Annotated in this window: 58 protein-coding genes (2 of these 58 only partly in view); 27 read left to right on the top strand and 31 right to left on the bottom strand. The window is 51.2% G+C overall.

The features are described 5' to 3' along the window. Positions 1-532: the final stretch of a TIGR03503 family protein gene (locus BZG13_RS04890; protein WP_077485520.1), read on the top strand. It extends 773 nt beyond the left edge of the window; the window shows 532 of its 1,305 coding nt (coding positions 774-1,305); the start codon falls outside the window, past its left edge; its stop codon occupies positions 530-532. Positions 533-627: 95 nt separating this feature from the next. On the opposite strand, the gene fadE is transcribed toward BZG13_RS04890, so the two are convergent. Then, positions 628-3,072: an acyl-CoA dehydrogenase FadE gene (gene fadE, locus BZG13_RS04885; protein WP_077485517.1), complete on the bottom strand. Its 2,445-nt coding sequence runs from the start codon at positions 3,070-3,072 to the stop codon at positions 628-630. 310 nt (positions 3,073-3,382) lie between these two features. Here fadE and lpcA point away from each other — a divergent pair, with 310 nt between their 5' ends. Together lpcA and BZG13_RS04875 are read left to right on the top strand one after the other, a co-directional pair. After that, positions 3,383-3,961, top strand: coding sequence for a D-sedoheptulose 7-phosphate isomerase (gene lpcA, locus BZG13_RS04880; RefSeq protein ID WP_077485514.1), 579 nt, complete (start codon positions 3,383-3,385; stop codon positions 3,959-3,961). 22 nt (positions 3,962-3,983) lie between these two features. Further along, positions 3,984-4,772 carry a class II glutamine amidotransferase gene (locus BZG13_RS04875; RefSeq protein WP_077485511.1) on the top strand — a complete coding sequence of 263 codons (789 nt, stop codon included), beginning with the start codon at positions 3,984-3,986 and terminating at the stop codon, positions 4,770-4,772. Positions 4,773-4,829: 57 nt separating this feature from the next. Here BZG13_RS04875 and purN read toward each other — a convergent pair whose 3' ends face one another. Then, positions 4,830-5,465, bottom strand: coding sequence for a phosphoribosylglycinamide formyltransferase (gene purN / locus BZG13_RS04870; RefSeq protein WP_077485508.1), 636 nt, complete (start codon positions 5,463-5,465; stop codon positions 4,830-4,832). Beyond that, a complete protein-coding gene (gene purM, locus BZG13_RS04865; RefSeq protein WP_077485506.1) occupies positions 5,462-6,505 on the bottom strand; it encodes a phosphoribosylformylglycinamidine cyclo-ligase in 1,044 nt (347 codons plus the stop codon). The genes purN and purM overlap by 4 nt, the downstream gene beginning before the upstream one ends. A 184-nt stretch (positions 6,506-6,689) precedes the next feature. Here purM and upp point away from each other — a divergent pair, with 184 nt between their 5' ends. Beyond that, complete coding sequence (upp, locus tag BZG13_RS04860; RefSeq protein WP_069361159.1) at positions 6,690-7,316, top strand: uracil phosphoribosyltransferase; 627 nt, start codon at positions 6,690-6,692, stop codon at positions 7,314-7,316. Positions 7,317-7,439: 123 nt separating this feature from the next. Here the strand turns inward: upp and dxs are convergent, their stop codons facing one another. The 3 genes from dxs to xseB are packed head-to-tail and all read right to left on the bottom strand — an operon-like array spanning position 7,440 to position 10,479. Beyond that, positions 7,440-9,314 (bottom strand): 1-deoxy-D-xylulose-5-phosphate synthase, encoded by a 1,875-nt coding sequence (dxs, locus tag BZG13_RS04855; RefSeq protein ID WP_077485503.1) that lies wholly within the window; start codon positions 9,312-9,314, stop codon positions 7,440-7,442. 27 nt (positions 9,315-9,341) lie between these two features. Continuing rightward, complete coding sequence (gene ispA / locus BZG13_RS04850; protein WP_077485501.1) at positions 9,342-10,241, bottom strand: (2E,6E)-farnesyl diphosphate synthase; 900 nt, start codon at positions 10,239-10,241, stop codon at positions 9,342-9,344. Next, complete coding sequence (gene xseB / locus BZG13_RS04845; protein ID WP_077485498.1) at positions 10,234-10,479, bottom strand: exodeoxyribonuclease VII small subunit; 246 nt, start codon at positions 10,477-10,479, stop codon at positions 10,234-10,236. The genes ispA and xseB overlap by 8 nt, the downstream gene beginning before the upstream one ends. Positions 10,480-10,702: 223 nt before the next feature. Between xseB and pomA the strand changes: the two genes are divergently transcribed. The 3 genes from pomA (at position 10,703) to thiI (ending at position 14,046) form a co-directional block, all read left to right on the top strand. Further along, positions 10,703-11,464 carry a flagellar motor protein PomA gene (pomA, locus tag BZG13_RS04840; protein WP_077485496.1) on the top strand — a complete coding sequence of 254 codons (762 nt, stop codon included), beginning with the start codon at positions 10,703-10,705 and terminating at the stop codon, positions 11,462-11,464. A 46-nt stretch (positions 11,465-11,510) separates the two neighbouring features. Beyond that, complete coding sequence (locus BZG13_RS04835; RefSeq protein ID WP_077485493.1) at positions 11,511-12,449, top strand: flagellar motor protein MotB; 939 nt, start codon at positions 11,511-11,513, stop codon at positions 12,447-12,449. Between the two features lie 148 nt (positions 12,450-12,597). Continuing rightward, positions 12,598-14,046 carry a tRNA uracil 4-sulfurtransferase ThiI gene (gene thiI, locus BZG13_RS04830; protein ID WP_077485490.1) on the top strand — a complete coding sequence of 483 codons (1,449 nt, stop codon included), beginning with the start codon at positions 12,598-12,600 and terminating at the stop codon, positions 14,044-14,046. Between the two features lie 62 nt (positions 14,047-14,108). Here thiI and BZG13_RS04825 read toward each other — a convergent pair whose 3' ends face one another. From BZG13_RS04825 to BZG13_RS04795, 7 genes are all read right to left on the bottom strand, one after another. Then, positions 14,109-14,714 carry a DJ-1 family glyoxalase III gene (locus BZG13_RS04825; RefSeq protein ID WP_077485487.1) on the bottom strand — a complete coding sequence of 202 codons (606 nt, stop codon included), beginning with the start codon at positions 14,712-14,714 and terminating at the stop codon, positions 14,109-14,111. A 9-nt stretch (positions 14,715-14,723) separates the two neighbouring features. Then, positions 14,724-15,599, bottom strand: coding sequence for a 2-dehydropantoate 2-reductase (locus BZG13_RS04820; protein WP_077485485.1), 876 nt, complete (start codon positions 15,597-15,599; stop codon positions 14,724-14,726). A 90-nt stretch (positions 15,600-15,689) separates the two neighbouring features. Next, complete coding sequence (locus tag BZG13_RS04815) at positions 15,690-16,526, bottom strand: nucleoside-specific channel-forming Tsx family protein (protein WP_077485538.1); 837 nt, start codon at positions 16,524-16,526, stop codon at positions 15,690-15,692. Between the two features lie 221 nt (positions 16,527-16,747). Then, on the bottom strand, positions 16,748-18,142 hold the full coding sequence (locus BZG13_RS04810) for an AmpG family muropeptide MFS transporter (protein ID WP_077485483.1): 1,395 nt from the start codon (positions 18,140-18,142) through the stop codon (positions 16,748-16,750). Positions 18,143-18,164: 22 nt separating this feature from the next. Further along, positions 18,165-18,725, bottom strand: a complete 561-nt coding sequence (locus BZG13_RS04805; RefSeq protein ID WP_077485536.1) for a peptidylprolyl isomerase — start codon at positions 18,723-18,725, stop codon at positions 18,165-18,167. 26 nt (positions 18,726-18,751) lie between these two features. Then, positions 18,752-19,321: a YajG family lipoprotein gene (locus BZG13_RS04800; protein ID WP_077485480.1), complete on the bottom strand. Its 570-nt coding sequence runs from the start codon at positions 19,319-19,321 to the stop codon at positions 18,752-18,754. Positions 19,322-19,340: 19 nt separating this feature from the next. Continuing rightward, a complete protein-coding gene (locus BZG13_RS04795) occupies positions 19,341-20,483 on the bottom strand; it encodes a methyltransferase (protein WP_077485478.1) in 1,143 nt (380 codons plus the stop codon). A gap of 175 nt (positions 20,484-20,658) precedes the next feature. On the opposite strand from BZG13_RS04795, the gene bolA reads away from it, so the two are divergent. From bolA to dinB, 10 genes are all read left to right on the top strand, one after another. Further along, positions 20,659-20,964 (top strand): transcriptional regulator BolA, encoded by a 306-nt coding sequence (gene bolA / locus BZG13_RS04790; RefSeq protein ID WP_077485476.1) that lies wholly within the window; start codon positions 20,659-20,661, stop codon positions 20,962-20,964. A 424-nt stretch (positions 20,965-21,388) separates the two neighbouring features. Beyond that, the gene (locus BZG13_RS04785; protein ID WP_069361144.1) at positions 21,389-22,729 is read left to right on the top strand and encodes a Na(+)-translocating NADH-quinone reductase subunit A; all 1,341 of its coding nucleotides are present in this window, start codon (positions 21,389-21,391) and stop codon (positions 22,727-22,729) included. 3 nt (positions 22,730-22,732) lie between these two features. Continuing rightward, positions 22,733-23,974 carry an NADH:ubiquinone reductase (Na(+)-transporting) subunit B gene (locus BZG13_RS04780; RefSeq protein ID WP_069361143.1) on the top strand — a complete coding sequence of 414 codons (1,242 nt, stop codon included), beginning with the start codon at positions 22,733-22,735 and terminating at the stop codon, positions 23,972-23,974. Next, positions 23,964-24,767 carry a Na(+)-translocating NADH-quinone reductase subunit C gene (locus BZG13_RS04775; protein WP_077456978.1) on the top strand — a complete coding sequence of 268 codons (804 nt, stop codon included), beginning with the start codon at positions 23,964-23,966 and terminating at the stop codon, positions 24,765-24,767. Before BZG13_RS04780 ends, BZG13_RS04775 begins: the two co-directional genes overlap by 11 nt. Further along, positions 24,760-25,392, top strand: a complete 633-nt coding sequence (locus tag BZG13_RS04770) for an NADH:ubiquinone reductase (Na(+)-transporting) subunit D (RefSeq protein ID WP_077456976.1) — start codon at positions 24,760-24,762, stop codon at positions 25,390-25,392. Before BZG13_RS04775 ends, BZG13_RS04770 begins: the two co-directional genes overlap by 8 nt. Positions 25,393-25,398: 6 nt before the next feature. Next, entirely contained in the window at positions 25,399-25,995 is a 597-nt protein-coding gene (nqrE, locus tag BZG13_RS04765; RefSeq protein WP_046073752.1) for an NADH:ubiquinone reductase (Na(+)-transporting) subunit E, read from the top strand. A gap of 31 nt (positions 25,996-26,026) precedes the next feature. Beyond that, positions 26,027-27,250, top strand: coding sequence for an NADH:ubiquinone reductase (Na(+)-transporting) subunit F (nqrF, locus tag BZG13_RS04760; protein ID WP_077456974.1), 1,224 nt, complete (start codon positions 26,027-26,029; stop codon positions 27,248-27,250). Positions 27,251-27,334: 84 nt separating this feature from the next. Continuing rightward, entirely contained in the window at positions 27,335-28,351 is a 1,017-nt protein-coding gene (locus BZG13_RS04755; protein WP_069361183.1) for an FAD:protein FMN transferase, read from the top strand. Positions 28,352-28,447: 96 nt separating this feature from the next. Beyond that, positions 28,448-28,669 (top strand): (Na+)-NQR maturation NqrM, encoded by a 222-nt coding sequence (nqrM, locus tag BZG13_RS04750; RefSeq protein WP_046073749.1) that lies wholly within the window; start codon positions 28,448-28,450, stop codon positions 28,667-28,669. Positions 28,670-28,724: 55 nt separating this feature from the next. Next, entirely contained in the window at positions 28,725-29,801 is a 1,077-nt protein-coding gene (gene dinB / locus BZG13_RS04745) for a DNA polymerase IV (RefSeq protein ID WP_077485474.1), read from the top strand. Here the strand turns inward: dinB and BZG13_RS04740 are convergent. Further along, positions 29,798-31,273: an aminoacyl-histidine dipeptidase gene (locus BZG13_RS04740; protein WP_108743859.1), complete on the bottom strand. Its 1,476-nt coding sequence runs from the start codon at positions 31,271-31,273 to the stop codon at positions 29,798-29,800. The genes dinB and BZG13_RS04740 overlap by 4 nt on opposite strands. Positions 31,274-31,983: 710 nt before the next feature. Between BZG13_RS04740 and BZG13_RS04735 the strand changes: the two genes are divergently transcribed. The 6 genes from BZG13_RS04735 to BZG13_RS04710 all read left to right on the top strand — a co-directional run bounded on the left by BZG13_RS04735 (position 31,984) and on the right by BZG13_RS04710 (position 38,253). Then, a complete protein-coding gene (locus BZG13_RS04735) occupies positions 31,984-33,276 on the top strand; it encodes an NCS2 family permease (protein WP_077485470.1) in 1,293 nt (430 codons plus the stop codon). Between the two features lie 57 nt (positions 33,277-33,333). Further along, the gene (gpt, locus tag BZG13_RS04730; protein WP_069361135.1) at positions 33,334-33,789 is read left to right on the top strand and encodes a xanthine phosphoribosyltransferase; all 456 of its coding nucleotides are present in this window, start codon (positions 33,334-33,336) and stop codon (positions 33,787-33,789) included. A 162-nt stretch (positions 33,790-33,951) separates the two neighbouring features. Next, complete coding sequence (frsA, locus tag BZG13_RS04725; RefSeq protein WP_077485468.1) at positions 33,952-35,205, top strand: esterase FrsA; 1,254 nt, start codon at positions 33,952-33,954, stop codon at positions 35,203-35,205. Positions 35,206-35,335: 130 nt separating this feature from the next. Next, positions 35,336-35,737 carry a sigma factor-binding protein Crl gene (gene crl, locus BZG13_RS04720; protein WP_077456962.1) on the top strand — a complete coding sequence of 134 codons (402 nt, stop codon included), beginning with the start codon at positions 35,336-35,338 and terminating at the stop codon, positions 35,735-35,737. Positions 35,738-35,822: 85 nt separating this feature from the next. Next, positions 35,823-36,977 (top strand): glutamate 5-kinase, encoded by a 1,155-nt coding sequence (proB, locus tag BZG13_RS04715; protein ID WP_069361132.1) that lies wholly within the window; start codon positions 35,823-35,825, stop codon positions 36,975-36,977. Between the two features lie 22 nt (positions 36,978-36,999). After that, entirely contained in the window at positions 37,000-38,253 is a 1,254-nt protein-coding gene (locus BZG13_RS04710) for a glutamate-5-semialdehyde dehydrogenase (RefSeq protein WP_077485466.1), read from the top strand. 72 nt (positions 38,254-38,325) lie between these two features. On the opposite strand, the gene lipA is transcribed toward BZG13_RS04710, so the two are convergent. The 12 genes from lipA to leuS all read right to left on the bottom strand — a co-directional run bounded on the left by lipA (position 38,326) and on the right by leuS (position 50,611). Beyond that, on the bottom strand, positions 38,326-39,291 hold the full coding sequence (lipA, locus tag BZG13_RS04705) for a lipoyl synthase (protein ID WP_069361130.1): 966 nt from the start codon (positions 39,289-39,291) through the stop codon (positions 38,326-38,328). Beyond that, on the bottom strand, positions 39,288-39,944 hold the full coding sequence (lipB, locus tag BZG13_RS04700; protein WP_069361129.1) for a lipoyl(octanoyl) transferase LipB: 657 nt from the start codon (positions 39,942-39,944) through the stop codon (positions 39,288-39,290). Before lipB ends, lipA begins: the two co-directional genes overlap by 4 nt. Positions 39,945-40,022: 78 nt before the next feature. Next, positions 40,023-40,292, bottom strand: coding sequence for a DUF493 family protein YbeD (gene ybeD / locus BZG13_RS04695; protein ID WP_069361128.1), 270 nt, complete (start codon positions 40,290-40,292; stop codon positions 40,023-40,025). Positions 40,293-40,421: 129 nt separating this feature from the next. Next, positions 40,422-41,573, bottom strand: a complete 1,152-nt coding sequence (locus BZG13_RS04690) for a serine hydrolase (protein WP_369795687.1) — start codon at positions 41,571-41,573, stop codon at positions 40,422-40,424. Positions 41,574-41,685: 112 nt separating this feature from the next. After that, positions 41,686-42,507, bottom strand: coding sequence for a septal ring lytic transglycosylase RlpA family protein (locus tag BZG13_RS04685; RefSeq protein ID WP_069361127.1), 822 nt, complete (start codon positions 42,505-42,507; stop codon positions 41,686-41,688). 2 nt (positions 42,508-42,509) lie between these two features. Further along, positions 42,510-43,628, bottom strand: coding sequence for a rod shape-determining protein RodA (gene rodA / locus BZG13_RS04680; protein WP_077485464.1), 1,119 nt, complete (start codon positions 43,626-43,628; stop codon positions 42,510-42,512). Then, positions 43,625-45,505, bottom strand: a complete 1,881-nt coding sequence (gene mrdA, locus BZG13_RS04675; protein ID WP_077485462.1) for a penicillin-binding protein 2 — start codon at positions 45,503-45,505, stop codon at positions 43,625-43,627. The genes rodA and mrdA overlap by 4 nt, the downstream gene beginning before the upstream one ends. A gap of 6 nt (positions 45,506-45,511) precedes the next feature. Continuing rightward, positions 45,512-45,982: a 23S rRNA (pseudouridine(1915)-N(3))-methyltransferase RlmH gene (rlmH, locus tag BZG13_RS04670; RefSeq protein ID WP_069361124.1), complete on the bottom strand. Its 471-nt coding sequence runs from the start codon at positions 45,980-45,982 to the stop codon at positions 45,512-45,514. Positions 45,983-45,988: 6 nt separating this feature from the next. Then, on the bottom strand, positions 45,989-46,306 hold the full coding sequence (gene rsfS, locus BZG13_RS04665) for a ribosome silencing factor (protein WP_046073734.1): 318 nt from the start codon (positions 46,304-46,306) through the stop codon (positions 45,989-45,991). 68 nt (positions 46,307-46,374) lie between these two features. Next, on the bottom strand, positions 46,375-47,397 hold the full coding sequence (gene holA / locus BZG13_RS04660) for a DNA polymerase III subunit delta (RefSeq protein ID WP_077457020.1): 1,023 nt from the start codon (positions 47,395-47,397) through the stop codon (positions 46,375-46,377). Beyond that, positions 47,397-48,020 carry an LPS-assembly lipoprotein LptE gene (locus tag BZG13_RS04655; protein ID WP_235614293.1) on the bottom strand — a complete coding sequence of 208 codons (624 nt, stop codon included), beginning with the start codon at positions 48,018-48,020 and terminating at the stop codon, positions 47,397-47,399. The genes holA and BZG13_RS04655 overlap by 1 nt, the downstream gene beginning before the upstream one ends. A gap of 14 nt (positions 48,021-48,034) precedes the next feature. Beyond that, positions 48,035-50,611: a leucine--tRNA ligase gene (leuS, locus tag BZG13_RS04650; RefSeq protein ID WP_077485457.1), complete on the bottom strand. Its 2,577-nt coding sequence runs from the start codon at positions 50,609-50,611 to the stop codon at positions 48,035-48,037. Positions 50,612-50,717: 106 nt separating this feature from the next. Between leuS and BZG13_RS04645 the strand changes: the two genes are divergently transcribed. Then, positions 50,718-51,203: a zinc ribbon-containing protein gene (locus tag BZG13_RS04645; protein ID WP_069361121.1), complete on the top strand. Its 486-nt coding sequence runs from the start codon at positions 50,718-50,720 to the stop codon at positions 51,201-51,203. A 66-nt stretch (positions 51,204-51,269) separates the two neighbouring features. On the opposite strand, the gene BZG13_RS04640 is transcribed toward BZG13_RS04645, so the two are convergent. From BZG13_RS04640 to BZG13_RS04625, 4 genes are read right to left on the bottom strand one after another with little or no spacing between them, the layout of a single operon-like run. Next, entirely contained in the window at positions 51,270-51,683 is a 414-nt protein-coding gene (locus BZG13_RS04640) for a DUF2069 domain-containing protein (RefSeq protein WP_069361120.1), read from the bottom strand. 36 nt (positions 51,684-51,719) lie between these two features. Then, positions 51,720-52,310, bottom strand: coding sequence for an NAD(P)H:quinone oxidoreductase (gene wrbA / locus BZG13_RS04635; protein WP_077456951.1), 591 nt, complete (start codon positions 52,308-52,310; stop codon positions 51,720-51,722). Next, positions 52,307-52,663 carry an arsenate reductase (glutaredoxin) gene (gene arsC, locus BZG13_RS04630; protein ID WP_069361118.1) on the bottom strand — a complete coding sequence of 119 codons (357 nt, stop codon included), beginning with the start codon at positions 52,661-52,663 and terminating at the stop codon, positions 52,307-52,309. Before arsC ends, wrbA begins: the two co-directional genes overlap by 4 nt. A gap of 23 nt (positions 52,664-52,686) precedes the next feature. Then, positions 52,687-54,186: a beta-barrel assembly-enhancing protease gene (locus BZG13_RS04625; protein ID WP_077485454.1), complete on the bottom strand. Its 1,500-nt coding sequence runs from the start codon at positions 54,184-54,186 to the stop codon at positions 52,687-52,689. Positions 54,187-54,353: 167 nt separating this feature from the next. Here BZG13_RS04625 and BZG13_RS04620 point away from each other — a divergent pair, with 167 nt between their 5' ends. From BZG13_RS04620 to BZG13_RS04610, 3 genes are all read left to right on the top strand, one after another. Then, positions 54,354-54,530 (top strand): sulfurtransferase TusA family protein, encoded by a 177-nt coding sequence (locus BZG13_RS04620; RefSeq protein ID WP_241824777.1) that lies wholly within the window; start codon positions 54,354-54,356, stop codon positions 54,528-54,530. 10 nt (positions 54,531-54,540) lie between these two features. Next, positions 54,541-55,620: an AI-2E family transporter gene (locus BZG13_RS04615; protein ID WP_069361116.1), complete on the top strand. Its 1,080-nt coding sequence runs from the start codon at positions 54,541-54,543 to the stop codon at positions 55,618-55,620. Between the two features lie 106 nt (positions 55,621-55,726). Continuing rightward, the gene (locus BZG13_RS04610; RefSeq protein WP_077485452.1) at positions 55,727-57,163 is read left to right on the top strand and encodes an FAD-dependent oxidoreductase; all 1,437 of its coding nucleotides are present in this window, start codon (positions 55,727-55,729) and stop codon (positions 57,161-57,163) included. 78 nt (positions 57,164-57,241) lie between these two features. Here the strand turns inward: BZG13_RS04610 and bcp are convergent, their stop codons facing one another. Continuing rightward, a protein-coding gene (gene bcp / locus BZG13_RS04605) for a thioredoxin-dependent thiol peroxidase (protein ID WP_046073724.1) crosses the window boundary here: on the bottom strand, positions 57,242-57,671 show its 3' portion. It continues 41 nt past the right edge of the window; 430 of the gene's 471 nt are visible here — the last part of the coding sequence; the start codon falls outside the window, past its right edge — the gene reads right to left on this strand; it ends in the stop codon at positions 57,242-57,244.

The raw sequence follows: 57,671 nt of genomic DNA, 5'->3' as shown, positions 1-57,671 counted from the left end.
TATTGAGCCTGGCAGCGTATCTGTTCACGCTAAATTCACCGATACGGAAGGAAAAACCACGGTCTACCAAACCACTGCTGAGGAAGAGCAGGAAACTATTACGCTCGATATTCCTTATGCCAGTACACCTGGACAATATAAGTGGCGAACAACCTTGTATGCGACGGATCAGTTGTCGGGACGTCCCTTAGTTTTCCCGCTTCCTGAACAAACCTTTGCGGTCACCGATTACGCAGCGCTGGAACAAGCCGAAGCAGAGCGCGAAGCACGTGAAAAAGCGATGATGGAAGCGGCAGAGGCGCGCCGCCAACAGCGGGCTCGCGAAGAGGCACGAACCACCTCCCTGTTGATCATTGGCTTAGGTAACTTATTGGTGATGTTGATGGGGGCTGCAACCTGGTTTGTCTTGCGAAAACGCAAGGCGCGTAAATTGGCTGAAGCGGCGCAAGAGCTGGAAGCGCCCCCGCTGGACAGCGACGGAGACGATCAAGGAAGTGAGCTTGGTATGGATAAACCGGATAAGAACGACTAGCACTGTGGTGCGAGTAAGCTCATCTATTCGGGGAAATAAAAAAGAGAGGGAAGCCCTCTCTTTTTGACGTCAAGCTATCGATGCGGAAAACACAGTTAAGCCGCGTTATGCATCTTGCTCTCCTTGATTGACGCTGCAGGTAGCTCTGACGGGTCAAAGTCATCGACATTGATCGTTTCAAGTCGGCCTTGCTCGGCTTCTCGCAATAGTTCGGCTTCTTGCTCGGTGATCACACCGGCGCTTAAGCCTTTATCCGCGACTTGGTCAAGGAACATAAACGGCAGCTTTTCACCGATCCCCTCGCACACTTTCTTGTGAATAGGTTCAGCGTTCAAAATATCGTGCAGCGCTTTTTCGATGTTACCAATCGCATTACCAGGCTCGAAGTACTGACCACGACCGAGGCGGTCACGTGTCGCACTGGGTGATTGTAAAATGACGGCCAGTTTGCCATCGAGACGATCGCCAGGTTGACGGCGTCCTTTACCCAGCGGGAATACCAGTGCGCGGACTAAGCCGGCAATCGCCTTGTTGGGGAAGTTAGCGATAAAGCCATCCAGTGCTTGCTCAGCTTGGTACATGGCGTCTTGCATGCCCCAATGAACCAAAGGCAGATCCTCTTTTTGGTAACCTTCATCGGCATAGCGTTTCATGGTGGCCGACGCTAGGTAAAGCTGGCTCAGCACATCGCCAAGGCGCGCAGACAGGCGCTCTTTGCGCTTGAGGTTACCGCCTAATACTGCCATCGAGACATCGGCAAGCAGCGCGAGCGCGGCACTGTAGCGGTTCATCTGCTGGTAATAGCGGCGTGTTGCGTCTTTGCGTGGCGCTTTTGACAAACGACCATCAGTGAGGCCGAGCCAGAAAGCACGTGCAACATTGCTAAACACGAAGCCAACGTGGCCAAACAAGGCTTTATCAAATGCGGCAAGGGCCGCTTGCTGATCGCTATTCTCGCTGGCACGAATTTCATCTAAGACAAATGGGTGACAACGAATCGCCCCCTGGCCAAAGATAATCATTGAGCGGGTCAGAATATTCGCACCTTCCACGGTGATAGCAATCGGTGAACCCTGGTAATTCCGGCCCAAATAGTTTTTCGGCCCTAAGCAGATGCCTTTACCACCAATAACATCCATCGCATCAATGACGCTCTGCTGGCTACGGTGGGTACAGTGATATTTGACGATTGCCGAGATAACAGAAGGTTTTTCGCCTGCATCAATCCCTGTCACGGTCAGCGCGCTGGCAGCATCCATCACGTAGGCGTTGCCTGCAATGCGCGCGAGAGGCTCTTCAATCCCTTCCATTTTACCAATTGGCAATTTGAACTGACGACGGATGCGTGCGTAGGCTCCGGTAGCCAGTGCCGCGGATTTTAGCCCACCCGTGGTGTTAGATGGCAGGGTAATACCGCGACCAATTGACAAGCACTCCATCAGCATCCGCCAGCCTTGGCCTGCCATTTTTTGCCCGCCAATAATAAAGTCCATCGGAACGAAGACGTCGTTGCCTTGCGTTGGACCGTTTTGGAAAGGCACGTTAAGCGGGAAATGACGACGACCAATTTCAACCCCGTCCAAATCAGTTGGAATCAAGGCACAGGTAATGCCAAGCTCATCTTGATCGCCTAACAGGTGCTCAGGGTCTCGCAGTTTAAACGCTAGACCTAACACAGTGGCAACCGGGGCGAGGGTGATATAGCGTTTGTTCCAGGTGATTTTCATCCCCAGTACTTCTTCACCTTGCCACATGCCTTTGGTGACCACACCATAATCAGGAATCGAGCCCGCATCCGAACCGGCTTCTGGGCTGGTCAACGCAAAACAAGGGATTTCTTTACCTTGGGCCAAACGAGGGAGGTAATGGTCTTTTTGCTCGGTAGTGCCGTAATGCTGGAGCAATTCACCTGGGCCTAGTGAGTTAGGGACCCCCACAGTGGATGACAGCACACCAGACACGCCTGACAGTTTTTGCAGCACCAAGGATTGCGCGTAGGCAGAAAATTCCAAGCCACCATATTGCTTTTTGATGATCATGGCGAAGAATTTGTTGTCTTTCAAATATTGCCAGACATCCTCGGGCAGGTCAGCGAGTTCATGCGTGACTTGGTAGTCATCCACCATGCGGCAGACTTCGTTGACCGGTCCATCTAAAAATGCCTGCTCTTCCGCACTCAGCGTCGGGGCGGGAATGTCATGCAGTTTGTTCCAATCCGGCGCGCCACGGAATAGATCCGCTTCCCACCAGACTGTCCCCGCATCAATCGCTTCTTTTTCCGTCGCTGACATTTCCGGCATCACAGCCTTAAACGCTTTGAATGCTGGCTTGCTGAGCCAGTTGCGACGAAACGTCACGATATTGAGCGGCAACGCGATCACGGCAAAGATCAACCAAGTGATCTCCCCGACGCTGCCCATGATTGTCCCTACAACTAGTCCGGCTGCGAGCACGGCAGTCGATACCAGCAGCTTAGCACGATGGTATGCGAGTACACCGGCCAGTATTAGCATGGCGGCGATATATAACCCTGTTGCCATCACGTCATCTCCTTAGGTTTGGGTTAGCTCTTACTGTTGTGGTAAGAGGTCGTACCACTCAATGTAAGCAAATAATTAACGAATTGTAAAATGATACGGTGTGACCTAGCTTGCAAGGTGAGAAAATCACCACCTGGGGATGGGGACAACTGGCAAGATAGGTTGCCATTCAAGCAAACGTGACCTAGCTCGCTTGWCGGGAGGGCGCGGCAGTCGACAGCCGTAAAACGATGCGGGTACACTGGCAGTTATGTGACGTCACGCCTGTCAGGCGACATCATCAGATATTTGTTAACAGTGGGAAGGTGCCATGTACCAAGATATTATTCGCGGTGAGCTAACAGAAGCTGCCGATGTGTTAACAGCGTTTTTAAGTGATGACAATAATATTCAGCAAATCGAGAAAGCCGCGAAACTGCTGGCCGATAGCTTTAAGGCCAGTGGCAAGGTACTCTCTTGCGGCAATGGTGGCTCGCATTGCGATGCCATGCATTTTGCCGAAGAGTTGACCGGACGCTACCGAGAAAATCGTCCTGGTTATCCAGCGATTGCCATTTCAGATCCAAGTCATATTTCTTGCGTATCGAATGACTTTGGCTACGAGTATGTTTTCTCGCGTTACCTTGAAGCGGTGGGCATGAAAGGCGACGTATTGTTTGGGCTCTCCACATCGGGTAATTCGGGGAATATCCTCAATGCTATTGATGTTGCCAAACAAAAAGGCATCAAGACCATTATGCTCACGGGAAAAGACGGCGGCAAAATGGCAGGTCTCGCTGATATCGAAATCCGTGTGCCTCACTTTGGTTATGCGGATCGTATTCAGGAAGTCCATATCAAAATTATCCATATTCTTATCCAGCTAGTGGAAAAGGAAATGGCAGTGTAACTCCGCGGAGGTAGATGAAAGAATGTGCGAGCTGCTTGGCATGAGTGCCAACGTCCCAACCGATATTTGTTTTAGCTTTACTGGCTTGATTCAGCGCGGCGGTAAAACGGGCCCGCATCGCGATGGCTGGGGGATCACCTTTTATGAAGGCAAAGGGTTTCGCACCTTTAAAGATCCGGCACCCAGTAGCCAATCCAAGGTCGCAGAGCTGGTCACCAGTTATCCGATAAAAAGCTGTGCGGTGGTTAGCCATATTCGCCAAGCAAATCGAGGTGGGATCAGCTTAGAAAACACACATCCTTTCACTCGTGAGATCTGGGGGCGTTATTGGACCTTTGCTCACAATGGTCAGTTATCTGGGTTTGAGAGCCTGGATACTGGGCACTTTAAACCTGTTGGGGATACGGACAGTGAAAAAGCCTTTTGTTGGTTATTGAATGAGTTGTTCAAGCACTACCCGCAACAGCCAGACAATATGTGTGAGGTGTTTGACTTTATCGCGTCACGCTGTGATCGTCTGCGCGCGCTGGGTGTCTACAACATGCTGTTTAGCGATGGCGACTATGTTATGGCTTATTGCACCAATAACCTCCACTGGATCACGCGCCGTGCCCCGTTTGGCAAAGCCAGCCTGATCGACCAAGAAATGACGGTCGATTTTCACGAGCAAACCACGCCTAACGATGTGGTGACCGTGATTGCTACGCAGCCCCTTACCAACAACGAGTGCTGGCATAAGATGGCTGAAGGGGAATATTGTGTGTTTCACTTTGGCGAGGTGTATTGCCACAATCACACATCGGTTTCTTAGCGGACATAAATTAAGGCGCGAAGGCGCCTTAGTTTATGTTGTCAGTGTCTGTGCAGGCTAGGCCTCTGCGGCGTAACCTGCTGGTCCAAGCGTTTGGCCATCAAGCCAGGCACTGTCCTCTTCCATCTTCAGTCGGCCATCGACAAACCATTTGACCACCAGTGGGTAGATCCTGTGCTCTTGTTGTTGGACGCGCGCGGCGACAGACTCAGCGTCGTCGTCCTCAAAAATAGGCACGCGAGCTTGGAGTACCACTGGCCCACCGTCAAGCTCTTCAGTGACAAAATGCACCGATGTACCATGCTCGGTATCGCCAGCATCAATCGCGCGCTGGTGAGTGTGCAGTCCGGTGTATTTGGGAAGCAGTGAGGGGTGAATGTTGAGCATTCGCCCCGCATAGTGGGTAACGAAACCTGGGGTTAGAATACGCATAAAGCCGGCCAGTACGACGAGATCGGGCTGATAGGCATCTAACGCTCGAATAAGCGCCGCATCATACTCTTCCCGGCTAGCATAATCGGTGTTGGCAACCACTTGAGCCGGTATGCCCGCGTGCTCGGCACGCGTCAGACCATACGCATTCGCTTTGTTAGCGACCACCGCGGCAATCTGTGCGTGTTGCTGGTGGACGCTATCAATCAATGCTTGCAAATTGGAGCCGCTGCCGGAAATTAATACGACAATGCGCTTCATGCTTTCAGCTCCACCTGTGCGTCGTCGCCCGTCGCGTGAGCAATATGGCCCAACTGCCAGGCGGTTTCGCCGGCTTGATTTAACAGGGCAATCGCTTTGTCGGCGTCTGCCTGAGGCAATGCAATCACAAGTCCCACTCCACAGTTAAAGGTGCGCAGCATTTCGTAGTCACTGACGTTGCCTTTTTCTTGCAACCAGTTAAACACAGCCGGCCATTGCCAACTGGTATTGTCGATCACCGCCTTGGTTCCATCGGGCAATACGCGGGGGATGTTCTCCCAAAAGCCGCCACCTGTGATATGAGAAATCGCGTGAACGGGGGTTTGCTCAAGCAGGGCCAATAAGGATTTAACGTAAATGCGGGTCGGGGCGAGCAAGTGATCGATGAGTGGTAGGCCTTCTAAGTCGTCACGCAGGTTTGCTTGACTGACGTCGAGGATCTTGCGGATCAGTGAGTAGCCGTTTGAATGTGGGCCACTCGACGCAAGGCCAATCAAGGCGTCGCCATCGCTGACTTGGCTCCCATCTATGATGGCCGATTTCTCGGCAACACCGACACAAAAACCAGCCACATCGTAATCATCGCCGCTGTACATACCCGGCATTTCTGCCGTCTCGCCGCCGATAAGGGCACAACCTGCTTGCTGGCAGCCTTGGGCGATGCCGGTCACCACGTCGGCGGCGACGTCAACATCTAACTTGCCCGTGGCGTAGTAGTCGAGGAAAAACAGAGGTTCAGCACCTTGCACGATCAGATCGTTTACGCACATCGCAACCAGATCGATGCCGATCGTATCGTGCTTATTGGCATCCAGCGCCAAACGTAGTTTGGTACCCACGCCGTCTGTGCCTGAGACTAATACGGGTTCTTTGTATTTGGTTGGCAATGAACAAAGCGCGCCAAAGCCACCTAAACCTCCCATGACTTCGGGACGGTGCGTTTGTTTTACTACCCCTTTAATGCGGTCGACTAGTGCGTTACCCGCGTCAATATCGACGCCAGCGTCCTTATAGCTAAGAGATGATTGTTTACCGCTCACTGCAATTCCTCGCCGGAGTTGGAAGTCAAAAGTCGGCGCTATTCTATCAGTGCATTCAGAGAAAGGAAAACGTTTGCGTAAGCGGTTTGGTGAGAATCTGGGCGATATGTCAAGCCCTAAGGCTACGCTAGCAAAAACCTTTCATGTATACTACCGAGAATTTGTTTTTTGTAAGGAGTCTAAGATGAAGGTCGTGGAAGTAAGGCACCCGTTAGTCAAACATAAAATCGGTTTGATGCGCGAGCGAGATATTAGCACCAAACGGTTTCGCGAGCTTGCCACCGAAGTGGGCAGTCTGCTGACTTATGAAGCCACCTCTGACTTCGATACAGAAATAGTGACGATTGATGGCTGGGACGGCCCGGTTAATGTCGATCAAATCAAAGGCAAAAAAGTCACCGTGGTGCCCATTTTGCGCGCAGGGTTGGGCATGATGGATGGGGTGCTTGAACACGTCCCAGGGGCTCGCATCAGTGTCGTCGGCGTATATCGCGATGAAGAAACGCTCGAGCCTGTGCCGTATTTTCATAAGTTGGCGAGCAATATCGATGAGCGCATGGCCTTGGTTGTGGACCCGATGTTGGCGACCGGTGGCTCGATGATTGCGACCATCGACTTGCTTAAAGAGCAGGGCTGTCAGCAGATCAAGGTCTTGGTATTGGTCTCTGCCCCGGAAGGGATTGAGGCATTGAAAAAAGCGCATCCTGATATTGAGCTTTATACCGCGGCTATCGATGAAAAACTGGATGACAAAGGCTATATCGTGCCTGGACTGGGTGATGCGGGCGATAAGATTTTTGGGACCAAGTAATTGTGCGTGAGCAGGCTAAGCCACTGCATCAATAGTTGCTGAAGCATAAAGAAACCCGCCACTAATCAGCGGGTTTCTTTATATCAGTCGATAGCACTTGGCTAGCGGTTTAAAGCGGCGCTTCTACTCAGCTAACTTAGCCAAATAGCGCTGGATTTGCGCCTTAATGCCGATACCATCAAGCTCAAGCTCGGCGTGCATTTCTTGTTGGGTGCCTTGGGAGATAAAGCGATCGGGGAGACCGATTTGCAGCACAGGCTTGATAACCCCATGGCGCATCATGGCTTCAATCACGCCAGAGCCCGCCCCGCCAGCGATCGCATTTTCCTCTACCGTCACGAGGTAGTCGTGCGTGTTGGCCATTTCAAGCAGCAATGCTTCATCCAGTGGTTTGGCAAAGCGCATATCAACCAAGGTGGCATCCAGCGTTTCAGCTGCGTCTAATGCGTGAGGTAACAAGGTGCCAAAGTTCAGCATCGCTATCCGCGCTCCCTGCCGTTTAATCACGCCTTTGCCAAGTGGCATCGCTTGCATCGTTTGTTCAATCTCTGCCCCGATACCACTGCCGCGAGGGTAACGCACCGCCGCTGGCCCATCATGAATATGGCCGGTATACAGCATTTGACGGCACTCGTTTTCGTCACTTGGCGTCATCACGACCAAGTTGGGAACACAGCGTAGATAGCTTAAATCAAAAGCCCCTTGGTGAGTTTGGCCATCCGCGCCAACAATCCCGCCACGATCAATGGCAAACAGCACTGGTAAGTTCATAATTGCCACGTCGTGGATGACTTGGTCATACGCGCGTTGTAAGAAAGTTGAATAAATGGCAACGACTGGGTGGTAAGTACCGATTGCCATGCCAGCGGCCAGTGTGACCGAGTGCTGCTCGGCGATGGCGACATCAAAGTACTTGTCTGGGTGAGCTTTCGAGAAGCGCACCATCCCGGAGCCTTCGCGCATTGCAGGGGTAATGGCGAGAAGTTTGTCGTCTTGCGCCGCCATATCGCATAGCCAGTCACCGAACACATTGGAGAACGTTGGGCTAGTTGGCTTGGATTTAGGCAGTGTGTGCACACTGGGATCAAACTTAGGCACGGCATGGTACCCAATCGGATCTTTCTCCGCCGGCTCATAGCCTTTGCCTTTTTTGGTCATCACATGCAGAAACTGCGGCCCTTTTAAGTGGCGCATGTTCTTGAGGGTTTTGACCAGTTCTTCGACGTCGTGACCATCAATCGGGCCGATGTAGTTAAAGCCCAGCTCTTCAAACATGGTGCCTGGGACAACCATGCCTTTTAGATGTTCTTCCGCGCGACGCACCAACTCTTTGATTGGCGGCGCGCCTGATAAGACTTTTTTACCGCCTTCACGAATACTGGTGTAGACATTGCCAGAGAGGAGTTGGGCAAAGTGGTTATTCATCGCGCCAACATTTTCAGAAATCGACATCTCGTTGTCGTTAAGTACCACGAGCATGTCGGGCTTGACATCGCCGGCATGGTTCATGGCTTCAAACGCCATTCCGGCGGTGATCGCCCCATCGCCAATCACGCTAACCACACGCCGGTTATGGCCTTCCTTCTGTGCGCTGATGGCCATGCCTAGGGCGGCACTGATGGATGTGGAGGAGTGGCCAACGGATAACACATCGTAAGGGCTTTCTCCTCGCCACGGAAAGGGATGTAAACCATCTTTTTTCCGGATCGTCTGCATGCGCTCACGTCGTCCGGTCAGGATCTTGTGAGGATACGCCTGATGGCCCACATCCCATACTAAATGATCGAACGGGGTGTTATAGACATAGTGCAGCGCCACCGTCAGCTCTACGGTGCCAAGTCCAGACGCGAAATGGCCACTTGAATGACTGACTGTGTTGAGTAAGTAGGTCCGTAACTCTTCACAAAGCTGCGGCAGGTGATCGCGTGGTAAGGTACGCAACTCTTCCGGCGTATCAGTAAGAGCGAGAGTCGGGTATTTTGATATATCCAGTGTCATAATGGTTCGGCGCTTTTATTAATCATGCTAGTTGTTGCGCTCGATGATATATCGGGCAAAAACTTCCAGTTGTTCGGTATTGTAGGGGATTGCCTCCAAGGCGTGTAGTGCTTCTTGGTAAAGTTGCTCGGCTTTTTCCTGCGCGCCAGCTAGCCCCAGTAGTGCTGGGTAGGTGCTTTTATCCGCGTTCACATCTGACCCTTGCGGTTTCCCGAGTGTTTGCGTGTCACTGGTAATGTCCAAAATATCGTCCTGCACTTGAAACGCGAGACCGATGGCGTCAGCAAAACGCTCAAGCTCATGCAAGTGGGCAACACCTGCCTCGCCGGCTGCATAGGCGCCGAGTTTTACTGCCCCTTTGATCAGCGCCCCGGTTTTATTGTGGTGAATCCGTTTAAGGGCTTCAAGATCAACGGCACGTCCCTCTGCAGCCAAATCCAGTGATTGTCCTAAACACATACCCGCTGCCCCGCTGGCCGCGGCCAAGGTTTTCACCATGTCTATACGGTAAGGCTCGGCCGCTGGATTGAGTGGGCCTTCAGCCAGCGCGGTAAAGGCCAGTGTTTGTAGCGCGTCACCGGCCAAAATCGCGGTGGCTTCATCGAAGGCAACATGACAGGTTGGCTGCCCGCGTCGCAAGCTGTCGTTATCCATGGCGGGTAGATCGTCGTGAATTAACGAGTAGGCATGAATACACTCCACCGCGACAGCCGGTGTATCAATTTGCGCAAGTGGCACGCCAAACAGCTGTCCTGTGGCATAGGTTAGAAAGGGACGAATGCGTTTGCCCCCCAAGAGCAAACCATGGCGCATTGCCTGAATAAGCGGTTGATCTTGGGAGGATAAGGTATCGAGCCACGCTTCGAGTTGTTGATTGCTTCGGGTTTGCGTTTCGCGCAGCGCATCGTGTACAACAGTGTTAATCATCGTCTTGAGGAGAAAGCTCAGTCAGTGGCCCATCATCTTCTTGCGAGAGCAAGATCTCGACGCGTTGCTCGGCGTCAGCAAGGGTTTTCTGCCCTTGACGAGTGAGTGCAATGCCGCGCTCAAAACGTTTCATTGCGGTGTCGAGAGGAAGTTCGCCGGATTCGAGCGCGCCGACAATGGTATCTAACTCTTTGAGCGTGTCCTCAAAGGTCATATTTTCTGGTTTCTTCACAGCCATGATGCCATAAAATTAGAAAAGAGAGGCTAGACGGTAACGCAGTGGCCACAGGCGGTCAAACCACTCTATGTGTTTTTGTGTGCTTGGCGCCACCACCGTAAAAGGCATGTTATCCTTGTTGGTATCTGCGCATTTACGCTAAACCTATAGGATTGGTTGCCGATATAACCAATACCCTAAAAAATGAAAAACAATGACTTGACGTAATTTAAGGGAGACTGACGTGGATATAGCGACGCTCATCGGCATTCTCGGCTCGTTTGCATTCGTAATAATGGCGATGCTGTTGGGCGGCACCATGAACATGTATTTTGACGTGCCATCGGTGCTGATCGTACTCGGGGGGAGCTTATTTGTGGTTCTCACCAAGTACACCATGGGGCAATTCTTTGGTAGTTTTAAAATTGCAGGCAAGGCATTCATGTTCAAATCCGATGACCCAGAGGACTTGATTGCCAAGATTATTGAAATGGCCGATGCGGCGCGTAAAGGTGGCTTCCTTGCTTTGGAAGAGATGGAAGTGAGCAACTCGTTTATGCAAAAGGGCGTGGACTTGCTCGTCGATGGTCATGATGCCGATGTGGTCCGTGCCACATTACACAAAGACATTAACCTTACCGAGGAGCGGCACGACCATGGCATTGGCTTTTATAATGCCTTGGCGGACGTGGCGCCCGCGATGGGGATGATCGGGACCTTGATTGGGCTGGTCGCCATGTTGTCGAATATGGATGACCCAAAGGCAATTGGGCCAGCAATGGCGGTCGCCTTGTTGACCACCATGTATGGTGCGATGTTGGCGAACATGGTGGCAACCCCCATCGCCAACAAGCTGGCGCTGCGTAAGGAGCAAGAAAAATTGAATCGGCGTTTGATCATGGACGGCTTACTCGCGATTCAAGATGGACAAAACCCGCGTGTCATTGATGGCTTTTTGAAAAACTACCTCAATGAGGGTAAGCGTGAGGTGGATGTCGATAATTAATCGGTCTGAGACGCAGGCCTCAGCGAGCGAGAAGTAAGGAGTCTTCATGGCACAACAGCAAGAAGAAGAGGAATGCAAATGCCCGCCTCCCGGCTTACCGCCGTGGATGGGGACGTTTGCGGACTTGATGTCGCTTCTTATGTGCTTTTTCGTCCTTCTGTTGTCATTTTCAGAGATGGATGTGCTTAAGTTTAAGCAAATTGCTGGGTCAATGAAGTTCGCTTTTGGGGTACAAAATGTGCTCGAGGTGAAAGACATTCCTAAAGGAACCAGTGTGATCGCGCAAGAGTTTCGTCCGGGTCGTCCTGAGCCGACGCCGATTGAAGTGATCATGCAGCAAACCATTGATATGACGCAGCGCACCTTGGATTTTCAAGAGGGCGAGGATGATCGGTCCGGCGGCTCGCAACGCAACACGTCAGATAAGGAAGGCGGCACCAGTGCCCAAGTGGCGTCACAATTGGAGCAGCAGAGAATGCAGCAGCAACTTGAGCAGCTGCAAAAGGCGTTGATGCAAGCGTTGCAACGCGAAATCGATGAGGGGGCGGTTGAAGTCGAGAACTTAGGGCAACAGTTGGTGATAAGGATCCGAGAAAAGGGCGCTTTCCCACAAAACTCTGCGTTTCTTCAACCCAAGTTCCGCCCCATGGTGCGTCAAATTGCGCAGTTGGTAAAAGATGTGCCGGGAGAAATCAAGGTCTCAGGGCATACCGATAGCACACCTTTGGAGTCGGAGCTTTATCGCTCGAACTGGGATCTTTCGGCACAGCGTGCGGTGTCAGTGGCGCAGGAGATGGAAAAAGTCCCTGGTTTTAACCATTTACGTATGAAAGTGGAAGGATTAGCGGATACCAAGCCGCGTGCGCCGAACAATTCTCCGGAAAACCGTGCGTCAAACCGGCGTGTGGAAATCGCTGTGATACAAGGAAAACCCACCTTCTCGGATGAAATCTCTAGCGAGAATGCGCCACAAAACGCACCTTAGTCCTGTCTCTCGGCGATAACTGATTGTGGGTAAAGACAAGTTATCGCCGAGCACTTCTTCTTTCTTCAGACGTGAAAATAGCCGGTTTCAGCGGCAGCCTGGTTATTGTATAATCCGCGGCTTTGTTCCCAGCTGTATCGAACCGGTTATGAAGTTTATCGTTAAAATTCACCCTGAGGTGATCGTCAAAAGTGAGTCAGTCAGAAAGCGTTTTACAAAAATCCTCGAATGCAATATTCGTAATATTTTAAAGCGTCGGACTGATAATACGGCGGTATATAACCGTCGGGATCACATTGAGGTGACGTTAAAACAACCTAACGAGCGCCAACTGGTTCTGGATGTGTTAACCAACACACCAGGAGTGCAAACCGTGCTTGAGGTTGAGCAAACTCTGTTTAACGATTTACACCATATCTATGAGCTTACTTTGGCCGGTGTGCGTCACCAAATCGAAGGGAAGACCTTTTGTGTGCGCGCTAAGCGTCGTGGGCAGCATGACTTTACCTCTATCGATCTTGAGCGCTATGTCGGTGGTGGACTAAACCAAGCCGTGCCGTCGGCCAGTGTGCAACTGAAAAAACCGGATGTCACCGTGATGATGGAAGTCGATCACGATAAGCTCAACGTGGTGAAACATCGTCACGCAGGTCTAGGGGGCTTCCCACTCGGTACACAAGAAGATGTATTGAGCTTGATCTCTGGCGGGTTCGATTCAGGCGTTTCCAGTTATTTGCACATTAAACGTGGCAGTAAAGTGCACTACTGCTTCTTTAATCTGGGTGGTAAATCGCATGAAACGGGTGTGCAGCAGGTGTCTCATTACCTTTGGAACAAATTTGGCTCATCGGCCAAAGTGAAGTTTATTTCGATTGATTTTGAGCCGGTCGTCAATAGCATCTTGGAAAATATCGATAGCGCGCAAATGGGCGTGGTGTTGAAGCGTATGTTTATGCGGGCGGCGGCCATGGTGGCAAAACGGTTTGGTATTCAAGCACTGGTGACCGGCGAAGCGTTGGGGCAGGTGTCGAGCCAAACGCTCACCAATCTGCGCATGATTGACAACGTCACTGATAGCTTGATCTTGCGCCCTCTGATTAACTGGGACAAAGAAGATATTATTCAGACGGCGCGTAAAATTGGCACAGAAGACTTCGCCAAAACCATGCCAGAGTATTGTGGCGTGATTTCCAAAAAGCCAACGGTGAAAGCGGAAAAAGCCAAGCTTGAACACGAAGAAGCCAAGTTTGATTTTCGTCTGCTTGAGCAAGTGGTCGACAACGCGACTGTGATGGATATCCGTGATATCGAAGCCTTGAGCCAAGAAAAAGTGCCGGAAGCGGAGCTGGTTAATGAGGTTGAGAAAGGCGCAGTGGTGCTGGATATCCGCAGTCGAGAAGAGCAAGAAGATAAGCCGCTTGAGATTGAAGGCGTTGATGTGGTGCACATTCCTTTCTTCAAATTGGCGACCCAGTTTGGCGACCTTGACCAAACGAAAACTTATTTGCTCTATTGCGAGCGAGGGGTAATGAGTCGCTTGCAAGCGCTGTATCTTAAAGATATGGGCTTTGACAACGTGAAAGTGTATCGGGTGTAGGCCGAGTGGCTTACCGAAGTAAAAAGACAGGCAGCCTGTTTGCGTTTAAGCCTCGTGCAAATCTAGCCTTGTGTAAACTTTTTCTCATAGTGCAGTTGAGGCAGGGGCATCATTGGCTCCGCCACTTGCCAGGCCAAGGCTTTGCCGCCAAGCACGTGAACGACTTCGATCGCGAACTCCATTGCCGAACCTGGCCCCTGGCTGGTAATCAAACGATGGTCATAGTCGGTCATCACGCGGCGGCGGCTTAGCCATTGCGCTGGGATCTGATCGCTGACGCTGGGGTGACAGCTCATGTGTGATTGTGGGAATAGCTGGTGGCGTTGTAGCACTAACGCCGGTGCGGCACAAATGGCAGCCACCCACGCATTGTCGCTCTGCTGTTGCTTGATGATCTCGGTGATCAGGTTACTTTCTCCTAAGCACTGGGCGCCCTCGATACCACCGGGTAAGATCACACAGTCAAAAGGCTGGTCGGCGACTGTTGCCAGTGCGGCGTCGCAAACTAGCTTGACGCCACGTGAACAGGTTAGCGTGAGCTCGCCTTCGGGATCGGCGCTGGCCACGATGACATTGAAGCCGGCACGTTTCATCACATCAATGGCAGTCACGGCTTCCATTTCTTCTGTGCCATTGGCCATACAAATCAGGATGCGTTTATCACTCATGATGATTCCTTATCTCTCCACTTGTTGAACGGCTTGGTGTAGCTGCTGGTGGTGTGGGGTTGAAATCTGGTGTGCTAGGGCGCGTTGCAGCACATAGCCCGTAATATACGCCAGCTCGGTCGGGCGACGGTAAAATACATCGCGATTCATTGAAGAGTAGTTGTCTGCGGTTGCCTTGGCGACCATTTCCACACGTTGACGTACTTCGGTAGCCGAGGCAAGGATCCGCTCCGCCCGCATTACAGTGGCTAATTCTTGGCATAGCGCATCAATGATTGGCGCATAGTCTCGTTTGAGCAATTCACCGTTTTTTATCCCATGTAAGGCGGTAAGCGGGTTGATGACACTATTGACCGCCAGTTTATACCACAGCGATTCCAGGATATCGCTGTGCCAGGTTGCTGCCGGTAGGGCATGATCCAAGACATCGGCGAGAAACTGACAGGCTTCACCGGCTTGGTTACCTGCCCCGAGCGCTGTGGGCCCATTGCCCGTGTGCCGGTACTCGCCTGTTTCCGCGCGAAACACGCCTTGTGAGGTGGTCGCGAGCAGCAGCGGCTGGCTGGCAGGTAGGGTATCAATAAGCCATTGATGAGGTCCCATGCCGTTATGCATCAACATCACCATGGTTTCCGGCTCAAGATGAGCAAAGCTCGGGGTTAAGGCGGCTTGCACGTCATAGGCTTTGGTGCAAACCAGCCAAAGATCACTATAACGCAGTAAGTCTGGTTGGTTGGCAGGAAAAGTAAGGGAGGTATCGTCAAGGTTCAGCGCCCGCTTATCAGCGCCATCGCGCGTGATAAGATGAACGTGATGACCCGCTTGGCTTAATTTGACCGCCCATAAGGTGCCGATCGCACCTGCGCCTATCAAGGTGATCCGCATGACAACTTGCCTATCGATGAAAAGGCCAGTGTATCATAGACAATATAAGGCAGGGAGCAAAGCGCCGGCAGGGACCGGCGCTGGATAGGATTAGAATTTGTAGGTCGCGCTAAGGTAGTGAGAAATACCTGAGCTGTCGGCGACAGCACCTACAGAGTTGTTGGCATTACCATCTTCAAAAAGATAAACATCATTATAGGCTTTTAGACCATAACCGAGGGCGTAGTTGTCTGAGTGCCAGTACAGGCCGTTAAACATCGCACCGCCATGGGTCGCTTGATTGTTGCCTTTAAAGGTGTCATCGGCACCGAATTGGTAATCGATATAACCTTGGTATGACAGGAAGCTACCGTTGTCGAAAAAGTGGAAAGGTTTAAACCAGTTAGTCGAGAATTGATAGCCGTTCCAATCTTTGTTTTTGATGTCATACAAGCCATAGAGGTTCATGCCCACTTTGCCAAACCAAGGCAGCTCAACATCGGCACCGACCCCCCAGAACGAGTTGTTGATATCATCATCGCCACCGCCCCAGTTAAACAAGGTCGAGAAGTAGACTTCTTGTACCGGGCCAAACGACAAATCTTGTCCGGTGATGCCATCAATTGAGAAGCGCGGCGCCAACTTCATGAACGCTTTCGATGCACCTTTTTTATTGTTGTTATCACTGCCGTCTTCAGCCAAGTCAAAAATATCCACATAACCATAGAGATCGACCACGCCTTTGCGGCCGCCAAACTCCATTTCTAGATAGTTATGATCTTTATCGGTGTCATCACCAAACTGTACTTTTTCATCAATCGAGTACATGGCATTAAACTGAAGCCATTTATGATCATTTTTGTAAATGTCATCCGAGTAATCGGCGGCGTTGGCAACGGATACACCGCTGGCGGCGATAACGGCGAGTGCGAGTAGGGATTTTTTCATAGTGACTGCCTCTGCTGAGTCTTGTTGTTGCGCAGTGCGCATGGGACAGAGGCAGTATATTGATTAAGTTCACCATAAAGAATGTAATAAACATAGACACAAAAATAGGCTGTGATCAGAGGCGGTTTGTAAAGGGTTGCATGACAGTTTTATGTGATCTTTGTTACTCAATAAGTCACAGCGGCGCGCAAAATTTTGCACTCCACTGTGATATGTCAGGGTTAGTCGCGACGAGAATCTAGGCAGTGTCTAGCATGCTTATCACTTTGTGACGGCGGTTGGCGAAACTGTCTGCCAATGTAGATCAGCATGACTAGTCCTGGGATCACCATTAGTGCGGTTATTACGAAAAATGTTGACCAGCTATCGAGCCAGTCGACCATCATGCCACTAAACGATGCAACCGTGGTGCGACCTAAGTTCCCCAAAGACGCGAGTAGCGCATATTGAGTGGCCGAGAACGCGCGGCCGGTCAAGAAGGTTAAAAAGGAGACAAACGCAATAGTGGCAAAAGCCGAGGTAAAGTTGTCTACCAGGATGGCCCCCAATAGCAGGTGCTCGTTGGGGCCGACCATGGCAATCCAGGCGAACATAAGGTTGCTGGATGCCATGGCGACCCCACCAATAAATAGCCCTTTAATCACGCCAAAGCGCAGGTTGATGTAGCTGCCTATTAAGGTGTAAACCACGGTGAGCCCCCAGCCGACTAGCTTGGAGTAATACCCAATTTGCTCATTGGTAAAGCCAACATCTTTGTAAAACACGATCGACATGCGACCGAGAAAGGCTTCGCCCAGTTTAAACAAAAACACAAATAACAGCAGCGTAAGGGCTACCTTAATCCCGTTGCGACGAAAGAACTCGGCAAAAGGTTCCACCACCGTCACGGCAAACCAGGCTTGGAAGCCACTGTAGCCTTGGTTGAGGTAATGTTTGGTGGCCTTATCTTGGCGCTGTTCTCGATCACTGGCAGGCTCTTTGACATACAGGGTGGCGAGAATCATTAAGCCGACAAATCCGGCCATAATCACATAAACTTGGTTCCACCCGATGGCATCGGCATTGATAAAGCCGATATAGCCAGGCACAGAATAGCCTGTCCACCAACCAATGACCGACATCGCCGAGGCGAGCGGGAACTTCTCGGTTTCATGCTCGGCGAAGTTATCTATACGGAAGGCATCAATGGCAATGTCTTGTGTGGCCGACGCGAGAGCGATAGAAAAAATCAATGACGAAAGGACAAGGGTGGTGATCCAGGGATCAATCGCTTGCAGGCCTTGCATGTTAACGCGAGACAAGGCCAAGGTGGCGACAAGCATCAGTGATTGTGTCACCACAATCCAGCTACGACGATGGCCAAGCTTTTCATTCAGTACCGGGATCTTAAGCCTATCCAGCAGGGGGGCCCATAAAAAGTTAACGGCGTAAAGCACGAACACTGAGCCAAAAAGGCCAATAGCCGTGCGCGATAACCCCTCATCGGCCAGCCAACCATTTAAGTTGGAGCCAATTAATACCCAAGGGAAACCACTACAGCACCCCATTAAAAAAACAAAGAGCAGGCGACGGTCGGTGTAGGCCGCCAAGGTCATTTTTAGCTTGGATGACTGCATAATAAGGTGGCCTACTTAAAGACTAGGGGGTTGAGACACGATTGATAGCAGTAATGATAATCGGTTGTTGCGGCACATCCTGCATCCGTTTGCTGGGGATAGTAACGGTTGGCTGCTCGGTGATGGTCAGGATAGTGTTAAACCCTTCCACGACGCGGCCAAACACCGTGTACCCCAGCTTATTGGGGGTTGCATCTAAAAAACCATTATCACTGACATTGATGTAGAACTGGCGGGTGGCAGAGTCCGGGTCTTGGGTTCTGGCCATCGCGATGGTGGCACGACGGTTATATAGGCCATTACGTGATTCATTATCAACAGGTTTATACGTGGGGCGACGATTGAGGTCTTGATCAAATCCGCCTCCTTGCACCACAAAGCGTGGAATCACCCGATGAAATTGAGTGCCGACATAGCTGCCGTCATCGACATAGCGTAAAAAATTGCTGACAGTCTTGGGAGCTTTATCCTCATCAAGTTGCAAGACAAAGTCTCCCTGGGTCGTTTCAACAGCGACCATCACGCTGGCTTGCACTGGCGGCACCACCAGTGCAAGTATCCCTAAAAGTGCCCATATTTTCATGATTAAAAGTGCCCATATTTTCATGATTAAAAGTGCGCTTTCATGTGAGCAAGTAGCTGCTCATCGTTGGCAATGTCTTGCAAGACAGCTTCTAGCAGGTTGTTTAATGCCATTTCGATATCGTCGGGCGAAGCGCTGCTAACGCCGCTCTGGGTTGATTTGCCGGTGTAACGTTTTACAAAGCGACCATCCGGTGATTCAGCGACTAGCTGCAGTTGCACTGACGCTTCCATATCGTGCTTGAATACCGTGTGCTTAACACGAACTAAGGCGTCAAGAATATCGAGGCGGAGCATGCCCGGGCCATTTGCGACGACACGGAACCCTTGTGCTGAAAGCTGGCGTGAGAGGGTATCTTCAAGGACAACGCGCAAGTTTTGGGTGGCATGCAGCGGCTTAACATTGGAGCGACCGCTATCAATCACCGCAACGAACTGAGCTGTCCGTAAGTCCTTACTCTTTACAACCACAGGAAGGTTGTTGACCTGCTGCTGATTGGATGACGCTGGAGACGGTGCAATGGTTAGTTGTGGCTCGCGAGGTGTTGAGCAGCCCGCTAGGACTAACACAGCGGCGGCAATAATCAGTTTCTTCATGGGGTTCAGCATCCTTTTGTTAAAATTGGGCGTTGACTGCCTTGAGAATAACGAATTTTTTATTTGACGCAACGACAGTCACGTTACCAAAAAGACGTTTTAGCTTAGTATGATAGCCAAGATGACGATTGCCAATCACTAAAAGCGCGCCATTCGTGGTCAGAACACGTTTTGCGTCACAAAACATTTGCCAAGCAATGTGATCAGTGATGGTTTGTTGCTGGTGAAAGGGCGGGTTACACAACACAAGATCAATATCTGTGTGGTTAAAATCGGTCAAGCAATCTCGTGCTTCACATTGGAAACGTTGTGAGTCAATATCATGGCTTTCAAGGTTGTGTTGGGCACTGGCGACGGCCATATGGCTCTCGTCGACTGCATAAATGTATGCCTTTGGGTTGTTACGTGCCGCCTGCAGGGCAAGCACACCATTCCCACAACCTAAATCCAGAATATTTTTTTCTTCGTCCGAGCTTGGGATTTGCGGAAGCATTAAGTAAGCCGCGATATCCAGCTTTTTGGCGGAAAACACATTGGGCCAATTAGCCAAGCGCATGGAAAACTCAGGCACATCGACATAGCTAAGTGGCTCGGTGGGCTGTTGGGGGAGGGCGTTAGCGGTAGAAAAAATCAAGCGCGCTTTTTTCTTTGCCAACGAGGTGGTGGTTGCCCCAAGCCAGTGCTCAAACTGATTCAGCGTAGAGGTATGGATCGCTTTTGCCTTGTCTCCGGCGAGGATGCGTGTGGCCGGTGTCGTTACAGACGCCAGTTGCTGGAGCTGCCATGCCAACATTTTGCTGCTTTTAGGCACTCGCATGATCACCGCATCAAACTGTTTAGGCAGTGGTTCCGTACTCTTAATCAGCGTAATGTCTGGAAGCTGGTTTTGGCGAAGGTTCGCGAGGGTCGCTTGCTGTGACACCACAGAATCGCTGATTTGAATGACGTCATAACCTTGCGAGCATGCCCAACAACTCAACGCGCCAAATTGATCATTGAGAATTAAAACCCGATTGCCTGCCTCAAGTTGCCAGGTGTTGGCGTGCTCAATGATATATTCATCGGCTGCATCAAAGGCTTGAAGCGTTTCATTTTTTCGGCGCGGGTAGCGGTGTAGTGTCAGGGGAGATTCGTCGCTTGAGATTACAAGTTCTGTTTTCATGGGAGCGTTTGCGTCAGAGGTCACTGACTGCGTATATTGTCGCACTCACACCACAACTGCAATTCAAACTCGATGGGTATGCCATCAATGATGGCGTGATCAGGCTATTGAATTCGCAATTTTATCGATAACGACTAAAATCTGGGCAACTTGCCCTTGATAGGTTGGGGAAGCCATGAAAATTCAAACGCAAATTACAGAGAAACTGACACAGGCTTTTGCGCCCGTTCATCTTGATGTTCGCAATGAAAGCGATATGCACAATGTACCAGAAGGCTCAGAGAGCCATTTCAAGGTTGTCGTGGTGTCAGATGAGTTTGCAGGTAAGCGTTTAATACAGCGGCATCGTGCGATCAATACCACCTTGGCGGACGAGCTTGCCAATGATATTCATGCATTGGCTATCCATACTTACACCCCAGAAGAGTGGCAAGAGCAGGCAAATGCGCCAGACTCGCCAGCCTGCCGCGGGGGGGGGTAAAATAAGGGTGAGCCGATGTGCTTAGGCGTGTTGATTCTTCACGTTATGGCAACAAATTCTTACATAAAGTCGCTGGTGGGGTGGGTATCAACGCGGCGCTTGGCGCACCACGCGAACAGCGTGGGGTCGGTGACCGTCACCTTAAGACGAGCAAAAAAACAACAGTAAAACTGTGAGCTTACAACGAGCATTGTTTGTACAGGTATGCATAATTGCCACGCCCTAGTGACAATACCCATAGAATCAATACTGGGGTTAGTGATAGAATGCCGTGCTTAAAGACTAACCTAGGCTACCTTTGTGTAACGTCATGGTTAGCAGGATGTTGCGACGGTGCGCTCTCAGGCCACCATACAGTCGAAAGTCGTGTCTTTAACTGCGCAATAACAGAATTCTTTTTCCCGTTAATGTAGTGCAAGTGCGTATGATTACAATAAAAAAGGGTTTGGATATCCCCATTGCTGGGACTCCTGCTCAGGTGATAAATGATGGCCCAGCTGTCAAGAAAGTCGCCTTGCTTGGCGAAGAGTACGTTGGAATGCGCCCCACAATGCATGTGCGAGTGGGTGATGTGGTGAAAAAAGGCCAGGGCCTTTTCGAAGATAAGAAAAACCCTGGTGTGGTATTTACTGCTCCCGCAGCCGGTAAAGTGGTTGAAGTCAACCGCGGTGCCAAACGTGTTCTTCAGTCTGTCGTCATTGAAGTCGATGGTAACGAGCAAGTCACATTCAACAAGTATGAAGCGTCGCAACTGGCCTCTCTTGAGCGCCAAGCGGTGGTGGACCAATTGGTTGAGTCGGGGATGTGGACAGCGCTCCGCACGCGCCCGTTCAGCCGTTCGCCCGCGATTGATGCCGTGCCGGAAGCCATTTTTGTGAATGCAATGGACACCAATCCGCTCGCCGCGGATCCGAAAGTGATCATTGATGAGCAAAAAGAGGCATTCGTTGCAGGTCTTGATGTACTCTCTCGCTTAACTGACAAGCAAGTGTTTGTTTGTAAGGCGAATGTAGAGTTACCCACCAGTCAGCAATCTAACGTTGAACAACATGTCTTTGCTGGCCCTCACCCAGCAGGCTTAGTGGGCACCCATATCCACCACTTGCGCTCAGCAAGCATGGAGAAAAAGGTGTGGCATCTTAACTACCAAGATGTGATTGCGTTTGGCCACTTGTTCCTTACCGGTGAAATCAACACTGATCGTGTGGTGTCATTGGCAGGCCCGATGGTTAACAAGCCACGCTTGGTACGCACGCAGCTAGGCGCAAACCTCGACGAGCTGACTGATGGCGAGCTGATGGCGGGTGAAAGCCGTGTTATTTCTGGCTCAGTGCTGTCGGGGACCAAAGCGTCTGGCCCGCATGCTTACTTGGGCCGCTTCCACTTGCAAGTGTCTGTATTGCGTGAAGGCAACGAGAAAGAGCTGTTTGGTTGGTTGTCGCCGGGTAAAAACCGCTTCTCAGTGACGCGCGCCTACCTTGGCCACCTATTCAAAGGCCAACTTTTCAATTTGACCACCTCGACCAATGGCAGTGATCGTTCCATGGTACCAATCGGTAATTATGAGCGAGTAATGCCACTAGATATCGAGCCAACAATGCTGCTGCGTGATATCTGTGCTGGCGATACAGATAGCATGCAACAGCTGGGCGCGCTGGAGTTAGATCCTGAAGATTTGGCCCTTTGTACTTTTGTCTGCCCAGGCAAGTACGAGTACGGTCCAATGCTCCGCGAGAGCCTAGAAAAGATTGAGAAGGAAGGGTAACTGATGAGCCTTAAAAATTTTCTAGAGCAAATCGAGCCACACTTTGAGCCAGGCGGCAAACATGAAAAATGGTTTGCCCTGTACGAAGCGGTTGCCACCATTTTGTACACCCCGGGTATGGTGACCAAAGCCGGCGCGCACGTGCGTGACAGCATCGATTTGAAACGTATCATGATCATGGTGTGGTTTGCTGTGTTCCCCGCGATGTTCTGGGGTATGTATAACACAGGTAACCAAGCCATCATGGGATTGATGGATTTATATTCTGGTGACCAACTGGCGCAGGTGATCAGTGGTAACTGGCATTATTGGCTCACCGAGTCGATTGCGGGGCCGCTATCCGCTGCCGGGTGGGGAACCAAAACCATTCTAGGCGCTACCTACTTCCTGCCTATTTACGCCACCGTATTTATTGTGGGTGGTTTTTGGGAAGTACTGTTCTGCATCGTGCGCAAGCATGAAGTCAACGAAGGTTTCTTCGTCACCTCGATTCTCTTTGCACTGATCGTGCCGCCAACCTTGCCATTATGGCAGGCTGCACTGGGTATCACCTTTGGTGTGGTGGTTGCCAAAGAGATCTTCGGGGGAACTGGACGTAACTTCTTGAACCCTGCGCTTGCGGGACGCGCGTTCTTGTTCTTTGCTTATCCAGCGCAGATCTCTGGCGATCTAGTGTGGACAGCCGCAGACGGTTACTCAGGCGCAACGGCATTGAGCCAATGGTACTCGGGCGGTGAAGGCGCGTTGCAACACAATGTCTCCGGGCAAGCGATGTCTTGGATGGATGCCTTTATCGGTAATATCCCTGGCTCTATCGGTGAAGTATCAACCCTTGCTATCTTGATTGGTGGCGCGGCCTTGGTATACATGCGCATTGCCTCATGGCGTATCATCTTGGGTACGTTCGTCGGTATGGCGGTGGCGGCAACTCTGTTTAACCTGATTGGTTCCGACACTAACCCGATGTTTAGCATGCCTTTCTACTGGCACTTGGTTCTAGGTGGCTTTGCGTTCGGCATGATGTTTATGGCAACGGATCCCGTTTCGGCTGCGTTTACCAATAAAGCGAAATGGTGGTACGGCGCATTGATCGGTGCCATGGCAGTGATCATTCGCGTGGTTAACCCAGCATATCCTGAAGGCATGATGCTGGCGATCCTGTTCGCTAACCTGTTTGCACCCTTGTTCGATAACTTGGTGATTCAGGGCAACATCAAACGGAGACTGGCTCGTAATGGCAAGTAGTAACGATAGTATTAAGAAGACGCTGATCGTTGTTATCGCGTTGAGCTTGGTATGCTCAATCGTGGTGTCCGGTGCAGCGGTAGCCTTACGTCCTTTGCAGCAGATGAACGCAAAGCTCGACGTACAGAAGAACATCCTCTCGGTCGCTGGCATTGAGGTGTCGGGCGGTAAGAGTGCGATCAATGATGCTTATAACAAGTACATTGAACCGCGTCTGGTTAGCTTAGAGAAAGGCGACTTTGTCAGCCCCGACGCGGCCAATGTCGAAGACGTCGCAGACTACGACCAGCGTGAAGCCGCCAAAGACCCTGGGATGTCGAAAAAGCTAAGTGGTGACGAAAATGTCGCTGGTTTTGGCCGTCGTGCCGATATTGCGAAGATCTACTTGGTGAAAAACGACACAGGTGATTTGCAACGCCTCATCCTGCCAGTGAAAGGCTCGGGTCTTTGGAGCATGATGTATGCGTTTGTTGCGGTCGAGCCTGATGGCAATACGGTGGCTGACATCGTCTATTATGAGCAAGGGGAAACCCCGGGCTTGGGTGGCGAGGTTGAAAACCCGAAATGGCGCGCGAAGTGGGATGGCAAAAAGCTATTTAACGAACAAGGCGAGCCTGCTATCAAGGTGGTTAAAGGTGGTGCACCGAGTGATAGCGAGCACGGTATTGACGCGCTATCGGGCGCAACCCTGACCAGTAACGGTGTCGAGAAACAATTTGATTTCTGGCTAGGTGATTTGGGCTTTGGTCCATTCTTAGCAAAAGTTCGAGAGGGAGGCCTGACCAATGGCTGAAACGAAAGAACTGAAGAAGAATCTGCTGTCGCCGGTGTTAGACAATAACCCGATTGCCCTTCAGGTTCTCGGTGTATGTTCGGCACTCGCGGTGACCACGCAGATGCAGACGGCTTTTGTTATGACCTTGGCGGTGATGTTCGTTACCGCGATGTCTAACTTGTTCGTATCGCTGATCCGCAACCATATCCCGAATAGTGTACGTATCATCGTGCAAATGGCGATCATCGCGTCATTGGTTATTGTGGTTGATCAGACATTGAAGGCCTTTGTTTACGATATATCCAAACAGCTGTCGGTCTTCGTGGGGCTGATCATCACTAACTGTATCGTGATGGGGCGTGCGGAAGCCTATGCGATGAAATCGTCGCCGCTGCCGTCATTTATCGATGGTTTGGGTAACGCATTGGGTTATGGCTTCGTGCTGATGACGGTTGCCTTCTTCCGTGAGCTGCTGGGCTCAGGCTCTGTCTTTGGCGTGTCTATTCTGCCTGTGGTCAGTGAAGGGGGTTGGTATCAACCAAACGGCATGATGCTGCTGGCCCCATCTGCATTCTTCCTAATCGGCTTTTTGATTTGGATTGTGCGTACCTTCAAACCAGAACAAGTTGAAGCGAAGGAGTAACAGCACATGGAACATTATTTGAGCTTGCTGGTGCGCTCAATCTTTATTGAGAACATGGCGCTGGCATTCTTCCTCGGCATGTGTACGTTCTTGGCGGTGTCCAAGAAGGTAAAAACAGCGTTCGGCCTCGGTGTCGCCGTGGTGGTGGTATTGACTATCGCAGTACCGGTTAACAATTTGGTCTATAACCTGATCCTACGTGAAGATGCACTGGTGAAAGGGATCGATCTTAGCTTCCTCAACTTTGTGACCTTTATCGGTGTTATCGCCGCATTGGTTCAGATTTTGGAAATGGTATTAGATCGCTTCTTCCCGCCACTTTATAACGCGTTAGGTATCTTCCTGCCGTTGATCACGGTGAACTGTGCCATCTTTGGTGGCGTATCATTTATGGTACAGCGTGATTACAACTTCGCAGAGTCAGTCGTATACGGCTTTGGCTCTGGGGTAGGCTGGATGTTAGCCATCGTCGCCCTTGCGGGTATCCGTGAGAAAATGAAGTATTCAGACGTGCCGCCAGCACTGCGGGGATTGGGGATCACCTTTATCTCTGTTGGCCTGATGGCATTGGGCTTTATGTCTTTCTCTGGTGTGCAACTGTAAGCCGGGTAAACTGCGAGAAAAGGAATAGTCAATGGACATTATTCTTGGTGTAGTGATGTTTACTCTGATTGTGCTGGCGCTTGTATTGGTGATTTTATTCGCCAAATCCAAGCTGGTACCAACCGGAGACATCACAATTGATATCAATGACGATCCTGAAAAAGCGATCGTGACTCAGCCAGGCGGCAAGCTGCTTGGTGCACTGGCCGGTGCTGGTGTGTTTGTATCGTCTGCCTGTGGTGGTGGTGGTTCATGTGGTCAGTGCCGCGTGAAGATTAAAGAAGGTGGTGGTGACATTCTGCCAACCGAGCTTGACCACATCACCAAAGGCGAAGCGCGTGAAGGTGAGCGCCTTTCATGTCAGGTGGCAATAAAACAAGACATGAAAATTGAGCTGCCGGAAGAAATTTTTGGTGTGAAGAAGTGGGAATGTGAAGTTATCTCCAACGATAACAAAGCCACCTTCATCAAAGAGCTTAAACTGCGCATCCCTGATGGCGAGTCGGTTCCCTTCCGAGCCGGCGGTTATATTCAGATTGAAGCGCCACCGCATCACATCAAATACTCAGATTTTGATATTCCTGAGGAATACCGAGAAGACTGGGAGAAGTTTAATCTTTTCCGCTATGAGTCGAAGGTGGATGAAGAGATCATTCGTGCGTACTCGATGGCTAACTACCCAGAAGAAGAAGGCATTATCATGCTGAACGTGCGTGTGGCAACACCACCACCACGTAATCCTGATGTGCCACCGGGTCAGATGTCATCTTATATTTGGTCACTTAAGCCAGGTGATAAGTGCACAATTTCAGGCCCATTCGGTGAATTCTTTGCTAAAGACACCGATGCGGAGATGGTGTTTGTGGGTGGTGGTGCCGGTATGGCGCCAATGCGTTCACACATCTTTGACCAGCTTAAACGTCTGAATACCGACCGTAAGATCACCTTCTGGTATGGGGCGCGTTCGAAGCGAGAAATGTTCTACGTCGAAGATTTCGATATGCTCCAAGAGCAAAACGATAACTTTGAGTGGCACTGTGCGCTGTCAGATCCGCTTCCAGAAGATAACTGGGAAGGGGATACAGGCTTTATTCACAATGTGCTTTATGACAACTATCTGAAAGATCATGAAGCGCCAGAAGATTGTGAGTACTACATGTGTGGGCCGCCGATGATGAACGCCGCCGTGATTGGTTTGCTTAAAGACCTGGGTGTCGAAGACGAAAACATCCTGTTGGATGATTTCGGCGGGTAAACACCGACAGTCTATCTTACCGCTTAATGGCTGGCCTATGGGCCAGCCATTTTACGTATGAAACTGATGTCCAAGGACACCGCTATGAAGACGTTATGGTTACGCTGTGCATGGGTATTTGCGCTGATTGTGGGGTTACTCGGTTGTGACCGTGCTCCTGAGTTGGTGCATCTGACCGGTGAGACCATGGGAACATACTACTCGGTGAAATATATCGCCACAGAGAACACCCCATCTCAAGATAAGGTTCAAGCTGAGATTGATGCGCGTTTGGAAACGGTTAATGATCAGATGTCGACGTATCGTACCGACTCCGAATTAAGCCAGTTCAATCAGCAGAAAGCGGATATACCAATGGACGTATCACCCGCAACCGCAACGGTAGTAAAAGAGGCGATACGGCTGAATACGTTCACTCAAGGGGCGTTAGATGTCACCGTCGGCCCATTGGTGAACTTATGGAGCTTTGGGCCAGAGAAACGCCCCGAGAATATTCCGAGCGACAAAGACATCGCCTCTCGCATGGAAAGGGTTGGGTTGTCGCATTTACAGGTTGAGGATAACACCCTTACCAAAACCCATCCTGATTTATACGTCGACTTATCGACCATTGCCAAAGGGTATGGCGTCGATGTGGTCGCCAATTATCTAGGGTCGCTTGGGCTCGATAATTATTTGGTTGAGATTGGTGGTGAGTTACAATTAAAGGGTGTCAATCAAGATCAAAACCCGTGGCGGATTGCCATTGAAAAACCCAGTGCTGGCGCGCAATCTGTGCAAGAGATCATTCAGCCCGGTGATATGGCCGTCGCCACGTCTGGCGATTACCGTAACTATTTTGAGCAAGATGGTGTACGTTATTCGCACATTATCGACCCCAAAACAGGACGACCCATTAATCATCACCTCGTGTCCGTCACCGTGCTTGATCCGTCTTGCATGACCGCGGATGGCTTAGCGACGGGTTTTATGGTGTTGGGGCCAGAAAAGGCCATGGCGCTGGCCAACCAAGCGGATATTCCCGCATTTATGGTGGTCAAAACCGATGACGGGTATAAAGAAATGGCGTCAGAGGCCTTTAAACCGTATCTAAACCGTTAGTGCGTCACGCACTGGCGTTTATTACACGCATCAGGCGTGGAACTAGCGCTCAGCGTTATCTCGCTGAGCGTGACGACTAAAAGTAGGTGAGCAATTATGTCAGTTTTTCTTATCACCTTTGCTGTCTTTGTACTCGTCATTGCCGGTATGGCGATTGGTTACATTGTGCAGCAGAAAACCATCAGTGGTAGCTGTGGCGGCTTGGGGGCCGTCGGTATCGAGAAAGAGTGTGACTGCCCAGAGCCATGCGATGCGCGGAAAAAGCGAGAAGACCGCGCAGAAAAAACGCGTGAATGGAAGAAAAACCAAATAATCTAGGGACAATGCCCATCGTGGTGATCGCCACCGATGGGCTTTTTAGCGACGCAGCATAATGACCAGCTCAATAACCGGCCGTGCGAGCAAGAAAATCATCCATATCGATATGGACTGTTTTTATGCGGCCGTCGAAATGCGCGATAACCCTGCGTTGCAAACCATTCCCTTAGCGATTGGTGGGTCTGCGAATGGACGAGGTGTCATCGCCACTTGTAATTATCCGGCGCGCCGATTTGGGATCCGCTCGGCGATGGCGACGGCCCAAGCCCTCAAACTATGCCCTGGGCTAACCGTCATGCGCGGCGACATGGGTAAATACCGCCGAGTGTCTCAGCAGCTTCATGCTATCTTTCACCGCTACACTGATACCATAGAACCGCTTTCCCTTGACGAAGCCTATCTCGATGTCTCTGAAACGCAATGTTATCAAAATTCTGCGACCTTAATAGCCGAAGCCATCCGGCGAGACATTCGGCATGAATTAGCGTTAACTGCCTCCGCGGGCGTGGCACCGGTGAAGTTTGTTGCTAAAGTCGCGTCAGACAAAAACAAACCCGATGGTATTTGTGTCGTGGCGCCAGATCAGGTCGATGACTTTGTCCGTGACCTCCCTTTGCAGTCGATTCCTGGTGTGGGGCGAGTCACACTGACGAAATTGCACGAATGGAATCTTTTCACCTGCGCAGATATCCAGGCTTGCGACCAAACAGCCTTGATACAGCGGATGGGGAAATTTGGAGCCGTGCTATGGCAGCGGGCGCACGGTATTGACCCACGAGAGGTTGAAGTTGAGCGAGTTCGCAAATCCGTGGGGGTGGAGCGTACCCTATCTGAGGATATTGACCAGCTCGAGGCTTGTTTACCCTGGATAGAGCTTCTTTATCAAGCGTTATTGGCCCGCTTAGAAAAAGCCGATGCCAATGGCCGAATTTGTCGGCAGGGGATCAAAATTAAATTTAATGATWTTCAAACTACCACGGTGGCCCACCGCTGTGAGTCACTTGACCGCGCGTTGTTTGATACCTTGCTGCATGAGGCGTTTTATCGTGGCGAGGGAAGACGTATACGACTGATTGGGCTATCGGTAGGATTGGGGGACGACACTGCCCCCCAACTGAGTTTACTGGGTTAGGCCGATTTAGCGGGGATTGCCTTTAAAATGGCCTGCATTTGCTGCCAGTAATGGCCCACACTATCGATATGCACTTTTTCATCGGGCGAATGTGGGAACTTGATGGTTGGGCCGAATGAGATCATATCCATCGTTGGGTACGGCTTCTTAAACAAGCCACATTCAAGACCGGCATGAATCACCATGATATCAGGCTTACGCTGATAAATGCCCTCATAGGTGTCACGGAAGATATGCATGATTTGCGAGTCAGGATCGGGCTTCCAGCCTGGGTATGCCCCTGAGAACTCGACCGTGACATTGGCAAGACTCGCCAACGACTGTAGCATTCCTTGCATCATTTCTCTGCCCGAATCGATTAACGAGCGGATCAGAAATAGTACAGTGATACGATCCTCTTCGGTGTTGATAACCCCTAAGTTCAGTGACGTCTCCACGACGCCAGGTATATCATCACTCATTCTTACGACGCCGTTTGGTGCTGCATTTAACGCTGCTAATAAGCGAGACTGCACGGCGCGTGTCAGTGGCGCGACGGGGTTGTCACATGGCTCTAGAATGACAGTGATTTGCGGTTCAAGCTGGCCGAGCTCCGCTTTCATCAACATGGCAAAGTCATCGATCGCGGCCGCCAGTGCTTGCTGCTGATCGGCAGGGACGGCGATATCGGCAAACGCCTCTCGTGGGATGGCATTGCGCAAGGTGCCGCCGCGTAATGCAAGTAGGCGAGTATCTGTTTCACCAAGGTGGTGACTGAGCAAACGGGCCAGTAATTTATTGGCATTGGCGCGACCCGTATGAATATCGACGCCCGAATGGCCGCCTTTTAGCCCTTTGATTCCCACCGTAAAACGTGCAAGTCCTTCATCGTCTGCCTGACGCTCTATTGGAAAGTGCATACTGGCGTCGACGCCACCGGCACAGCCCATGTACACTTCCCCTTCTTGCTCCGAATCCGTGTTGAGCAAGATGTCCCCGTTTAGCCATCCTGCTTCCAAGCCAAACGCGCCATCCATCCCGGCTTCTTCATTGATGGTGAGTAGCACCTCTAGCGGACCATGTTCGATGTCATCAGCGTCCAGTACCGCAAGGCATGAAGCCATGCCAATGCCATTATCTGCGCCTAATGTCGTGCCATCAGCGGTCACCCAGTCACCATCGACATAAGGGCGAATAGGATCGCGCGTGAAATCGTGCACAGTGTGCTCGTTTTTCTGCGGCACCATATCCAAGTGGGCTTGGAGGACAACCCCTTTACGATTTTCCATTCCGGGTGTTGCTGRCTTACGAATCAATAGGTTACCCGTTTGATCCTGACGGACGTCTAGGCCGCGTCCTTTGGCCCAGTCGATAATAAATTGAGCAAGTTGCGACTCATGATAAGAAGGATGAGGAATAGCACAGATCTGGTCGAAGAATGCCCAAACGGGGCGAGGTGATAATTGGCTGATTTCAGACACGGTAGACTCCATTTTATTTTATCTATGGCCTTTTTCGTAGCAGGCCTCACTAGAATGGAAAAACAAACCCAAGGATATCACTGTCTCTATATTGACAACAGTCACCCATAGAAACCGCTTATGCCGGCTTTACTAGGCATTTTTATTGTAATAAAATTACACATATGAATTTTTTGTGACTATGGTCACCTTAATGCTTGTAAATAAATTACCATTGGGCTATTATCTAGACATTGGCAACCAAGCTTGCCAGTTGTTCATGGAGTGAACCCGAGTATTCGCCTCCAAGGAACCGAGATAAATGTGAACAACATTGGTTTAAACTTGAGAGAGGTTAAAAATGGAAGGCATGGTATCAAGCTACTACTGGAACCAGCAGTCAGTCTATACACAAGGTTTTACATATCCGGCATCGTTCGGGTATCGCAAGTAAGTTTTACGATTCCCCCGCTCTTACAGAGTCATTTCTGATCCAGAAGCAAACGCTTTAATTCTGGCGCCGCACTATGTGTGGCGTTTTTTTTGTCTTGCTCGCCCACTGTCCAACTATATTGACAGTTTTGATAGTTATTCGTTCTAATCAGCGATAATTACGGTGATTTCGGGCTTTTTATCCTGGAAATTTCCGCCGCCGATCGGTAAGATTTGCGCCAAATTTTAGCACGCAAACGTTTTCCTTTTGTATCTCGCGATACACCACGTTTAGTTTGGGACAAAAACCGATGTTAGAGCGTTTATTTAAACTCAAAGCCCATGGCACGGATCTTCGCACGGAAGTGATTGCTGGGTTTACCACCTTCTTAACCATGGCGTACATCATATTCGTCAACCCATCGATTTTGGCCGAAACAGGCATGGACAAAGGCGCAGTCTTTGTCGCCACCTGTCTCGCCGCCGCGATCGGTTGTTTAGTGATGGGGATTGTAGCCAATTACCCAGTGGCGCAAGCGCCGGGTATGGGCTTGAATGCCTTTTTCACCTATACGGTGGTATTGCAGATGGGTCACTCGTGGCAGGTTGCGCTAGCGGCGGTGTTTATCTCGGGTCTATGTTTTATCTTGCTGAGTGTATTGCGCGTGCGAGAATGGATTATTAACTCTATTCCCATGTCCCTAAGAACCKGGATTTCTGCCGGTATTGGCCTTTTCTTAGCGCTCATCGCCTTACAAAATGCGGGGATTGTGGTCGATCATCCCGCCACCCTCGTGGCGCTCGGTGATGTCACTGCGTTCGCACCTGCAATGGCGGCATTGGGTTTCTTCCTGACCATTGGCCTTGTGCACCGTGGCTTGAAAGGGGCGGTGATGATCGCCATTTTAGCGGTCACCGTGATTGGTGTGGTGGCCGGTGATGTGTCTTATGGTGGCGTGATGTCAGCTCCACCCAGCTTAGCACCAACCTTTATGCAGTTAGACTTTTCCGGTGCATTGGAAGTGGGTCTGGTCTCGATTGTGTTCGCATTTTTGTTTGTTGACCTTTTTGATACCGCAGGAACCTTAGTGGGTGTGGCACAGCGCGCGGAACTGCTCGACAAAGATGGTAAACTACCGCGCTTAAATCGTGCTTTACTGGCAGACAGTACCGCGACCTCCGTCGGGGCGCTTTTAGGCACGTCAAACACGACCTCTTATATTGAGAGTGTCTCCGGAGTCGCCACGGGCGGGCGCACAGGCCTAACGGCGGTCGTTGTCGGTATCTTGTTTTTGCTCGCGCTCTTTTTTGCGCCGCTTGCTGGTATGGTGCCGGCTTATGCGACCGCCGGCGCATTGTTTTATGTGGCGATTTTGATGATGTCGGGCTTGGTTGGCATCAACTGGCGAGATCTCACTGAAGCGGCACCCGTGGTGGTTGTTTGTTTGCTGATGCCGCTCACTTACTCGATTGCAAGCGGTATCGGGCTTGGCTTTATTGCATTTTGTGCCGTAAAAACCTTTGCGGGCAAAGGGCGAGAAGTCCCTGTCAGTATTTGGATTTTGGCGGGGTTGTTCTTACTCAAGTTCGTTTTCTTGGTGTAAAACAGCTGTCCGCATTTGATGTTATAATAAGGCGAGAGTCGCCACGAGGTTTTCACCATGAGCAATAAGTTTATTATCACTTGGGACAATATGCAGATGTACACCCGTCAATTGGCGGAGAAGTTGCTGCCCGCAGAGCAATGGAAGGGAATTATTGCCGTCAGCCGCGGGGGCCTCGTGCCTGCTGCCATACTGGCGCGTGAGCTGGGTATTCGTCATGTCGATACTGTGTGTATCTCAAGTTATGACCATGATCATCAACGTGATATGCGTGTGGTGAAGCAAGCGCCCGGTGATGGTGAAGGCTTTATCGTGGTCGATGATCTGGTGGATACCGGTGGGACCGCAGAAATGGTCCGCCAGCTATATCCGAAAGCCCGTTTTGTCACTGTCAGTGCCAAGCCGGCTGGGAAGCCTTTGGTTGATGACTATGTGGTCGACATTGCCCAAGACACTTGGATTGAACAGCCTTGGGATATGGCGGTCAGTTATATTGATCCCATCGCCAAGTAAGTCATTCATGCTCGCACCTTTAAACGCCGCGTGATCACGCGGCGTTTTTGGTTTCTGTGGCTGCGTTTGTACGGGTGTGGCTGATTAGTGCGGAAAATCATGGTCTTGATATGTGTATGGTTTAAACTAACAGCACGTTACATAAAAAGCCTAGGAGTGGGTGTGTCGGACAACGAATCACAAAACCTATCGGTCAAGCTGTTTGCTAAACACAAGCATGCCACCGAGACATCGACCCTGTTCGGGGCCGTCCAGCAAATCCAACAGTCAGATTACTCGGCATTTGATGGTGACAGTGAGTCGAGTTGGTATCGAATGCGCCGCCGTGGTCAATGGACATGGCAAGGGGTCGACCCATTGGAAATGGAAGCGATTTTTGCCCGCATCGCACACTCGGATAATTCACGTTCGGTCGATTCAATGCTTGATACGGTAGAAGGCTATCGCTCGGGAAACTGGAACTATGAATGGACAGCGGTTGGCATGCAGCATCAAAAAGCCGCCCAAGCCTTGATGGATGAGGGAAAAGCCAAACAAGCGGGGGAGCAATGGTTACAAGCTTGCACGTACTTTGGTATTGCCGCATACCCTCACTTGAAAGGGGACAGCTTGGCGCTGCAGTCGGAAACCTTGGCATTTAAGGCGTTCGAGAGTGCGATTGCGCAATTGCCGTTCACAGTAAAAACGGTGGAGACGCGACTCGATGGAAAGTCACTGAAAGGGTACCTCTATTTACCCCGCACCGACGCTACTTTGCCGGTGGTTATCTTAAGCGGCAGCTTGGRTAGCTTACAAACTGACTTGTGGCGCCTGTTCGTTGACTACTTTGCCCCCGCCGACATAGCGGTATTAACCCTGGACATGCCGTCCGTGGGGCATAGCTGTCATTGGCATCTCAATGAAGATACCAGCCGTTTGCACACCGCGATGTTGGATAAATTGGTCGATGTACCCTGGGTGGATCATCACCGTGTGGGCACCATGGGGATTCGCTTTGGTGCTAACCCGGCAGTCAGAATGGCGTTTCTCGAGCCGCATCGGGTGAAAGCCAGTGCGTCACTGGGTGGCATTGTTCATGCGTTGCTGACAGACGCTTCCCTAATGAAAAAAATGCCACCTATGTACCTCGATACCCTGGGGTCACGCTTAGGGCGTCGCATTCCTATCGACACATTGAAAACCCGTTTACAGGCGTGGTCATTAAAAAATCAAGGGCTACTCACCGGGCGGCGCACAGAGGTGCCTATCCTTGCACTTAGCCTTAAAGATGATCCTGTTTGTCCGGAGTCAGACAATCAAATGATCGCCAGATACAGTCGCGGTGGCAAAGCCATGACCTTACCGAATACCCCGCTACATGATGGCTATCACCGCGCTTTGACTGAAACCGTTAAGTGGTTCGAGGATGTGCTTTAATCGAATGATGAGGGCACAGATAAAAATGAAGATGTGATCCACCGCTGAAAGCGGGATATTGTCGTTCACCTGATGGCTAAGCCCATGATATACCATGAACAAGGACGTCACTGTGCCATTGGAGGACACGATGAGCGAGCAATTACCGCTTTCATATGGACGATTAAAAACACGTTTTACTGCATTGGGCCCTTACTTTCGCGAAGGAAAGTCAGACACTGAGCGCTACTTTTTCGATAGTCTATCTGTCTGTGTGGATGCTAAAAAAGATCCCGATGCACGTGAATTCTGGGGCTGGTGGTTAGAACTCACTCCGCACTCTGAAGGCTTTGAATATCGCTATGGCTTTGGTTTGTATGATAAAAAAGGGGATTGGGTCGCCAAGTCGATTCCGCGTGAAGCGCAAGCAGCAGTGGATAAAACCCTGACTCACTTTTATGACAAGTTGTGCGCCTTGCTAGAAGATGAATTAAACCTTGCTCTTTCACCAAGCCAAGCTCTGACTGAACCCGAACTGGCTTGCTCAGAGTAACCCGCCATTTGCCTGATCCCACCCCTTGTTAAATACACGAGGGATTGATAAAAGAGAGACATACGCTTTTGTGGATCAGGCAACCATGACAATTCAAGATGTATTCCAAGACGGTGACCTTGCGGCCAGCGTCTCTCCTCAAACGTTGGTGGTAAAACTCGGCACCAGTGTGTTAACGGGCGGCTCTGCGCGTTTAGACCAAGCACATATGGTCGAGCTGGTACGCCAATGCGCGCGTTTACGCCAGCAAGGTCACCAGGTGATCATTGTGTCATCCGCGGCGATTGCCGCAGGCAGAGAGCACCTAGGCTATCCGGTACTCGCTGACACCGTGGCTAACAAGCAAATGCTGGCCGCGGTGGGGCAGTGTCGTTTAATACAAACCTGGGAGCACCTGTTTGCTTTGTACGGCTTTCAAGTCGGTCAAATGTTGCTTACCCGGGCCGATCTAGAGCACCGAGAACGTTTTCTCAACGCCCGTGATATGCTTCAGGCCTTGCTGGATAATGGCATCATTCCGATTGTGAATGAGAACGATGCGGTCGCCACTTCTGAAATCAAAGTCGGTGATAACGATAACTTATCCGCATTGGTCGCGATTCTCGCGGATGCCGACAAACTCCTGCTGTTAACAGATCAACCCGGCTTGTTTACGGCCGATCCGCGTTCCAACCCCGATGCCGAGCTGATTCGTGAAGTCCATACCATTGATGAAACCTTACGCAAATTAGCAGGTGGCAGCGTAGGGGGCCTTGGCACCGGCGGGATGGCGACCAAGCTTCAAGCGGCTGATATTGGCCGTCGAGCGGGTGTTGAAGTGACCATTGCCGCGGGGAGTAAGCCTGAAGTGATTCAAAAAGTCATCGTTGGGGATAACGCTGGCACACGCTTTTTGCCTCTAGAAAGCCCGCTAGAGAGTCGTAAACGCTGGATCCTTGCCGGGCCCCCACCAGCGGGTGATATCGTCGTCGATGCGGGTGCGATTACCGCGGTGACGCAAAAAGGTAGCAGCTTGTTGAGCAAAGGTATCGTTGCGGTGAAAGGGGCGTTCTCACGCGGCGAGGTGGTGCGTATTCTCTCAGTGGAGGGAAAATGCGTTGCGCGTGGTATTTGCCGCTATACCGCCAGTGATTTGCGCCGTATTGCTGGCGCGCATAGCCAGCAAATCACGGATATTCTTGGTTATGAATACGGGCCTGTCGCGATGCACCGTGATGACCTTGTGGTAGTAGACAATTAAAAAAGAGCAAGACGGGGACACAATGAGCTTACAAAACATGGGTAAAGCGGCCAAAGAGGCTGCACACCAACTGGCTGTGACATCCACGGCCATCAAAAACCAAGCACTCGCCATTATCGCCGATGAGCTTGATGCGCAGCAAACGGCGATCTTAGCCGCCAACCAAAGCGATCTCGCCGCCGCCCGTGAGGCAGACATGGATCCTGCGATGTTGGACCGCCTAACCCTGACCCCAGAACGTTTAACCAATATGGCCAGCGATGTGAGGCAAGTGATTGCGCTGGCTGATCCCGTCGGACAGATGCTTGATCATAAGCTGCTGGAAAACGGTATGTCCTTGTCAAAGCGCCGTGAACCGCTAGGGGTGATTGGAGTGATTTACGAGGCGCGCCCCAATGTCACCATTGATATCGCGGCGTTGTGCTTAAAAACGGGCAATGCCGCCATTTTGCGAGGCGGGAAAGAAACCTTTGCGACTAACCAGGTATTGGTAAAGGTTATTCAAGCAGGGTTAGAGAAAGCCGGTCTGCCACATGCCTCGGTGCAATATATTGAAAAACCGGATCGCGCGCTGGTCTCTGAGTTACTGACCCTTGATGAATATGTCGACATGATCATTCCACGTGGTGGGGCTGGACTACATAAAATGTGTAAACAAAACAGCACCATCCCTGTGATTATCGGGGGGTTTGGCATTAGCCACTTGTATGTGGATCACTGTGCCGACCTTGATAGGGCCCCCGAGGTGATCCTCAATGCCAAGACAGATCGCCCCTCAGCCTGTAATGCCTTAGACGCCTTACTGGTGCACAAAGACGTTGCAGCACAACTATTTGCTCGTTTGACCCCCCTATTTAATCAGCACGGTTTGCACATTGTCGCTGGTTCAAGCGCATTGCCTTATCTTGATGGCGTCGAGCAACTGCGTGAGGCGCAGACAGGGGACTTTGATAGCGAGTGGTTGGGGCCAACGCTTGGTGTGGTGGTGGTTGATAGTGTGGATGAAGCGCTCGCGCATATGCGCGCGCACAATGCCAGCCATTCCGATGCCATTTTGACCAACGACTTGCAGGCAGCTGAAACCTTTATTAATGGTGCTGGCTCGGCGGCAGTGTATGTCAACGCCTCAACGCGCTTCACCGATGGTGCGCAGTTTGGGCTTGGGGCAGAAGTGGCAGTTTCGACGCAAAAGCTGCATGCACGTGGCCCGATGGGGCTCGAGGAGCTGACTACCTATAAATGGGTGGGGCGTGCGGACTATTTATCACGTCACTGAGTACCCAAGATCATCGATAATAAAAAACCGCTAGTCTAGCTAGCGGTTTTTTTGTCTCAACAGCTTGGGCGCTTATTTGATTTCCACGCCTTTCGCCTGTAGATCGGCATGGTAGGAAGAGCGAACAAACGGGCCGCATGCGGCATGCGTAAAGCCCAAATCGAGGGCAATCTCTTTCAGCTCGTCAAACTCTTCAGGTGGCACATAACGCTCAACCGGTAAGTGGTGGCGGCTCGGTGCCAAGTACTGGCCAAGCGTAAGCATAGTCACGCCGTGCGCACGCAAGTCCTTGAGAACCTCGATGATCTCTTCTTTGGTTTCACCCAAGCCCATCATCAAGCCTGACTTGGTGGGTACCTCAGGGTGCATCTCTTTAAACTTTTTCAGCAGATCCAGTGACCACTGATAATTGGCACCAGGGCGGGCTTTGCGGTACAACCGCGGCGCAGTTTCCAGGTTGTGGTTGAACACATCGGGTGGATTGTTTTGCAAGATATCGAGTGCGCGATCCATACGGCCACGGAAGTCAGGCACCAATGTCTCAATTTGGATCTCTGGATTGAGCGCGCGGATTTCACGGGTACAATCGACAAAATGCTGGGCACCACCGTCACGCAAATCATCACGGTCAACTGAGGTGATCACCACATAGCGCAGTTTCATGTCTTTGATCGTTTGCGCCAGATGCTTTGGCTCTTCGCTATCAGGGGCAACAGGACGACCATGGGCGACATCACAAAAAGGACAACGACGGGTACAAATGGCCCCGAGAATCATAAAGGTCGCCGTGCCGTGGCTGAAGCACTCGGCAAGGTTCGGACACGACGCCTCTTCACACACAGAGTGAAGGTTGTTTTTGCGCATCGCGTCTTTGATTTCTTTAATGCGTGCGGTTTCAGCCGGGAGCTTGATCTTCATCCAATCAGGCTTACGCAGCACTTCTTTTTGCTCGGTCGGCATATTTTTGACCGGGATAAGCGCCATTTTGTCGGCGTCGCGGTACTTAACACCGCGTTCCATCTGAATCGGTTTGCTCATAAATCGCTGCTTTCCGTTGTAAACTCAACCTCAGAATACATCAGCTGTTGAGTTAAAGTGTCTACCAGCACAGGTTGAACGTCCTCGAGCGTGACTTTGCCAACCTGATCGCTCAGTTGCGTCATGGCCATACCAGCGTAACCACATGGATTAATACGCTGAAACGGTGATAAGTCCATATTGATGTTGAGTGCCAGTCCATGGAATGAGCACCCGCGACGGATACGGAGCCCAAGAGAACATATTTTTGCATCGTTAACGTAAACACCGGGCGCATCTGGGCGAGCGTAAGCGTCAACGTGGAAGTGTGCTAATGTGCTCACCACAAGATCTTCAATATGGCTAACGAGCGCCCGCACACCGACTTTTTTACGTTTGAGGTTTATCAGGAAATAGGCGACGAGCTGGCCTGGCCCATGATAGGTCACCTGTCCGCCACGATCTGATTGTACGACTGGGATGTCGCCAGGGACCAATACATGCTCCGTTTTTCCCGCTTGTCCTTGGGTAAAAACCGGATCATGCTCAACCAGCCAGACTTCATCACGCGTGTCTTCGTCGCGACGATCGGTAAAGTCTCGCATCTGCTCCCAGACGCGTAGGTACGGTTGACGGCCAAGGTGCCTTACAACGAGTTGGTGCTGCAAACCCATTTCCCGTGTTGTTGTCAGTGGCGATATTATAGAGGCTGGCAGCGTGATTTAAAGCCGCCAGTCGTGTGGGTATTCGAATTAGAGAACCATGCGGACAATTTCAATCTCACCCAGCTCTTTATATAAGGTTTCTACTTGCTCAATAGATGTCGCCTTAATAGTAATAGAGACCGAATGATAGTTGCCCTTGGCACTCGGCTTGACGGCTGGGCTGTAGTCGCCAGGCGCATGACGCTGGATCACGGTCAGCACATGATCGGGTAGCTCAGGTTTTGCCTGGCCCACCACCTTGTAGGTGAATTGGCAAGGAAACTCCAACAGATCTTTTAATTTCGGTTGCTCTTGCATGTTAACTCCCAACTGCAGGCTGATAGAGGCACGCGTTTGTGCGATTGATCACGATTAACGCGAAATACTAATCTGCCAAGCGCGAGAAAACAAGCCGCCCACCAAGTTGGTGGGCGGCACAGAGAGGGATTAACCGACGAGGTTTTTAAACATCATCACGATGTAATCTATTAAGCGACTAAAAAGCCCACCCTTTTCAACATCGTTTAGAGCGACAAGTGGGTATTCCGCCACATCCTCATCATCCACTTGATAGAAAAGTTTACCCACAACATCACCTTTACTGATCGGGGCTTCCAAGGTGTTGTCGAGGACAAAACTGGCTTTCAGATCTTGCGCCTTGCCACGGGGAAGCGTGACAAAGGTGTCTTCTGTCACGCCCAGCGCGACTTCGTCTGTATCACCCATCCAGACCTTCTCAGTCACAAAGGTTTCGTTGGCTTTGTGAGGCGCGACGGTTTCAAAGAAGCGGAAACCATAGTTGAGTAGTTTCTTGCTCTCTGCTTTGCGGGCATTGGCGCTTTTGGTGCCCATGACCACCGAGATAAGACGCATGTCGCCCTCGGTGGCAGAGGTGACAAGGTTGTAGCCAGCACCGTCAGTGTGGCCGGTTTTAATACCATCGACGTTGAGGCTCTTATCCCACAGCAAACCATTACGGTTGTATTGCGTGATGCCGTTATAGGTGAAGGCTTTCTCTTTATAAATACGGTATTCCGCCGGTACATCACGAATAAGGGCTTGGCCGAGTAGCGCCATATCGTACGGCGTGGTGTAAAGATCTTTGGAGTCCAAACCGTGAACATTAGAAAAGTGAGAGCTGTCCATGCCCAGGGTTTCGCCCCAGCGGTTCATCAGATCGACAAAGGCGTCTTCTGAGCCGGCAACATGTTCAGCCATCGCCACACAGGCATCGTTGCCTGACTGGATAATAATGCCACGATTGAGGTCGGCCGCTTTGACCGTGGTGCCGACTTCGATAAACATCTTCGAAGAGCCGGGGAAGTTTTTGGCCCACGCATTCTCACTAATGACAACGTCATCATCCATCGAGATATTGCCACGCTCAACTTCCTGACCAATCACGTAACTGGTCATCATTTTGGTCAAACTCGCAGGATTAAGGCGTTGATAGGCGTTATTTTCCGCCAGCACCTCGCCGGAATGATAATCCATCAATACGTAGCCTTTGGCGGCAATTTGCGGCGCATCAGGCACAACAGCAGGCGCGGCTTGAGCAGTCGCAGAGGCGAACAGGGCTGCAGAAAGCAGTGTACGCATGCGGAAAACGGTTTTATTCATCATTGTTAGTACTTATGTCGGTTATCGATGTCGATACTGTGCCCTCACTATACCAAATTGCGGATAGAGGGACAGGCTCGATTTCTTTAACTTATTGATTGTTTGTTTTAGCACCTGTGACAGATGTGTCACCATTCACAAGTGCTTCGGTAACGATAAATGCCCCTGGCAACTGATGCTGCTTTGCCGTGCGCATCGCTTGCTGTGCTTGGTCTCTATCGTAAAAAGGTCCAAAGCGAACACGATACACGGTATCACGGCGGGCGATATGTGTCGGTAGACCATGGGCCTTCGCCAATTGTTCCGCTTTTTGATTGGCTTTTAGGCCATCAGATAGCGCGGCGAGTTGTACATAATAAGCATGATGGCGCGCGGAGTGCCACTCGTCATCCGCAGGCTTACTCGGCGAGAGTAGACGCAGTGATACGGGCGCTGTGCCTGTTTTTAATACATCTAGCTTTTTGGCGGCAGCGTAGCTTAGGTCTATCAAGCGTTGATTGTGAAAGGGGCCGCGATCATTGACGCGCACAATGGCTTTTTTACCATTATTTTGGTTGGTCACTTCCACGTAACTGGGCAGGGGAAGGGTTTTGTGCGCGGCTGACATAGAGTACATATCGTACACTTCGCCATTAGAGGTGCGATGGCCATGAAATTTTTCCCCGTACCATGAAGCAATGCCCGCCTCTTGGTAGCCTTTTGGATCGCGTAAAATTTGATAGCGCTGACCCTTTAACGTGTAATCTTTGTTACCCGCGAGGCTGTAGGGCTCATATCTGGGTTGCGCGTTTTCTGCGTGAATAACTGGTGGCACCGTCTCGGGTGCTTTATCACTRTGCATGTCGTAGCGGCCTTGCTGGCTGCTGCATGCACTTAATAAGACGATAGCGCTAGAAACGATAATAGCTCGCATGTTTATGCCCTGGATAACATTTTACGATGAGTGTGAATAGACATCAGAATGCCAAAACCGGCCATCAGTGTGACCATCGAGGTACCGCCATAACTGATAAGTGGTAAGGGTACCCCAACCACAGGAAGAATGCCGCTGACCATGCCAATATTGACAAATACATAAACAAAAAAGCTTAACACGATGCTGCCAGCCATCATCCGGCCAAACGCCGTTTGGGCACGGCTGGCGAGCATTAGCCCGCGGCCAATCAAAAAGAGGTACAGGGCCAGCAGTACACAGACACCGATCAACCCCCATTCTTCAGCGATAACGGCGAAAATAAAGTCTGTGTGTCGCTCAGGGAGAAACTCCAATTGGGACTGTGTCCCTTGCAGCCAGCCTTTGCCGCTTAAGCCACCAGAGCCAATGGCAATTTTAGATTGAATGATGTGATAGCCTGCGCCCAAGGGATCGGATTCTGGGTTAAACAAGGTCAGCACGCGGGTACGCTGATAATCATGCATTAGGAAAAACCAGAGTACAGGGACAAAACTGGCGAGCGCGACGACGGCAGCAATAATAATTTTCCAACTGATCCYGGCCAAAAACAGTACAAACACTCCAGAGGCGGCAATCAGTATGGATGTGCCTAAATCGGGTTGCTTAGCAATCATAATGGTGGGGACAAACAGTAACACCAGAGCGATGAGTAAGTGGGTGAATTTGGGAGGAAGCGGATCTTTGCCAATATAGCGGGCCAGCATGAGCGGTACCGCAAGTTTTATGATTTCTGATGGCTGGAAGGTCACCACCCCGAGATCGAGCCAGCGCTGAGCACCCTTTGCGGTTTCGCCAACCAATAGAACGGCTGCTAGTAAGACCACGCCCACGGCATACAAATAGGGCGCCCAGAACTCATAATGGCGAGGTGGTACTTGAGCGAGGGCAAACATGACCGCGAGCGCCAACAGCATGCGGATCGCCTGACGTTCCATCATCACCATACTTTGACCACTGGCGCTATACATCACCACAAGGCCGAAGCCCATCAGTAACAAAATGCCAACCAGCATCGGCAGGTCGAGGTGTAAGCGATCGAACAAAGAGCGTTTCGCGCTAACTTGGGCAAGTGAACTCATTGTTTGGCCTCGTTTGTCTCTTTGTCTTCTAACAAAATATGGTCGAAGATGCGACGGGCAATAGGGCCGCCGTTGCTCGAGCCACCGCCTGCGTTTTCCAGTACCATAGAGACAGCGACTTCTGGGTTTTCAAAGGGCGCAAAGCCCATGAAAAGTGCGTGATCACGTAGATGTTCAGCAATTTCATCCGCGTTGTATTCTTCGTCTTCACCCAGCCCAAATACCTGAGCGGTCCCTGATTTTCCGCCAGACAAATACTCTGCAGAACGGAATGAACGGCGCGCGGTTCCTTTGCGACCGTGGTTAACCAGTTGCATACCTTTAAGGCCGACATCCCAATATTTATCGTCGACTCCTTTAATCGGTGGAAATGGCTCGGCGTCGGGTTTGTGGGTGCCATGTTCATCGCGCGTTTTGTTTAATAGTTTGGGTGCTTTGACGTCGCCACGGTTGAGTAGCACGGTCAAGGCTTTGACGATTTGCATCGGGGTGGCGGTCCAATAACCTTGCCCAATCCCGACGGGAATCGTGTCACCTTTATACCAGGGTTGGCGGTAGCGACTCATTTTCCATTCGCGGTTAGGCATATTAGCGCTACTTTCTTCTTGAATGTCGATGCCCGTGTATTGGCCAAAGCCAAATTTTTCCATCCACATAGAGAGTTTATCGATCCCCATGTCATAAGCGATTTGATAGAAGAAGGTATCGACCGACTCCTCGATCGATTGCACGATGTTGACCCGTCCGTGCCCCCAAGGGAGCCAATCGCGGAAGGGGCGCGTATCCGAGTTGGGGATCCGCCAATAACCCGGGTCGTTACGCGTGGTCTTGGTGGTGACCACGCCTTCTTCGAGCGCGGCAACGGCAATGAAAGGCTTCACCGTCGAGGCGGGGGGATAAATACCGAGAGTGGCGCGATTGACCAAGGGACGATCTTTATCATTGAGCAGCTGCCGGTATTGCTTGCCAGAGATACCATGGACAAATAAGTTGGGGTCATAGCTTGGGGTAGAGACCATCGCCAGTACGCCTGAGGTGTCAGGATCGACCACCACTACCGCGCCTCGTCGGTCACCAAGGATCCCACGCACATAGAGCTGCAGATCAATATCGAGGTTGAGGATAAGGTCTTTGCCTGGTTGCGGGGGCACATATTTGAGCGTGCGTATCACGCGGCCACGGCTGTTCACCTCAACTTCTTGGTAGCCGGCTTTACCATGCAGCGTTGACTCGTAGTATTTCTCGATCCCCAGCTTGCCGATGTCTCGGGTTGCTTTGTAGTTGTTCAGCACCCCTTTTTGTCTTAGCTTGGCAATATCGCGATCATTGATTTTGGCGACATAGCCGAGCACATGGGTCAGTGCATCGCCGTAAGGGTAATGGCGTTTTAAGTAGGCTTTTATTTCCACCCCAGAAAACTGATGCTGGTGCGCGGAAAAAATGGCAACTTCTTTATCGGTGAGCTGAGTTTTTAGTGCGACGGCATTAAACCGTCGCGAGCGGCGACGCTCTTTTTGAAAGCGGGCAATGTCTTTGTCGGTCAATGAAAGTAAGTCTTTTAGCTGGGCGAGGGTTGCCGGCATATCATCGACTTGCTCAGGGGTCACTTCTAGGTGATAAACGGGACGATTTTCCGCTAGTAATTTTCCATTGCGATCATAAATCAGGCCACGGTTAGGGGCGACGGGAACGACCTTGATACGGTTATCGTTCGAGCGGGTTTGGTAGTCTTGGTGCTCGGTCACCTGAATATGATAAAGGTTAGTCAGCAGCACCCCGACCAACGCCATAATACCGACAAAGCAGACGATAGCGCGACGCACAAACAAGGCCGCCTCGGCGCTGTGGTCTCGTATTTCAACTCGTTGGCGCTTCATCTCAACTTATTCTCGATGGTACGGATGATTGGTGGTGACACTCCACGCGCGGTAAAGGCTCTCTGCCATGATAACCCGAACTAATGGGTGAGGCAGAGTCAGTGGAGACAGCGACCAGCTTTGCTCCGCAGCAGCCTTACACTGTGGCGCAAGCCCCTCTGGCCCACCGATCAAAATAGCGACATCGCGGCCATCAAGTTTCCACTTTTCCAACTGATTAGCCAATTGTGGTGTGTCCCAAGGCTTGCCGGGAATATCGAGTGTCACAATGCGACTACCCCGGCTGACGGCCGCCAACATGGCGTCCCCTTCTTTTTGCAAGATGCGGGCGATATCGGCATTTTTGCTGCGCTTGCCAGCAGGGACCTCTATTAGCTCGAGTGGCATGTCTTTTGGAAAGCGGCGTTGATACTCCTCAAAGCCTTGCTCTACCCATTTGGGCATTTTATTGCCGACCGCAATCAGTTGGATTTTCATGATGGTTTAGTTCCAGAGCTTTTCCAATTGATAGAGTTGGCGTTGCTCCTCTTGCATGACGTGCACCATGACGTCACCTAAATCGACGACCACCCATTCGCTGTCATCTTGGCCTTCCGTGCCGAGCGAGTCGATATCCACTGCTTGGGCTTGTTCACACACATGCTCGGCAATAGAGGCGACATGACGGCGAGAGTTGCCGGTGCACAGCACTAAAAAGTCGGTAATGCATGATTTGTCGCGGACATCCAGGGTCACAATATCGCTGGCTTTTAACTCATCGACCTTATCGGTCACAAACTGTTTTAACTCGTTCGCTTGCAAAGAAAACCTCTGTGTTTTGCTCTTGGTTTTATCTGGGCAGTATACCACTTGCTACCGCTTTGGACACGCTAGGGCGTGAGTGGTTCGGACGCTTGGGTCATGAGTGCACAAAAATACTGCAGATCCGGCCAAGGATCGCTACCAAAGTCCGTTTTTAGCCTGATTTCTATCTGCGCCAAGCGGCGTAGCAGTGTGGTTAACCGGGCTTTATTGAGTCGATTGAGAGCGGCTGTGAGCATGGGACGACGGGTTTGCCACACACGGAACTGATCAAAGATGGCATTCAACGGCCTGCCTTTTTGTCCTTGCTCTTGAATGCTGTACAGCTGCTTAAGCTCTTTTTGAATCAGTCGCAACAGAAGTGTTGGCTCTTCCCCTTCAGCGCGAAGCTGGTCGAGTATCCGCTGCGCGCGTTGTGCCTTCCCGGCTAGCAGCGCATCGGTGAGCTGGAAGGGGGTAAAGTGATGATGGCGTGACAGCGAACTTTCAATACGAGGCAAGGTGAGTGCACCATCGGGATAAAGTAGCTGCAAGATATGCAGACTTTGCACTAAGGCGAGGAGGTTTCCTTCATGCCATTGTGCTAATAGCTGTAGCGCAGGTTGATCAGGCTTTAGTCCCAAGTGACGACAGCGTTGCTCAATAAAGCGTGGTAAGTGACGAGCTTCCGGGGTGTTACACACCACGTATAAGCCGTGTTGGGCGAGCGCTGAAAACCATTTGGCGCTTTCTTGCTTTTTGTTGAGCCTCTCCCCTTGCACCAATAAGAGGATATCAGGATGCAGATAAGCGGCCAGCTCAGTAAGCTGCTTGGCTTGCGTGCTGGTGAGGCCATTGTCAGGGCAGGTAAGTTCAATAATTTGCCGAGACGCAAACAAGCTAAGTGCTTGACAGCAATCGATGACTTCTTGCCAATCGAGCTGACCATCAATGACAAATTTATGATGCTCTTCAAAACCTTGGGCGCGCGCCGCGTGTGCAATGGCATCGCGTGCTTCGAGTTTAAGTAATGGGTCGGAGCCAAAAACCAAATAAGTTTGGCGCAGCGGTTGGTTGAGCTGCTGCGCCAATTGGTCGGGATAGGTTCTCATCATTGCGCGGTGTTCGTCTCGGTTTGTCGCGTTTCAATGATAACATCAGGCTTAGTCGGTGTTTCACCTTGCTCGAGTGTCTCCATTGCCGCTTGTTCGGCCTGTTGGCGCTCAAACTCGGCGATATCGCCTTTTAATTGGGAAAGCTGACGCATAATTTGCCGAGTGGCTTCTGTACGCATCTCCGCGACTAACTTATCTTCCTCTACAGACTTTGCCAACGCTGTCAGTGGGTTATCAAGGAAGTTACGACTCAAGGTGGTGTTATAGGTATAACTGCCTTTATCGGGTACGGTGACGCGATAACGGGCGACATAGCGAAATTCTTTCTCCGCCACACGGCTGTTTTGATAAAGCGATAGCGTTTGTTCGCTATTGCTTTCCCCGAGCAAGTGGATATTAGCCACCTCCTTGGAAGGGGAGACAAGATCGACCTTGTGTTGACGCAAGGCATTTCGCATTTGTCGGGTTAACTCGCCATAAGGGTCAAAGCTGGTCAATGAGACCTTATCCACTTCATCGGGCAGATTGTAGCTGCCGCGCAAGGCAAACCCGCAAGACGCGATGGTCAAACAGACCATCGCGACAAGCAGGGAGCGAAGCATTGTCTTAAACAGATTCACTCCATCGCTCCTTGTTAGTTGGCAACAATGTTAACCAGCTTGCCAGGCACGTAAATCACCTTGCGCACGGTTTTGTCTTCGGTAAATTTCACCACGTTTTCATCTGCCATCGCTTGGGCTTCTACGGCCTCTTTCTCCGCATCTGCAGCGACGGTGATCTTGGCGCGCAGTTTACCGTTGACTTGGACGATAATCAGTTTCTCATCCTCAACCATGGCTGCTTCGTCGGCCTGTGGCCACGCCGCGTCATCAATGTGAGTCTCACCGAGTGCCTGCCACATGCTAAAGCAGATATGCGGGGTGATCGGATAAAGCATGAGCACCACAGCTTTGAGGGCTTCATCAAGTACCGCACGGTCTTGCTCGCTTTGTTGTGGGGCTTTCACCAATCGGTTCATCAGCTCCATAATCGCCGCGATAGCAGTGTTAAAGGTCTGACGGCGTCCCATGTCATCACTGACTTTGGCAATGGCTTTATGCACCTCGCGGCGCACCGCTTTTTGCTCATTGTTGAGTGCATTTGCATCCAGTGCCACCACAGGCCCTTTTTGGCTGTGCTCGTAAACCAGCTTCCACACGCGACGCAAGAAGCGGTGTGAGCCCTCAACCCCTGATTCTTTCCACTCTAGGGTCATATCAGCAGGTGCGGCGAACATCATGAACAGGCGTACCGTGTCGGCGCCGTACTTCTCAACCATAAGCTGCGGATCAATGCCGTTGTTTTTCGACTTCGACATCTTGGTCATGCCCGCATGGACCACGGCATTGCCTTGGCGGTCTACCGCATTAACAATTTGCCCTTTACTGTCACGTTCGACGGTCACCTCGGTTGGTGATACCCACACGCGCACGCCTTTGTCATCGGTATAGTAGAAGGCATCAGCCAGTACCATGCCTTGACACAGTAGTTGCTTAAACGGCTCATCACTATCAACCATATTTTCATCACGCAACAACTTGTGGAAGAAGCGCGAGTAGAGAAGGTGCATACAAGCGTGCTCAATGCCGCCGATATACTGATCCACAGGCAGCCAGTAGTTGGCAGCACTTGGATCGAGCATTTGATCGGCCTGCGGCGAGCAATAGCGCGCATAGTACCAAGACGACTCCATAAAGGTATCGAAGGTGTCGGTTTCACGCAGTGCAGGCTTGCCTTGGTATTGGGTTTGTGCCCACTGTTTGTCTGCTTTTATCGGGCTTTGTACCCCGTCCATCACCACATCTTCTGGCAGGATCACGGGCAGCTCATCCGTCGGGACTGGCACCACTTCCCCGTCTTCGGTGTTCAGCATGGGGATAGGCGCGCCCCAATAGCGTTGGCGTGACACGCCCCAATCACGAAGACGGAAGTTAACGGTTTTCTTGCCTTTGCCCAAAGACTCGAGCTTGGCGGCAATCGCATCAAACGCGGCATCAAAGTCCAAACCATCAAATTCACCCGAGTTAAAGAGCTTGCCTGTTTCTGTATAGGCTTGCTCGGACAAATCAGGCGCATGGCCGTTTTCATCCAGGATCACCGGCTCAATATCGAGGCCGTAGTTACTGGCAAATTCAAAATCGCGTTGGTCGTGGGCAGGCACGGCCATGACCGCACCAGTACCGTAGTCCATCAGTACAAAGTTGGCGACAAAAATAGGTACGCGGCGGCCGTTTAATGGATGCATGGCGTACAAGCCCGTCGCCATGCCTTTTTTCTCCATGGTGGCAAGCTCGGCTTCCGCTACCTTGGTGTTACGGCACTCTTGGACAAATTCAGCCAAGGCTGGGTTGTTTTTGGCCGCGGCATCGGCCAGTGGGTGGCCAGCCGCAATACCGACATAGGTGACACCCATCAAGGTGTCGGGACGGGTGGTGTACACATCCAGTGCCGGGTGCTCACCTTCCACGTCAAAGGTCAGCTCCACCCCTTCCGAGCGGCCAATCCAGTTACGTTGCATGGTTTTCACCATTTCTGGCCAACCATCCAGTTTGTCGATGCCTTGCAGTAACTCGTCTGCATAATCGGTGATTTTAATAAACCACTGTGGAATTTCTTTTTGCTCAACCGGGGTGTCACAACGCCAGCAGCACCCTTCGTGCACCTGCTCGTTCGCCAGCACGGTTTGGTCATTCGGACACCAGTTGACCGAGGAGGTCTTTTTGTAGACCAAGCCTTTGTTGTATAGCGTGGTGAAGAATTCTTGCTCCCAGCGGTAGTAATCTGGGCTACAGGTGGCGATTTCGCGATCCCAGTCGTAACCGAAGCCCAGCATTTTCAGCTGGCCTTTCATGTAATCAATGTTTTCGTAAGTCCAAGGCGCAGGGGCGGTTTTGTTCTTGATAGCGGCCCCTTCGGCTGGCAAACCAAATGCGTCCCAACCAATAGGTTGCATCACATTCTTGCCTTGCAGGCGCTGATAACGCGAGATCACATCACCGATGGTATAATTACGTACATGCCCCATGTGAAGTCGACCACTGGGGTAAGGGAACATAGAAAGACAGTAAAACTTTTCTTTGTTAGGGTCTTCATGAGCCACAAAGGTTTTATTGTCATCCCAATGGGCTTGAACTTTTTGTTCAATATCTTGCGGGCTATATTGTTCTTGCATCGATGGCTTCCGAGATTCTGTGAGAAAGGTAAAACCTGAAAGAGAAATATCGTCATAGAATAACGAAAGGCAGAGACCGCAACAACACTTGAATCAGGACGGAACCATGAATAAAGAGAAAGAACCGCAACAAAGTATCATTGAGCGGGTAAAAGAGGCACTGGAAAACAGTCCAGAGGCTTTGTCTCGCTGGGTCGAGTTGTCTGATCAATACCTCAAAGCAGCCGCGGATCTGACCAAAGATGAGTGGGCGCTGATTGAGGCGTACTTCAAGCGGGATGTGAAAGCCTTTGGTGAGCAGTATGATAAATCTCAAACCGAAGAAATGGACAGTCAGGTGTTTAACGACCTGATTGCCAACTCGATTTGGGAACAACTGGCAGAAATCACTGATCGTACGCAGCTAGAGTGGCGTGAAGTCTTCGATGACCTTCAGCATCATGGTGTGTATGAAGCGGGTGAAATTGTGGGGCTGGGCGTATTGCAATGTGAGCAGTGCCAACACCAGTCACGCCATAGCCGAGTGGATGTGATTGCCCCTTGCAGCAAGTGTGGCCATCGATACTTTTCTCGCCGCCCTTATCCGGTGTAAGCCAAGCGCGGGGCTTGGCTTAGCCGAGGAGATCAACAGACCAAGGGCGAGGATAAAGGCCAGTTCTTAGTCAGACGAGGCGTTATCCTTGCCTTCAAAACGTTGGCGTTCTTCACGTTCCACTTGAGACAGACGCGGCAGCTTCAGCCCTTGTGATTTTCCCATCCAACGCGCAAAGACAATGTTACTGGCGAACGCAAAGGTCACTAAAACCAGCTCGGTCGCGGCGAGCCAGCGCTCCCCTTCATCAACATAAATAAGAGTCAATGCGTGCAAAAAGTAAAACATCAAAATAAAGTTGGCCCACGCGTGGGTAAAGGGCTTGCCTTTCACGATCCCAGGCAGCGGGAGTAGCAGAGGAATCGTCCAGCCGATGGTCACCGCCAAGGCATTGAGGTGAGGGTGGGGCGACAATGATGCGTGCCAGATGACCACCCAGGCAATCAGGCCGAGGTTACTCAACAACGAAAGCTTACGCATTAATGCAAGCCGAGAGTCAGTCACAATTCTATCCTTTTATCCCAAGTGATGGTGAACGGTTTGTGCAAAACGTGCGAGACGTTGGCCTAAGGTTTTGGCGATTTGTTTTTCGTCGGCGATTAAAGGCTGGTTTGCATCAGCCACACTCGACGCACCATAAGGTGAACCACCGCCTTCTGTGGTGTGTAATGCGCGCTCGCTATGCGGGACACCGAGCAGCATCATGCCATGATGAAGCAGCGGCACCGTCATGGTGAGCAGGGTGGTTTCTTGCCCACCATGCAACATAGAGCCAGCGCCAAATACCGCGGCAGGTTTATCAATCAGTGCACCTGATAGCCACTCACCACTGGTACTGTCGATAAACTGCTTTAAGGGCGCGGCCATATTACCAAAGCGCACCGGGCTGCCAAGCGCCAAACCGTGGCAATCCAACAAGTCTTGCCGGGTGACAAAAGGGTCTTTCGCCGTCGAGGCCGGGGTTTGACCATCAGGGTAAGCGGGTAGCTCGGGCACCGTGCGCAACACGGCTTCCACACCTTGTGCTTCGATGCCCCGCGCGACTTGTTGGGCGAGCTTGCGTGTATTCCCCGATCGACTGTAGTAAAGCACTAATACCTTTGTCATTTTATCAGCGCGAGTACGTTCTCAGGGGGACGACCAATCACCGCCTTTTCCCCTTTTACTGCAATGGGACGTTCGACCAATTTGGGATTGTTGACCATGGCGTCGAGTAGTTGCGCCTCGTCTACTGACGCATCGCCCAAGTTCGCCGCTTTGTAGTCCGCTTCTTTGGTTCGCATCATCTCCCGAAACGAGCTGAGCCCGAGTTGCTGTTTTAACATCGATAAGGCTTCAGCAGAAAGCGGGTTGTCGAGATACTTGATAATAGTCGGCGTCACACCGTTGGACTCCAACAACTTGAGAGTTTCACGGCTTTTGGAGCAACGGGGGTTGTGGTAGAGAGTTATAGCGGTCACAACAATGATCCTTTTTGAGTGAATTAACGGTCGCTAAGCGCTTTAAAGCGGGCTTGTTGGCGACGTAGTTGATCAAGACGCGCATCATACCGTGCCTGCGCCAAGCTACCTAACTCAGCGAGCTGGGCGGCTTGGGTATAATTGCGAATGGCTTTGTCCCATTGTCCGCGTAAGGCATAACGCTCACCTTGGGCGGCCAGCTCACCGTCTCGATGCGTACCGGTACTTTCGTACGCTTGTTGTAACAAAAACCAACCGTTGCTGTCATCTGGATGCTGGTGTGTATATCGCTCCAGCATGGAGATTGCCTCACCTCCTCGCTTGGCTTTGACGAGGGTATAGGCACGATTGAGCAATAATACGCGGTTATTAGGCTGATGGTTCAATGCGTTTTCAAGGCGCGTCAATGCCTTGTCGTACTGTTTCTCACCGATGTTTAAATCGGTCATCGCATCAAGGAAAAATCGATTATTAGGTTGCGCCTTGATAAGTGGGGTTAATTTTTCTCGCGCATCGTCAAAACGACGGGCATCAATATCAAGCAACGCCATCCCGTAGTTGAGGCTTTGCTTTTCGGCCGGCGAGGCCTCTTTATGACGCCGTTCAAACCAGTCCATGGCCGAGCGACTGGCGATGCCACTATATCGCGCGACGATCCGCGCGCGCGCAAGTTGATAATCGGGCGAGACAGGTACCCGTTTTTGTGGGTATTGGCGGGCACGAGCGCGAGAGTCAGTGATCCGTGAAGCCGGTAAAGGGTGGGTGCTGAAGTACTCGGGCATTTGGCTGGCGTAACGGTACTCATCCGCCAGCCGTGAGAAAAATCGCGGCATGGCTTGCACATCAAAATCAGCACGTGCGAGGGTTTCAATGCCGATCCGATCGGCTTCTTCTTCATTGCGACGAGTGAAATTGATTTGGTTTTGCATACTCCCCGCCGTTGCTGCATGAGCTGCGGCAATCCCTGCTTCAGGCGCTGCAATCGCGAGCATCAATGACCCCACTAAGGCGGCGACGGTCAGCGGCGAGGTTTGCGCTTGCTCCTCCATGCTTCTCGCCAAATGACGTTGGGTGACATGGGCGATTTCGTGGGCCATCACCGATGCCAGCTCGCTTTCCGTTTTTGCATGGAGGAACAGGCCGGAGTGCATGGCCACGTAGCCACCGAAAAAGGCAAAGGCGTTGATTGCCTGATTATCGATTAAAATAAATCGAAAGGGTGTACGAACATCGTTGGCATTTGCCACCAGTCGATGACCTAAGCCGTTAATATACTCGTTGAGCAAAGGATCGCTGATGATGGGCTTGCTGGCTCTTAGCATCCGCATATAGGCATCACCAAACTCTTTCTCTTTGGCCACCGATAAGGTACTGACGGCAGCGGTACCGATATCCGGTAAATCACTTTGGTATGACTCAACGCGGGCAGACACAGGCGCGCTCGCTAACACCCCCGCTAATGCATAACAGAGCAGGCGGCGAGCCTTGCTGCCTTTGTGAGAGCCAAGTGCGCGTGATGACATAAGTATGATGACCTTTAAATGCAGGGTGTACTTAGGTACAGACCGATAAAACCCGTTAGGGTTTCGTTGGCGTTCTATCTAATGTCCATTACAATACTGACGATAATACCGACCGGTGAGCCAGAATGGAATCTCAAACACTTGATTTGCGAGAACATGTTTGACCAATGGCGCTATTGCTGGCAAAGCGCGCCGCCGCGTTATTGTCGTCAGGTGAGCAATTGGTGATTTTACTCGGTGATCAAGGGGCGAAAGACGATATCCCCAAGTATTTTAAACGCGAAGGCTTCAGCATGCAGTGGTTAGACACGCCAGCTTCGCGGCTACTCATCACAAAGAAATAGCGGGCTTTTTATGTTTGATATGTTACATCGCTGGTATCGGCGACGTTTTTCTGACCCACATGCGGTAAGCCTGGTGGCGATCCTCCTTTTTGGTTTTATTACCATCTACTTTTTTGGCAATTTGCTCGCCCCATTGCTGGTGGCGATCGTGATGGCCTATCTACTCGATTGGCCGGTCAATCGTCTCTGTCGGTTGGGGTTGCCCCGCGTGTTGTCAGTGCTGGTGGTATTGACTGTGTTTGTCAGCTTAACCTTGATGGCATTATTTGGGTTGGTGCCGACCATATGGAACCAAGGGGTCAGTTTGGTCGCTGATGTGCCAAATATGTTTAACAATATGCAAGCACTGATGCTGAGTTTGCCAGAACGCTACCCAGAGCTGATTAATCCGCATATGGTCAACACCTTTGTCGACACCTTGCAAAATAAAGTGCTTAACCTTGGTGAAACACTGGTAAAAGGTTCATTGGCGTCTTTGGTCAACTTAGTCGCGGTAGCGGTATACCTGATTTTGGTGCCGCTGCTGGTGTTCTTTTTGCTCAAAGACAAAGCGCAAATGCTGGCGATGTTTAAAGGCTTGTTGCCGCGTAATCGTCGTCTTGCCTCTCGAGTCGGGCATGAGATGAATCAACAGATCTCCAACTATATCCGCGGCAAAGTGACTGAAATCATTATCGTCGGGGTGACCAGCTACTTGACCTTTAGCCTGTTAGATCTTCGCTACGCGGTGCTACTCAGTGTGGCGACGGGCTTTTCTGTGCTGGTGCCTTATATTGGCGCGGCGATTGTCACCCTCCCGATAGCGATTGTTGCTTTGTTCCAGTGGGGACTCGAGCCTGGCTTTTGGTATGTGATGATCGCCTATGGTGTTATCCAAGCGCTGGATGGCAATGTGCTCGTCCCCGTGCTTTTTTCAGAAGCGGTGAATTTACATCCCGTCGCCATCATAATAGCCGTACTGGTTTTCGGTGGACTCTGGGGCTTTTGGGGCGTATTTTTTGCTATTCCATTGGCGACCTTAGTGAAAGCGGTGTGGCAAGCGCTGCCGGTGATTGAGCTGGATGACGATCCCAAGGCAGAGATTGAGTGATCCATCTTGTTTTCACGCCCCTAATTAAAGGGGCTGAGCGGCAGGTAAACATCGACACGCCGTGATCAGTTTGGCCCATAGAAGTAGTAATGAGAACAGGGTTGGCATGGCAGAACACAGGCAAGAAAAAACGCAAGTAGAAAAGTTTCGCGTCGCGGTGATAGGTGGCGGTGTTGCAGGAACCACAGCAGCAATGCGCTTGGCTGAGCGCGGCGTGGATACCCAGGTGTTTGAAGCGGGCACCGGCTTGGTCAGTGGGCCGCCGATTTGTCATCTGCACGCGGGCGGCAATTTGTATCGTGAAATCTCGCTCGATCAATGCCTGATCTTACTTGAACAGTCGGTAGCCACGGTGCGCATGTATCCGCATTCGGTTAATCGTCGACCGACAGTCCTTGCTGTTCCTCAGCAAGACCCAGGCTCGCTCGACAGTGTGATTGCACGTTTAGAAACCCTGCGCGAGCGCTACGCGCAATTGGTTGAACTGGATAGCGATAATAAAGTCATGGGCGAGCCGAGCGATTATTTCCGTTTGTATCAGCAAGAGGAATTGGAAGCACTGCGCGCTCAAAACTATCAAAGCGTGACCGATGCCGCGGACCAGTGGATGTGGCCTGTCGCGCAATCGCTCGATTTAAGTGCAATGAAATACCCTCTGGTGCTGGTGCAAGAATACGGGCTTAGCGTCTTTCGCCTAGCAGCGGAAGCGCAATTGACCCTTGCTGACGCGCCGCATTGTCAGCTTAATTTCAATCACAAAGTGATGGATACTCAGCCCATCTCGTCAGGGTGGCGGGTAACCTATCAAGACCAGACTGGCCAGATACAAAGCACTGAGGTTGATTATCTGATCAATGCGGCTGGATTCCGTACGGGCACGATCGATGATATGGCCGGGTTTGGTCGCAAGCGTTTGGTGGAATACAAAGCCGCGTATATCGCGCACTGGACAAGCACCGAATATCAATGGCCAGAGATTATTGTCCATGGCCAGCGGGGCACGCCACAAGGGATGGCACAATTGACCCCTTACCCGGATGGTTTTTTCCAACTCCATGGCATGACCCAAGATGTTACCTTGTTTGAGCGTGGTTTAGTGAAAAGCTCTGCGGAGTCGGCGCAACCGACTGTCGATGCACGTTATGTGAAAAACATCGATAAAGGCTGGGACTGGCAAGAAGTGTGTGAACGCACTGATCGCGCGATTGACCACTTTGGCCAGTGGTTACCGGCATTTAAACAGGCGGAAGTCGGCGGCAAACCCTTGTGTGGTGCGCAGCAAATCCCCGGGGATGATCCTTCCTTACGTGCCTCGGATGTGTCGTTTGATGGTGAGCGTTATGCACGCTTTGAAATTGTTAAAGCGTCGTCGGCGCTGACGGCCATCAATAAAGTACTGGCGCAATTTGAAGATGCGGGTTGGATCTCGCCTACCTCTTATCAGCCACTGTCGCGCCCCAACACCGCGAAAATAATCGATACCGCTTGCGAGCTTGCGATACGCCGCGGATATCCGGAGGCGTTGGCAAAGCCTGTCGGTTAATCATACAAAAAAGCGCACGGTGGCCGTGCGCTTCTAGTCTGTAGGCTGCTCTGCCCCCGACGCTAACGTGGACTGACGTTACGCTTGGTTTAAGTAATCAAGTACCACTTGGTGGTGGTCCTTGGTTTTAAACTTATTGAACACATGTTCTATCTTACCGTCTTTGCCGACCAAAAAGCTTAGACGATGAATCCCATCGTATTCTTTGCCCATGAATTTTTTCGGTCCCCAGACACCGAACGCATCGGCGACGGCATGATCTTCATCGCTCAACAGCGTGAAGTTAAGTGCATCACGTTCAACAAAGCGGGCCAGTTTTTTCACCGGATCGGGGCTTATGCCAAGCACCACGGTGTCAAGTGCATCCAACTCAGCTTTGGTATCGCGTAATGAGCAGGCCTGCGTTGTACAGCCCGGTGTCATCGCCTTTGGGTAGAAATAAACCAGAACACGTTTGTCGCCTTTGAATTGGCTAAGCGTGACGGTGTCGCCATTTTGGTCTTGCAGT

It is taken from the genome of Salinivibrio sp. ML323 (assembly GCF_001995745.1).
In the GTDB taxonomy this organism is placed as follows: Bacteria; Pseudomonadota; Gammaproteobacteria; order Enterobacterales; family Vibrionaceae; genus Salinivibrio; species Salinivibrio kushneri.
This window is presented reverse-complemented; position numbering and strand designations above follow the sequence as displayed.

Bases quoted from the DNA above. Each gene is read 5' to 3' on its own strand.
- lipB (WP_069361129.1), bottom strand. From the start codon at position 39,944: ATGGGTTTGCAGCACCAACTCGTTGTAAGGCACCTTGGCCGTCAACCG.
- nqrM (WP_046073749.1), top strand. From the start codon at position 28,448: ATGTCAGTTTTTCTTATCACCTTTGCTGTCTTTGTACTCGTCATTGCC.
- lipA (WP_069361130.1), bottom strand. From the start codon at position 39,291: ATGAGCAAACCGATTCAGATGGAACGCGGTGTTAAGTACCGCGACGCC.
- rlmH (WP_069361124.1), bottom strand. From the start codon at position 45,982: ATGAAAATCCAACTGATTGCGGTCGGCAATAAAATGCCCAAATGGGTA.
- BZG13_RS04620 (WP_241824777.1), top strand. From the start codon at position 54,354: ATGGCGCTATTGCTGGCAAAGCGCGCCGCCGCGTTATTGTCGTCAGGT.
- BZG13_RS04710 (WP_077485466.1), top strand. From the start codon at position 37,000: ATGAGCTTACAAAACATGGGTAAAGCGGCCAAAGAGGCTGCACACCAA.
- mrdA (WP_077485462.1), bottom strand. From the start codon at position 45,505: ATGAAGCGCCAACGAGTTGAAATACGAGACCACAGCGCCGAGGCGGCC.
- BZG13_RS04690 (WP_369795687.1), bottom strand. From the start codon at position 41,573: ATGCGTACACTGCTTTCTGCAGCCCTGTTCGCCTCTGCGACTGCTCAA.
- gpt (WP_069361135.1), top strand. From the start codon at position 33,334: ATGAGCAATAAGTTTATTATCACTTGGGACAATATGCAGATGTACACC.
- BZG13_RS04875 (WP_077485511.1), top strand. From the start codon at position 3,984: ATGTGCGAGCTGCTTGGCATGAGTGCCAACGTCCCAACCGATATTTGT.
- purN (WP_077485508.1), bottom strand. From the start codon at position 5,465: ATGAAGCGCATTGTCGTATTAATTTCCGGCAGCGGCTCCAATTTGCAA.
- BZG13_RS04645 (WP_069361121.1), top strand. From the start codon at position 50,718: ATGAATAAAGAGAAAGAACCGCAACAAAGTATCATTGAGCGGGTAAAA.
- BZG13_RS04800 (WP_077485480.1), bottom strand. From the start codon at position 19,321: ATGAAGAAACTGATTATTGCCGCCGCTGTGTTAGTCCTAGCGGGCTGC.
- leuS (WP_077485457.1), bottom strand. From the start codon at position 50,611: ATGCAAGAACAATATAGCCCGCAAGATATTGAACAAAAAGTTCAAGCC.
- BZG13_RS04615 (WP_069361116.1), top strand. From the start codon at position 54,541: ATGTTTGATATGTTACATCGCTGGTATCGGCGACGTTTTTCTGACCCA.
- ispA (WP_077485501.1), bottom strand. From the start codon at position 10,241: ATGATTAACACTGTTGTACACGATGCGCTGCGCGAAACGCAAACCCGA.
- BZG13_RS04835 (WP_077485493.1), top strand. From the start codon at position 11,511: ATGGCACAACAGCAAGAAGAAGAGGAATGCAAATGCCCGCCTCCCGGC.
- BZG13_RS04815 (WP_077485538.1), bottom strand. From the start codon at position 16,526: ATGAAAAAATCCCTACTCGCACTCGCCGTTATCGCCGCCAGCGGTGTA.
- xseB (WP_077485498.1), bottom strand. From the start codon at position 10,479: ATGGCTGTGAAGAAACCAGAAAATATGACCTTTGAGGACACGCTCAAA.
- bolA (WP_077485476.1), top strand. From the start codon at position 20,659: ATGAAAATTCAAACGCAAATTACAGAGAAACTGACACAGGCTTTTGCG.
- BZG13_RS04820 (WP_077485485.1), bottom strand. From the start codon at position 15,599: ATGCGGATCACCTTGATAGGCGCAGGTGCGATCGGCACCTTATGGGCG.
- crl (WP_077456962.1), top strand. From the start codon at position 35,336: ATGAGCGAGCAATTACCGCTTTCATATGGACGATTAAAAACACGTTTT.
- wrbA (WP_077456951.1), bottom strand. From the start codon at position 52,310: ATGACAAAGGTATTAGTGCTTTACTACAGTCGATCGGGGAATACACGC.
- BZG13_RS04775 (WP_077456978.1), top strand. From the start codon at position 23,964: ATGGCAAGTAGTAACGATAGTATTAAGAAGACGCTGATCGTTGTTATC.
- fadE (WP_077485517.1), bottom strand. From the start codon at position 3,072: ATGGCAACAGGGTTATATATCGCCGCCATGCTAATACTGGCCGGTGTA.
- holA (WP_077457020.1), bottom strand. From the start codon at position 47,397: ATGAGAACCTATCCCGACCAATTGGCGCAGCAGCTCAACCAACCGCTG.
- lpcA (WP_077485514.1), top strand. From the start codon at position 3,383: ATGTACCAAGATATTATTCGCGGTGAGCTAACAGAAGCTGCCGATGTG.
- dxs (WP_077485503.1), bottom strand. From the start codon at position 9,314: ATGACACTGGATATATCAAAATACCCGACTCTCGCTCTTACTGATACG.
- BZG13_RS04610 (WP_077485452.1), top strand. From the start codon at position 55,727: ATGGCAGAACACAGGCAAGAAAAAACGCAAGTAGAAAAGTTTCGCGTC.
- BZG13_RS04795 (WP_077485478.1), bottom strand. From the start codon at position 20,483: ATGAAAACAGAACTTGTAATCTCAAGCGACGAATCTCCCCTGACACTA.
- BZG13_RS04770 (WP_077456976.1), top strand. From the start codon at position 24,760: ATGGCTGAAACGAAAGAACTGAAGAAGAATCTGCTGTCGCCGGTGTTA.
- BZG13_RS04805 (WP_077485536.1), bottom strand. From the start codon at position 18,725: ATGAAAATATGGGCACTTTTAGGGATACTTGCACTGGTGGTGCCGCCA.
- ybeD (WP_069361128.1), bottom strand. From the start codon at position 40,292: ATGCAAGAGCAACCGAAATTAAAAGATCTGTTGGAGTTTCCTTGCCAA.
- BZG13_RS04785 (WP_069361144.1), top strand. From the start codon at position 21,389: ATGATTACAATAAAAAAGGGTTTGGATATCCCCATTGCTGGGACTCCT.
- BZG13_RS04780 (WP_069361143.1), top strand. From the start codon at position 22,733: ATGAGCCTTAAAAATTTTCTAGAGCAAATCGAGCCACACTTTGAGCCA.
- BZG13_RS04810 (WP_077485483.1), bottom strand. From the start codon at position 18,142: ATGCAGTCATCCAAGCTAAAAATGACCTTGGCGGCCTACACCGACCGT.
- BZG13_RS04625 (WP_077485454.1), bottom strand. From the start codon at position 54,186: ATGTCATCACGCGCACTTGGCTCTCACAAAGGCAGCAAGGCTCGCCGC.
- BZG13_RS04755 (WP_069361183.1), top strand. From the start codon at position 27,335: ATGAAGACGTTATGGTTACGCTGTGCATGGGTATTTGCGCTGATTGTG.
- nqrF (WP_077456974.1), top strand. From the start codon at position 26,027: ATGGACATTATTCTTGGTGTAGTGATGTTTACTCTGATTGTGCTGGCG.
- upp (WP_069361159.1), top strand. From the start codon at position 6,690: ATGAAGGTCGTGGAAGTAAGGCACCCGTTAGTCAAACATAAAATCGGT.
- BZG13_RS04640 (WP_069361120.1), bottom strand. From the start codon at position 51,683: ATGCGTAAGCTTTCGTTGTTGAGTAACCTCGGCCTGATTGCCTGGGTG.
- thiI (WP_077485490.1), top strand. From the start codon at position 12,598: ATGAAGTTTATCGTTAAAATTCACCCTGAGGTGATCGTCAAAAGTGAG.
- BZG13_RS04825 (WP_077485487.1), bottom strand. From the start codon at position 14,714: ATGAGTGATAAACGCATCCTGATTTGTATGGCCAATGGCACAGAAGAA.
- nqrE (WP_046073752.1), top strand. From the start codon at position 25,399: ATGGAACATTATTTGAGCTTGCTGGTGCGCTCAATCTTTATTGAGAAC.
- proB (WP_069361132.1), top strand. From the start codon at position 35,823: ATGACAATTCAAGATGTATTCCAAGACGGTGACCTTGCGGCCAGCGTC.